The following is a 56,315-nucleotide window of genomic DNA, read 5'->3' as shown; positions in this document are numbered from 1 at the left end:
CGCCGCCGGTGTCGCTGCTCGTGGGCACGAGCAAGAACGAGGAGAACTACGGGCCCAGCCTGAAGTTCGCGCAGAAGGCCAAGGCGCCGCTGAAGATCGACAAGCTCGTGCGGGACGAAGGCGGCCACAACTTCCAGACGTGGCGCGAGGAGTACCCCGTGGTGCTCAGGTGGCTGGACAAGGAACTCAAGGAGCTGACGGCTCCCCGTGAGGGCGGCCGGTAGCGCTCACCCCTGCCACGCGGCCTCTTCGCCCCCTCCTCCCCCGAAGACACAACGCGCCAGCGTGAGGCCGGATGCGGCGCCGAAGGGCGGCCCTTCGGAGACGGACCGCGCACGGGACCGTGACACCGCCGTCATCTCCGGCGCACGGGCCGCGCACAATCGCGAGCCACGCTGGGAAACCGGAGCAAACGAGGAGTGAACGCCCATGAAGCAGGAAATCCGCCGGTGCGCGGTGACGATCCTGGTGGCCCTCGGCGCCGGCGCCCTCTCGCTGTACATCGCGGTCGCGGGCGACGGCGACGGCAGGACCGTCACCGCCGCGAGCCGCTTCGCCTCCGGGTACGTGCCGTACGCCGCGATCGTCGCCCTGGTCGCCGCCATCGCCCCGACCGCGCTCCATGCGGTCGTACGCGCGGTGACCTCCCAGCTGATCATGGTGTGGGGCTACTACACCTGGGGCCCGATGGTCACCTTCTCCTCGACCCCCACCATGGCCACGCACTACGCGGAAAAATGGACCCAGGTCGCCTTCACGGCGGTCCCGGTCGCGGCGCTGGCCGCCTACGCCGTGGGCTGGTCGGCGCGCAGCCTGCTGAAGGGCCGGTCCCGTTCGGCCACCCGCCCCGCGGGGCCCGCGGCGCGCAGGACGACATCGAGGGCCGCGTCCGGATCGGCGGCGTAGCAACTGCTGAACCAGGCCATGTTCGCCTCGACGACGGCCCACCGGGGCCCGTCGCCCCCGGCCGACATGAGACCGACGTCAACGACGACCGCGCTGGGCAGCGTGTGCCCTGCGGCGTCGGTCAGCCGGGCGGCGAAGTCGAGGATTGCGGCGCGCTGCGGGTGCTCGTCGAGCGGCACGGCGTCGAGGCGGCCGAAGACGGCGTACTGGCTGCCCGTACGCACTTCTCCGTCCAGCAGGAACAGGCGCACTTCGCAGTGCCAGGCGACGACTTCGCTGATCTGTACCGGCGTGCACGACGACAGCCCGGGCCCGGCGGGCAGACGGCTGCCGTCGCCGTAGACGGCCGCCGGAAAGCTCTTGGCGGTGGGCGGCTTCACGAAGGCGGGGACCGCGAGCGCGCGGGCTTCGGCCAGGGTGGCGGTACGGATCGCGCGGCCGGAGAACGCGCGGGGCAGCTCGGCGAGCCATTCGTCGGCCGGCTCCAGCAGACACAGCCCCAGCCGGTCGCGGACCCGCGCGGCGAAGAGCGGGCCTCCGTAGTAGTGGGTCGCCCCGGCACCCCCGCCGCAGAGGTCCGCCGGATCCGCACTCGGCGGGAGGGTCTCCACCCGCATGCCCCGTCGCCGGGCCGCGGCTGCCAGCAGTTCGGCCGTGGAGGAGTGTCGCGGCGCGAGTGCCAGCCGGGCGGCCGGGTGGGCGGTGGGCACGGGAAGGCTCCAATCTGCCCATAGTGCGGGATAGTGACCACAGCTCAGGAGCCGATCGTTCCGGTTTGGTTCCAGAGCTTCCGTGCGCCCTGCTGGGCGGCTTGTCGGTGTGCAGATAATAGGGGCCGCGTTCGGGCGGGGCGGGCCCTGTGGCCGTTGCCGCCGGAGCGCGCGGTACGTGCAAGAACACCCGGAACACCGATGGGGGCGTCAATGAACGCTGAGCTGATGGACGACGAGCTGCGGGCGGGTGCGGCGGCACCCGTCGTACGGCGGCGGTGGCAGCGGGCCCGCCGGGCGGCCGTCGTCGCGGCCCTGGCGCTGGGCGCCTCCCTGCTGGTCTCCCCGGCCTCCGCCCAGGCGACGGAGCAGGCCCGTCCGGCCGCCGCCGTCGCCACGGTGGAGCGTCAGGCCGGGACCGCTGCGGGGGCGGAGCGCACGGGCGCCGCGTCCGCGCTGCAGGCCTCGCACGGGCACGGGTCCGCCAAGAGCCACGTGACCACGGCGGCGAAGAAGCCGAAGAAGGACAAAAAGAAGAAGAAGGGCTTCTTCAAGAAGCTCGGCATCTTCATGATCATCGTGATGATCCTGGTCTTCGTCTTCGTGATCGCCATGATCATTCTGGCGATCGTCCTGATCCGCAAGGCCCTCAAGCGCCGTCGCCCCTGAGCCGAGCGACGGAAACACGCGTGCGGGGCGGCCGGGCCGCCCCGCACGCGGCCGTCAGCGGACGGTCTGGTCGCCGTCCGGCACGTCCTCGACGGTCACCAGGGCCCGGGGCTGCCCGAGACCCTGGGCCACCGCCGCGGCGATGCCGCCGGGGTCCGGCGACTGCGGGAAGGGCACGGCCTCCCCGTCCCCGTAGCTCTCGATGGCCTTGACGAAGTAGCTCGGGTCCCAGGCCCCCACCGCGCCCCTGACCTCGACCGCGCGCACCGGCCGGCTCCCGGCCTTGCGCTTCAGCTCGGACAGGATGCGGTCGGAGCGGAGTTCGCCGGGCACCTGGAAGAGGCTGGCGTGGGCGCCCACGAGGCCGCCGTCGCGCAGCCGGACGGTCACCGTCAGGCAGCTGGTCACGCTCGGGTAGAGGATCGCGCCGCCCCGGGCGGCCTCGGCGACCTGCCCCTCGGTGATCCTCACGGGGGCGGTCACGCCGCCCTCGGCCCCGGCCGCCGCCACGGCGACGGCCCGCGCCGGTGGCTGGGCCGCCTCCGCGACCGTCCCGGCCGCCGTCTGCGCGGCCACGAGGACGGCCACGGCGGCCGCCGCCCGCTTCACCCTCAGAGCGGATACCGAAGCCGGACCGGGCGCCGGAGCTTCTGTCGTCGAGACGTCTGTTATCGCATTCACACGATCATTCTGCTCGTACGCCCTCAGACCGCCGACTCCGGGCCGAAACGGCTGCGGACCGCGATCTGGACCTCGTCCTCCTCGGCCGGATCCGCGGCGAGCCGGCGCAGCTGCTCGACGACGCGGGCGTCGGCGGTCGCCGCGTGGTGCGCGGCGAGCTCCCGGGTGCTCTCCTCGCAGTCCCACAGGCACTCGACCGCGAAGCCCTTGGCGAACGACGGGTCGGTCGCGGCCAGCGCCTTCGCCGTGCGGCCGCGCAGGTGCGAGGACGACGTCTCGCGGTAGATGTGCCGCAGGACGGGCGCGGCGCAGGTGATCCCCAGCCTCCCGGCGCCCGGCACGAGGTCCCACAGGACCGGCGCGTCGGGCCCCTCGGCCCGGACGGTGCGGCGCAGGGCGCCGAGGACGAGCGCCGCGTCGTAGGGGGCGCCGCGGGAGGCGAGCATGCCGGCCGCCGCGCCGCCGAGGGCGTCGCTGCGGTGGATCCAGACGCGGGCCCGTTCCAGGGCCGCCGTGCCGCGCATCCGCTCGAAGGCGGTGACGGCGGCGTCGGCCACGAGCTCGCCGGGCTCGGCCGCGGCGGTCTCGATGAGGTCGAGCGCCTGGGGGTCGTCGTGCTCGGCGAGATAGCGGAGGGCGGTGGCGCGGGCGCCCTCGGGGCCGAAGGCGGCGGCCTCGATGATCTCCAGCCGGTCCTCCGGGCCCGCCACGGCGTTCAGACAGCGGGTCGCCGGGACGTGGCGCAGCTGGACGGGGTGCAGGCCGAGGCCTTCCTGGGCCCAGTCGAGGACCTCGCGCACGCTCCAGCCGGGCCGTGGGCCCGTGGGCCGCAGCTGGCGCTGCCAGCGGTCGAAGGAGCCCTGTTCCTGTGCGGCGCGCACCCGGTCCGCGGTCGCGGGCGACTGGGCGGCATCGGCCCACAGCCGCCAGGGGCGGGGCTCGAAGGCGTCGCGCACGGCCGCGGCGAGCGCCTTGTCGCCCTCCGGGCCGGCCGGGAAGCGGGCGAGGATGCTCTCGCCCAGGGCGAGCAGGCCCGCGTCGTCGTCGCGCAGGGCGAGCTCGTCGAGGGCCCAGGCCCAGTTGGCTCCCGAGATCGCGTACCGCCGCAGCAGCAGGAGGGCGTCCTGCCGGCCGTACGAGGCGAGGTGGCCGAGGACGGCGAGGGCGAGCCCGGTGCGCTCCTCGGCGGTGTCGAGGAGGTCCTCGGCGTCGAAGAGGTGCCGGTCGATCTCGTCGAGCCCGGCGTCGAGGTCCAGACACAGGCGCGCGTAATAGAGGGAGCGGTTCTCCACCTGCCAGTCGCGCCTGGGGTCGCTGAGGAGGCAGTGGTGGAGCGCCGCGAGCGCCTCCGCCCGCGGCGCCGCGAGGGCATGCAGGGTCCCGTCGCCGCGGCCTCGCTGAAGGAGGCCGAGCAGGGTGCCGCTGGGCGCTATGTCTGGATCGAACATGGGGTCAGCATCCGGTGCGGGGAGTCGGCTGGCAACGGGATTTCCGTCGTCCGGCATTCTTGCCGGTGTCCACCGGTGCTATGCGTGGTGAACAGGGGGAACTCGAGGTCGGTCGAGCGCCCCGCAGCCTACCTGGAGTGAGGGATTCCGCCGAGCCCTGTCCGATTTGCCCGCTCCTCGACCACTCCGCCCCCACCCGGACCGGCCGCACTTCCCGTAATTGCCCGGCTACACCCAAGGGGAAGCTTCGCCGTCACTTCGTCCTGCCGAAGGCATATGCCTTGGACACCACCGGATCGGGTGTTGCCAAAGCCCTTACAGGCCCTCGCTCGCTGTGCAACAGTCGTTACCGGCCCACCCCGCGGACCCTACGGAGCCGGCCGCACCGCGCCCCCCAATCGGAGTACGAGATGCCGTCCCCCCTCCACGCGGACTCCTCCGCAGCTCAGCCGCCCGAGCACGGCACGGTCGACGCCCTCATCTCACAGACCCGCGAGCTGCGCGGCGGGCTCGACGCCGTGCGGCGCGAGGCGGCGGGCCCGCAGGAGCCGGATGAAGCCCGGCGGCGCTGGCACCGTGCCCTGTGCGACCTGGCCGCCCACCACCTCGACGATCTCGGTGAGCACCTCGGCCGGCTGCGCGAGGGCCCGCCCGCCCCCGGCCCGGTCGACGCTCCGGGCACGGTGCGCACCACCGTGCCGGCGCCCGCGGCCCCGGCCGGCACGGCCCCGGCCCGGGCCGGCAGCGCCGAATGGAACCTCCTGACCGACGAGGCCACCTGGTCCGACGAGCTGTTCGTGCTGTTCGGCCGCAGTCCCGAGGACGGCCCGCTCACGCTGGACGAGCTGCCCTCCTGGCTGCTTGAGGAGGACCGCGGCCTGCTGACCGCGATGGTCACCGGCTGCCTGGTGGACGGCAGGCCCGTCGACGGCGAGTTCCGCATCCTGCGCGGCGACGGCTCGGTCCGCACGGTGCACATGATGGGCGAGCCCGTCCTCGGCGCCGACGGCTCCACGGCCTCCATGTGGGCCGTCTTACGGGACGTCAGCGATCTCCGCCGCAGCCGCGATGCGGTGGAGGAGACGTGCCACTCACTGCAGCGCCGGGAGTATCTCGCCCAGGCCGAGCGCCGGCTCGCGGTCGAGCTGCAGGAAGCCGTGCTGCCGCCGTGGCGCGGCTCCCTGCGATTCCCCGAGGGTGGCACCCCCCGGTCCGACGGCTCGCCCGGCGCGCTCGACCTCGCCGCTCACTACCTCCCTTCCGCCAGCAGCGCCCTCATCGGGGGCGACTGGTTCGATGCCCTGCGGCTGCCAGGGGGGCAGACCCTGCTCAGCGTCGGCGGTCTCACCGGGCACGGCGCCGCGGCCACCTCCGGCATGGCCATGCTGCTGGGCGCACTGCGCGGCATGGCCGTGACCGGCGCCGAACCCGCCCCGCTCATGGGCTGGCTCAACCACCTCCTCGACGCCTCCGCTCAGCCCGCCCTGGGCAGCGCCGTCTGCTGCCGCTACGACCCCGCGACCCGCACGCTGACCTGGTCCCAGGCCGGCCACCCCGCTCCCCTGCTCTTCCGCCGGGGGAAGGGCCGTGCGCTGCAGCCGCCCGAGGGCATGCTGCTCGGAGCCGTATCGGATGCCGCGTACGGACAGGCGGAGGAGCTCCTGGAGCCCGGTGACGTCCTTCTGCTGCACACCGACGGACTCTCGCCCCACAGCGCCGGACCCTTCACCGGGACCGTCACCGACCGCCTGCTGGACTTCGCCCCCCGGTTCGCCACGGCGAAGTGCGCACAGGAGTGCGTACGGGCCGTGCTGGAGGAGTTCGGCGGCAAGGAGCGCGAGGACGACGCCTGCCTGTTGATCGGGCGCGTCAACGGCTGAGGTCGTCGGCGTGCACCGGCGGGGAGCCGTCGGAGAGTCCGCACCCGCAGAGGGGCGTACCCGGCGGCGCCTTACACCGCCGTCCCCTTTCCGGCGCTGCCGCCCTTCTTCGGCTGTGCCTTGGGAGCCTTGGGCAGCGCCTGCTTGATCTCCTGCCGGAGATCCTCGATCCGGGCGTATCCCGCGTACTTCCCGGTCAAGCGGTACATCTCGCGGAGCCGGTCCCAGGTGCGGTGCGAGGAGGTCTCCCCGATCGACACCAGGGCCAGCCGGGCGTAGGTGTCCGCCTGCTCGGGGTCGTTGCTGATGAAGCAGGCGGAGGCCATGGAGATGTAGTCGAAGATCATCGACCGCTGGTGGCCGCTTCTGCGCAGTGCCAGCGCCTCCTTGGCGTGCTGCTGGGCGATGGCCGCGGCCCCGGGGTCGTGCTCGGCGAGCGTGCGGTACGCCAGGGCCTGCATGCCGTGCAGGTCCGCCTCGTCGAAGTGCTGCATCCAGCTCGGGGGCGGCACGTCCCGCTTGTCGGAGATGAACAGCTCCTCCGCCTCGCCGAGGGTGCGCCGCATGGCCTGGCCCCGGCCCATCGAGGCCTGTGCCCAGGCCTCGATGGTGTAGAGCATGGCGCGGGTGCGCGGCAGGGTCTCGTCGCCGGAGCCGGATTTGGCGAGCGTCATCAGATCGAGGGCGTCGTCGGGCCGGCCGAGGTGCACCATCTGACGGGCCGCGCGGGAGAGGGCCTCGCCCGCGCGGGGCCGGTCGCCCCCCTCGCGGGCCGCGTGGGCGGCGATGACGAAGTACTTCTGGGCGGTGGGTTCGAGTCCCACGTCGTGGGACATCCAGCCGGCGAGCACGGCGAGGTTCGCGGCGACACCCCAGAGCCTGCGCTGCAGGTGATCGGGGTGGTGGTAGGAGAGCATGCCCCCCACCTCGTTGAGCTGGCCGACCACTGCCTTGCGCTGCAGGCCGCCGCCGCGGGCGGCGTCCCAGGCGCGGAACACCTCGACCGAGCGCTCCAGGGCGTCGATCTCGGTGGAGCCGACCGGCGCGGCCTCGTAGCGGTCGAGCCCGGCGTTTTCGGTGTGGACGGCATTGCTGCGCAGCGGATCGTCGAAACGGGGGGAGTCGGAGGCGAGGACCGGATCGGAGTGCAGCCAGTCGTGCATGGCGCTGCTGAGTGCTGAGCCTGCGGCGAGCGCGGCGCCCGCACCCACCAAGCCGCGTCGGTTGAGCATGAGGTCCATTCCCGTGAATTCGGTGAGGACCGCGGCCGTCCGCTCGGGGGGCCAGGGGAGGCCGTCCGAGGACTGCCCCCTCCCCGCGCGCCCCCGCCGACCGAACCCGAGGTCCTCGATGGTCACGACACGGCCGAGTCGCTCGGTGAAGAGGGCTGCCAGCACCTTGGGCACGGGATCGCGCGGGGACTCCCCCATGTCGATCCAACGCCGCACCCGCGAGGTGTCGGTCGCCAGCTGCGGGTGGCCCATGACGGCCGCCTGCCGGTTCACGAGCCTCGCCAGTTCGCCCTTGGACCATCCGGCCAGGCCGAACAGATCCGCGAGGCGGGTGTTGGGTTCCCTCGTCACGTCAAGCCCCCAGGTTCTCGGCTGACTTGAAGGTAGCGGGCCGTCATGGGCCAGGCGAGTATTCGCCAGGGTTCGCCAGGGTCCGCCACATGGTGTGCCACCCGCGGGCGGGTGTGATGTAGGAACGCGCCACCCCGGTCGCCGTCGGTCAGCCATCGGTCGGCCGCCAGCAGGCCGCCGGACGGCTGTCGGTCGGCTGTCGGTCGGCCGTGAGTCGGCCTCAGTCGGCAGGGAAACCGGCCGGTACCACTGGGAACGCCCAGGAACGCCCGAAAGGCTGTCCGAAGGCGGTCCGGGCGGCCGGCCGCGGACCACGTGCATTCCCCAGGGTGCACGCCGGCCCGGAGACCGGGGTAGCGCGCAACTCGTCGGCACACGAAGGGATCCGTTCCGCTCATGTATGCAGCCTCGTCCTCCGTGTCCGCCCCGCCCCCGAAGGCAGCCCCCGCGGCGTGGGAGGGGTCGAGGTCCGGCCCCCAGGGCGCGCAGCTGCGCACGGCGATCGCCGCGGTGCACCGCATCTGCCCGGAGTTCAACGCCGTCCAGGTCCTGCGCCGCAGCGGGCGCTCGGTCCTGCTGGTCGGCTCCACAGGCCGCACCACAGCAGTGGCCAAGTGTTTACTGGACCACTCACCAGCCTGGACCGAGCGGTTCCGGCATGAAATAGCTACATACCGTGCGTTCGTCCGCCACCGTCCGCCGGTGCGGGTGCCGCGGCTCATCGCCGCGGACCCCGACAACTGCACGCTGGTGATCGAGCGCATGCCCGGGCGTCCCGCCGCCCTGCAGCGGCACCCTTCGGAGGCGCCGCCCCGTGCGGATGTGCGGGCCGCGCTCGGCGCGATCTGCCGGGTCAATCTCTGGCAGCCCCCGGCGGGCATGTTCGACATGCCGCTGGACTACGGCAAGCGCATCGCCCGCTACCACGAGCTGGGCCTGCTGACCGACCGCGACATGGGCGACCTGCAGAAGCTGCTGTACGGGCTGGCGCACGTCCAGGGCCAGTTCTGCCACGGCGACGCCCAGCTGTCGAACATCCTTCTGGCCCCCACCGGCCCCGTGCTGGTGGACTGGGACCAGGCGGGCTGGTATCTCCCGGGTTACGACCTCGCCACGCTCTGGATGGTCCTCGGCGACGCCCCGGTGGCGCGCCGTCATATCAGCCAGGTGGCACGGCAGGCCGGCACGGTGCAGCGCGACGCCTTCCTGGTGAACCTCATGCTCGTACTGACCCGTGAGCTCCGTACGTGCGAGACGGCCGTGCAGCGCGCCATGCAGGAGCCGGCCCCGGCGACGCCCGGCGCGGCGGATTCCGGTGAGGAGCAGCGGCTGCTGCTGCGCCGTCTGCACGACGACTGCGCGCTCGCCAGGCGCGCCGTCCGAGCGGCGGTCGGCACCCGCTGATCCACCGCCTCCGCCCCTCCGCGACACGCCGCGCACGCTGCGCGGCGTGTCGCCGTCTTTCCCGGAGGGAAGGTGCCGGGACGCAAGAGGCGCATCAGCAGCCGTGGGCAACATGCATCGCAGCAGCATGATTGACGGAACGTCCGCCAGAGGCTACCTCTGGTTACGTCCGGTCCCGCACGCCCGATCGCGCCCCGGACCGTCCCGCGCGTGGCACGGGCCCGCCCCGAGGAGGCTGCATTGCGAGGATCCGCTCCCCGACCGTGGACCGCCGCCCTCAGACCCCGGCGACGAAGACGGGCCGCTTTCAGCGCGGCCGGAGTCCTGGCCTCGGCCGTCCTGCTCCTGCCCCTCGCGCCCGAGGCGGCGACCGCCACGGACCGTCAGCCGCGCTCCGGCGCACTGCAGCAGGCCTTCGCCGAGGCCTCCCGTGAGTACGGGGTGCCGCAGAGCGTGCTGCTGGGGGTCTCCTATCTGCAGTCCCGCTGGGACGCCCATGGCGGTGCCCCGAGCGTCACCGGCGGCTACGGCCCCATGCACCTCACCGACGCCGCCCATGCCCTGGCGGAGGCGCCGCACCACAGTGACGGCCGCGAGGACGCCCGGGGCGACGGCGCCCGCCCGGTCCCCCGATCCGTCCGGCCGGCCGCCCTGCCGGCGGGCGAGGTCCCGGCGCGGCTGCGCACGCTGGAGCGGGCCGCGCAGGTGTCCGGCCTGTCGCGCGAGGCGCTGCGCCGGGATCCCGCGGCGAACGTCAAGGGGGGTGCCGCTTTGCTCGCGGCCGCCCAGAAGCGGCTGGGGCTGCCCCTGAGTGAGGATCCCGCCGACTGGTACGGCGCGGTGGCGGGCTATCCGGGCTCCTCGGACACGGCGTCGGCCGCCGCCTTCGCCCGTGACGTCTTCGACGTGATGCGCTCGGGCGAGCGGCGCACCACCGACGCGGGCCAGCGGGTCGCCCTGCCGCGCAGCCCGCGGCTGGCCGGGCGCACCGAGCAGGTGCGGCGGCTGGGCCTGTCGGCCGCCCCGGAGGAGGGGACCGAGTGCCCGCGGACGGTGGCCTGTGAGGCGATTCCGGCTCCGTACGAGAAGTTGCAGGGCGACAATTACGGCAATCACGATCTGGCCGACCGCCCGGTCTCGCAGAAGACCGAGTTCATCGTCATCCACGACACCGAGGGGTCCTGGGAGACGACGATCAAGCTGGTGAAGGACCCGGCCTACGTCTCGTGGAACTACACCGTGCGCTCCGCGGACGGGCACATCGCCCAGCACGTGCCCACGAAGGACGTGGCCTGGCACGCGGGCAACTGGTACGTGAACTCCAAGTCGGTCGGCATCGAGCACGAGGGCTTCCTCGCCCAGCCCGACGCCTGGTACACGGAGGAGATGTACCGCACGTCGGCCCGCCTGGTGCGGCACCTGGCGCAGCAGTTGCGGATCCCCCTGGACCGCCGGCACGTCCTCGGTCACGACAACGTGCCCGGCACGACGCCCTCGACCATCAGGGGCATGCACACCGACCCCGGTCCGTACTGGGACTGGGCACACTACTTCGATCTGATGGGCAGGCCGTTCCACCCCACGGGCGGCGCGTCCGGCGGCATGGTGACCATCCTTCCGGACTACGAGGAGCATCAGATCGCCTACACCGGCTGCACGAGCCCGGCCAAGCCCTGCGCGCCGCACGGCTCGGGCGCGGTGCGGCTGCACACGGCGCCGAGCGAGAAGGCGCCGCTGGTGAAGGACGCCGGGCTGCGCCCGGACGGGAGCGCGACCACGATCGACGTCAATGACACGGGTGCCCGTGCCTCGACGGGCCAGCAGTTCGCGGTGGCGGGGCGCAAGGGCTCCTGGACGGCGATCTGGTATCTGGGGCAGCGGGCGTGGTTCCGCAACCCGTGGTCGCAGCCGACCGCCGTCAACGCCTTCGGCCCGGTGGTCACTCCGAAGGAGGGGCTGGAGGAGATCGCGGTGTACGGGCGTGCCTATCCGGAGGCGGAGGCCTATCCCCCGGGTGTCCCGGTGCAGGCCCTGGCGCCGCTGCCGTACAAGCTGCTCGCCGGGCAGGCGTACGCGGCCGGGCCGCGGGTGCGGAGCGAGTACCTGTGGGCGAAGACCTTCGATCCCGCCGGCCACAAGGTAATCAGAGGCAAGGACGCGTACTACGAAATCCAGTTCGGGCACCGGGTGGCCTTCGTGAAGGCTTCCGATGTGACGGTGCGGCCCTCGAACGAGTAGTCCGGCGCGGGAAAGGCCGCGAGGAAGGCCGCCAGGAAGAGCGCGATCACGACCGCAGCCTCATCCGCAACGATGACGGAGCCCGGTACGGCGTCTGCCGTGCCGGGCTCCGGTACGTGTGCGTGTGCGGCGCGGGGGCTCGCGCAGGTGCGTGGCGTCAGGCCGTCTGGAACATCTCGGCGGGCAGCGGCTTGAGGAGCTGGTAGAGCTCGTCGGTGATGGGCCGGTCCCAGCTGGCGATGGTGACGAGGACGCCGTCGCTGCGGTCGAACTGGGTGCAGGAGATGCGGCCTTCGGAGCACTTGATGCGGCGGACGATCAGCAGATTGTCCTCGTGCATGACCGGGATGTCCTCGGTCTCCAGCACCTCCACCGGCTCGTCGTTGCCGAGGGCCTGGAGGAGCTGCGTGACCTCGAAGGGCACCTGGCCCTCCTCGAGCTCGCGCACCGGGGAGCCCTCGGGCATATTGCCGATGATCATCGCCGGTCCGCGCCCGCCGAAGAGGTCGTAGCGCAGGAAGACACCCTGGCAGCTGCCGTCGGGCGCGGGCAGCAGCCCGGCCCCGAGATCGCCCGGCCAGTCCCCCGGGTCCATGGCCAGGACGTCGAAGTCCGGCCCGGTGGGCGTGGCGCTGCGGCGGCGGAGGAAGGACATGCCCACATCGTACGTGCCCGGGGCCCCGGCGTGGCGCCGGGGAGAGCTTCGGCACGGCCGTCAGCCGGGGCGCCGGAGGGTGTCCAGGTGGCGGCGGATGGTCTGCCGGAGGACGTCCGGAGTGAGCGTGGCGGGCTGGAGGACGGCCTGGAAGGTGAGGCCGTCGAGCAGGGCCGCCAGGCGCAGGCTCTCCGCGCCGGTGTCCAGGTCGTCCGGCAGGGCGCCCGCCTCCCGGGCGCCGCTCAGGACGCGGGCCACGAGGGTGCGCAGCCCGTCCTGCAATGCCAGGGCGTGGGGCAGCAGTCCGGGCCGGGTGCGGGCCGCGGTGGCGAAGGCGATCCACAGGACGGCCTCCTCGTGGCGCTCCGGGTCGAGCGGGAGGAACTCGGCGAGCAGCTCTTCGGCCCCCGCGCCGCGCTCGGCTGCGGCGGAGGGATCGAGGAGCCGGTCGACGCGGGCACGGACGCGGCGTTCGATGCGGCCGGTCAGCTCCTCCATGGCGAAGATCACCAGTTCGTCGTGGTCGCCGAAGTAGTGGCGCACCGAACCGATGGCGAGGCCCGCTTCCTCGGCGACGTTGCGCAGGGAGGCGGCCTCCAGGCCGCGCCGTCCGACGACGCGCAGGACGGCTTCGGCGACGGCTCTGCGGCGCGCGCCGGGGTCGACGATCTTCGGCATGTTGGCTTTATAGCACGACCGAGCTACCATCTTTTTTGGCGCGACCGTGCCAAATAAAACAGGCTCGGAGGGAGTGGCGGGTGAACGGCTGGCTGCTGACGGCGATCGTCGCCGTGGTGGTGATCGTCGTGGTGATCAAGCGACTGAAGGGGGAACCGCTCAACGCGCGCGATCTGCTGGCACCGCCGGTCGTCCTCATCGCCGTCGGTGCCGTATCCCTGGCGAAGGCGCAGCAGGTCACGGGGGCCGACCTGGCCTGGGTGGCCGCCGGCGCCCTCCTGGGCTGCGGGCTGGGCGCCGTGCGCGGGGCCACCGTCCAGCTCTCCGAGCGGGCCGGTGCGCTCTGGCAGCGCTACACGGGCCGGACGTTCCTGGTCCTCGCCGGATCCGCGGTGATCATGGGTGGGTTCGGCCTGCTCGCCGCTCGCGCGGGCGTGCCCGAGGCCGCCCGGCCGATCCAGCTGAACATCGGCGTCAGCTTCCTCGGCGAGGCGCTGGTCATCGGCGCGCGGGGCCTGGCGAGCGGAGTGCCCTTCGCCCCCGAGCGCCCGCGCCGCTGACGCTGCCCGCTGCCCGCTGCCGCGAGCGTTCCGGAAGGCGGGCCTTCCGCTGCGGAACGCGCCCTGAAGCCCGCCCGGACGCAGCTTGTGGGGGCACTGTCCGGGCGGACCGGTACGGCCGAAGACACCGCCGCGGGCGCACGCTACCAGGCAGGGGCGAACTCTCCTTTTCCGGAAAACACCGGCCTGGAGCAAATGAGTGAATTCCCGAAACTTCCGTTATGAGCCCGAGTTACTCAGATCGCTTCCCTGTCTGTGAGAGGCAGCTAATCGATCGAAAGGCACAGACGTGCTCAAGAAGGTACTCACGACGGCCGCCGTGGCAGCCACCGCTGTCGGCACCATGGCCGGCCCGGCCATGGCGATCGGCAACGATCAGGACGTCGCCAACGGCAACGCTTCGCACACCGGTTACGGCAACACGAAGACCGGCGGCAAGGAAAGCCCGCAGATGAGTCTGATCCAGGGCACGCTCAACAAGCCGTGTCTCGGCATCGGCAAGATCGGTGTCCAGTCGCTCCTCGCGCTGATCAACATCGGCGTCCAGGACGTGCCGATCCTCACGTCCCAGCAGCAGCAGCAGTGCACCGACAACTCGACGATCAGCGACGGCGACGACCCGCTGTCGCACATCCTCGACGAGATCCCGATCATCTCGGGCAACGGCTCGGGCAACAAGGGCGGCGGCCACCCCGGCCTGCACGGCCTGCACGGCGGCCACCCCGGCTTCGGCGGCCACTGAGCCGCGCCGTCGCCGGACGGATCTCCCCCTGTCTCGGGTGCACGGGCCCCGGGGCAGGGGGATTCCCCTGTCCAGGGGGCCGCGCACACCGCAGGTCAGGGCGGTGGGCGCCGGTTCCCGGCAGGGTCGTATACGATGACGGCGTGACTATGCTCGTCAAACGCCGCCACGTGGACCTCCTCCGCGTCACGAGCATGTCCTGTCGCCGCTACGGCTGATCTTCCTTCCCGCCCAGCCCTTTCCCCGGGCCGTGGCCTGCTTTTCCTTCTTCTTTCTCCTGCCCTTCCCGGCACCGCTCCGCCCTGCCCGCGTACCCGCGGCGGTGGAGCGGCGGTCCGGCGCACCGCCGTACGGACATTCCGGGCTCTCACGCTGTGGACGACCTCATGAGCAACAACCTTCCCGTTCTCGACCTCTCCGCCGCCTCCGCCGGTCCGGAGGCCCGTGCCCGCTTCCACGAGGAGCTGCACTCGGCCGCCCGCGACGTGGGCTTCTTCCACCTCACCGGCCACGGCGTCACCGAGGCCGAGACCGCCGACCTGTGGCGCACGATGCGCGAGTTCTTCGCTCTCCCCGAGGCCGACCGCCTGTCCGTCAGCAACCTCAACTCCCCGCACTTCCGGGGCTACACCCGCATCGGCGACGAGCGGACCGGCGGCAGCCGGGACTGGCGCGACCAGCTCGACATAGGCGCTGAGCGCCAGGCGCGCGTGCCGGGCGCCGACGAGCCGGGTTACTGGTGGCTGGAGGGCCCGAACCAGTGGCCCGCGGCCCTCCCGGAGCTGCGCACGGCCGCGCTGCGCTGGATCGACCGGCTGAGCGGGGTGGCCGAGCGCCTGCTGCACGAGCTGCTGGCCGCGATCGGCGCCCCGGAGGACTTCTACGACAAGGCCTTCGCCGACCGTCCGCATCTGCACCTGAAGCTGGTCCGCTACCCCGGCAGCGCCCCGGACGGCGCCGGCCAGGGCGTGGGCGCCCACAAGGACTACGGCTTCCTGACCCTGCTGCTGCAGGACGAGGTCGGCGGCCTCCAAGTGGAGGGGCCCGACGGGTCGTTCGTCGACGTGCCGCCGGTTCCGGGCGCGTTCGTCATCAACCTCGGCGAGCTGCTGGAGGTGGCCACGAACGGCTACCTGAAGGCGACCAACCACCGCGTGGTCAGCCCGTCCGGCACCCGCGAGCGCTTCTCGGTCCCGTTCTTCTACAACCCGCGCCTGGACGCCCGCATCGAGCCCGTGCCCTTCGCGCACGCCGACCGGGCCCCGGGCGTCACCCAGGACGACCGCAACCCGCTGTTCGCGGAGTACGGCCGCAACGAGATCAAGGGCTGGCTGCGGGCCCACCCGCAGGTGGCCGCCCGCCACCACGCCGCCCTGCTGACGGAGGGCACCCCCGTGGGGTGATGGACCATCAGGTGAGGTCGAACTCGCCCTCGCGCGCGCCGAGTACGAACGCCCGCCAGTCCCCGGGGGTGAAGACCAGCGCGGGGCCGTCCGGATGGCGTCCGTTGCGCAGGGCGATGAAGCCTTCGACGAAGGCGATCTGGACATCGCCGGTCCCCTGACTGCTCGACTGCCAGGCGGCGTTGCCGAGGTCGAGCTCGGGCGCGATGTCGCCCGCCGGTCGTTCGGTCATGCTCTTCGCCACTGCTGGAGCTCCTCCCGGTCGTCGTCCCGCGCCCACCCTAGCGAGCACGGCGTGCGCCGGACAGGCCGCGCGGCGGCGAACGCTCCTCCGCGCGCTCCTTCAGGTGGTGGGCGGCCGGTCCCCCACCACCCACATGGAGAAGAACTGCGCGCCCCCTCCGTAGGCGTGGCCGAGTGCCGTGCGGGCGCCGTCGACCTGGTGCTCCCCCGCCCTCCCCCGCACCTGCAGGGCGGCCTCGGCGAAGCGGATGAGGCCGGAGGCGCCGATGGGGTTGGTGGACAGCACGCCGCCCGAGGGGTTGACGGGCAGCTCGCCGTCCAGCTCCGTGGCCCCCGAGACGGTGAGCTTCCAGCCCTCGCCCTCGGCGGCGAAGCCGAGGTTCTCCAGCCACATCGGCTCGTACCAGCTGAAGGGCACATACAGTTCGGCGGCGTCGATCTGGTGCCGCGGGTCGGTGATGCCCGCCTGCCGGTAGACCTCGGCGGCGCAGTCGCTCCCCGCGCGCGGGGAGACGAAGTCCTTGCCGGCGAAGAGCGTGGGCTCGCTGCGCATGGCGCCGCCGTGCACCCAGGCGGGCGGGTGGGGGGCGCGTGCGGCGCCCCGGCGGTCGGTGAGGACCATCGCGCAGGCGCCGTCGGAGGAGGGGCAGGTCTCGGAGTAGCGGACCGGGTCCCACAGCATCGGCGAGGACTGCACCCGCTCCAGCGTCAGGTCGTGCTCGTGCAGATGGGCCCACGGGTTCTTCAGGGCGTTGCGGCGGTCCTTGTAGGCGACGAGCGAGCCGACGCCGGCGGGGGCGCCGCTGCGGCGCATGTACGCCCGTACATGCGGGGCGAAGAACCCCCCGGCACCGGCCAGCAGGGGCTGCTGGAAGGGGACCGGGAGGGACAGGCCCCACATGGCGTTGGACTCGGACTGCTTCTCGAAGGCCACGGCGAGCACGGTCCGGTGGACGCGGGCCGCGACGAGGTCGGCGGCGACGAGGGCCGTCGAGCCGCCGACCGACCCGGCGGTGTGCACCCGCAGGACGGGCTTGCCCGCGGCGCCGAGGGCGTCGGCGAGGCAGAGCTCGGGCATCATCACGCCCTCGAAGAAGTCGGGGGCCTTGCCGAGGACGACGGCGTCGGTGTCCGCCCACGACAGTCCCGCGTCCTCCAGGGCCCGCGCGGCGGCCTCGCGGACGAGCCCGGCCAGGGAGACGTCCCGGCGGGCGGCGGCGTGCTTGGTCTGGCCGATGCCGATGACGGCCACGGGTTCCCTGTTCACGCGTTCCCCGCTCACCGGGTCTCCCCCTCCAGTACGGCGACGAGGTTGTGCTGCAGGCAGGGCCCGGACGTGGCGTGGGCGAGGGCCCTGTCCGAGGCGCCCCGGTGGATGCGGGCGGCGGCCTCGCCGAGGCGGATCAGACCGGTGGCCATGACGGGGTCGGCGGCGAGCGCGCCCCCGGAGGGGTTGACCGCGACGGTGCCGTCCAGGCGCAGCGCCCGGCGCAGGACGACCTCCTGCGAGGTGAAGGGGGCGTGGAGCTCGGCCGTGTCGACGGGGGCGCGGAAGGCCCCGGCGCGTTCGGCGGCGAGCCGGGTGGACGGGGAGTCGGTGAGGTCCCGCAGGCCCAGCGCCTGGGCCTCGATGCGGTGGTCGATGCCCCGGATCCAGGCGGGGCGGTCGCACATGCGGCGCGCGGTGTCGCCGGCGGCGAGGACGACGGCGGCCGCCCCGTCGGTGACGGCCGGGCAGTCGCCCGCGCGCAGGGGCCGTACGACGTAGCGGTCCGCGGGGGCCTCGTCGCCGCCCCGGTGGGCGAGGGCCGCCAGGGCCTCCTCGTCGGTGTGGCCGGCGTCGATGAGGGCCTGGGCCTGGAGGGCGGCCAGGGAGACGGAGTCGGGCCACAGGGGGGCCACGTAGTAGGGGTCGAGCTGGCGGGTGAGGACGTCCCGCAGGGGGCCGGCGGAGGGCTTTCCGTGGGCGTAGACGAGGGCGGTGCCGGCCCGGCCGGTGAGGATCTTCACCCAGGCTTCGTAGAGCGCCCAGGCGCCGTCCGTCTCGACGTGGGACTCGGCGACGGGCGGCCAGGCGCCGACGCCGTCGAGGGTCTGGGTGAAGGAGAAGGGGCGGCCGGCGAGGTAGTCGCTCGACCCCGAGCAGGTGAAGTCCGCCTCGCCGGGGGCGAGTCCGGCCTGCTCCAGTGCCCGGTGCAGGACGGGCAGCAGCATCTCCGTCTCGGACAGCCCTTCGGCGGGGCCCCGGTGGTCGCTGCGGGCGAAGGCGACGATCGCGACGTCGCGGGGGGCCGGGCCGCGGTCGCCGTCCGCGTGGCCGGGCTTCACAGCAGCTCCTTGTAGGTGTCGTACGCGGCGTCGGGTTCGCCGGTGGGCCGGTAGTGGTCGGGGTGGCGGCCCTCCGCGCTCCACACGGGCTCGACGCGCAGGCCCATGCGCACCTGGTCATACGGGATGCCGCCGATGCGCCCGTGCAGGGCGAGGTCGGCTCCGTCCAGGGCGATGTGGGCGTAGACGTAGGGGACCTCGATGCCGGCGCCCTTGGCCTTGATGTTGACGACGCAGAAGGTGGTGACGGTGCCGTGCGGGCCGACCTCGACCTGTTCGGTCGCGGCGACGCCGCAGGCGGGGCAGGCGCCGCGGGGCGGGACGTGGACCTTGCGGCAGGAGGGGCAGCGTTCGCCGGTGATCCTGCGCTCGGCAAGGGCCGCGAGGTGGCGGCTCTGGGCCCGGCCGGGCGTGTAGGTGTAGTCGAGACGGGCGGGGGTGACGATGCCCGTGACGGGGTCGGCGAAGACGCCGTCGTGCGGTGCGGCCGCCCGGGGGCCGGCCGCGGCGTCGTCCGCGTGCGGGTCGCAGGGCTCGAAGCAGCCGATGTCGGTGATGGCGCCGGTGCGCTCCGGGGCCCAGCGGATGCGCACGCGCATGCCGGTCCGTACGGCGTGGGGCCCGGGGGCGTCGAGGACGTGCAGGAGGGCGGTGTCGGCGCCGTCGAGGCGGACCAGGACCCAGGCGAAGGGGGTGCGCAGGGGCTGGTTCGGCCGGGGGGCGGGGTTCCACGCCCAGGTGGTGACGGTGCCGGTGGGGGCGACTTCGGCCAGGTCGCGGAGTTCTTCGGCGGTGACGGGGTCGTACTCGACGGGTGGGACGAGGACGCGCCCGTCGTGGGTGCGCACGCCGAGGACCGTGCGCTCGCGCAGGCCGGTGAGGAAGGCGCTCTGCACCGGGCCGAGGGAGCGGGTGAAGGGGAAGGAGACGGTCAGGGGTGCGGTGAGGATCTCCGGCACGGGGGTGCTCCCTTCAGGCGCGCCGGTAGACGGCGGGGCGCTTCTCGGCGAAGGCCCGGGTGCCCTCCTTCGCGTCGGCGCTGGCGAGGACGGGCCGGCCGCGTTCGAGTTCGAGGGCGAGGGCGTCGGCCTCGCCGAGGCCGGCGGCGTCGTGGACGCAGGCCTTGACGGCCTCGACGGCCAGCGGGCCGTTGGCGTTGATCAGCCCGGCCGTCTCCAGCGCCCGCTCCAGGGCGGTGCCGTCGGGGACGACGTGGCCGATGAGGCCGATGCGCGCGGCTTCGGCTGCGCTGTAGGGGCGGCCGGTGAGCAGCATCTCCAGGGCGTGGGTGCGCGGGATCTGGCGCGGGAGGCGGACGGTGGAGCCGCCTACGGGGAAGAGGCCGCGACGCACCTCGAAGAGGCCGAAGACGGCGCTCTCCCCGGCGATGCGGATGTCGGTGCCCTGGAGGATTTCGGTGCCGCCCGCGACGCAGGGTCCCTCGACGGCGGCGATGACCGGTTTGCGCGGCCGGTAGTGGCGGAGCATGGCCTTCCAGTGCAGGTCGGGGTCGGCCTTGAAGCGGGCGCGGTACGGGCCGTCCGCCGGGCCGGGCCGCCCGTGCAGGGCCTTGAGGTCCATGCCGGAGCAGAAGGCCCCGCCCGCGCCGGTGAGGACGACGGAGCGCACGGCGTCGTCCCGGTCGGCCTCCAGCCAGCCGTCGTGGAGCCCGGCCAGCATCGGCAGCGACAGGGCGTTCTTCGCTTCCGGCCGGTTGAGGGTGAGCACCAGCGTGGCGCCGATGCGTTCGACCGTGAGGTGTGCGGTCCCGCTCATGGGTGGCCCTCCCGTCCCGACGACCAGAACAGGGTGCAGGAGGCGTGCCGGGGGTACAAGGGTTTTCTGACTTCCCGTCAGATTTCTTGGGCGGCGTCCCTTCCTCCTTGCCCCGGTCGGCGCTCTAATGGGCCGCGCCCGCCGTTCCCCCGGGCAGGTCGCCCGCCCCTGAACACATCGCCTGCCCTTCGCCCGGACAGGAGGAGACGTGGAGTACAACCTCGCCGATCTCTTCGAGTCGGTCGTGGACGCGGTGCCCGGCCGGGAGGCCCTGGTCCACACGGACCTTCCCGGGAGCGGAGCCGGGCGGCGGCTGACGTACGCGCAGCTCGACGCGGCGGCCAACCGCCTGGCGCACCATCTGCGCGACAGCGGGATCCGCGCCGGGGACCACGTCGGGCTGCACCTGTACAACGGCGTCGAGTACCTGCAGGCGTTCTGGGCCTGCGTGAAGGTCCGGGCGGTGCCGGTCAACGTCAACTACCGCTACGTCGAGGACGAGCTGGCCTACCTCTACCGCGACGCCGACCTCGTGGCGCTGGTCTTCGACGCCGCCTTTACCAGCCGGGTGGCCGCGGCACTGCCCCGTACGGAGCTGCTGCGCCACCTCGTGCGGGTCGGCGCGCCCCCTCCGGACGCTCCCGAACCGGCCCTCGCCCCCGTGCCGTTCACGGAGGCGGAGGCGTCGGGATCACCCCTGCGCGGCTTCGGTCCGCGCTCGGGGGACGACCAGGTCATCATCTACACCGGCGGCACGACGGGCCTGCCCAAGGGCGTGATGTGGCGGCAGGAGGACCTGTTCTTCTCCGGACTGGGCGGCGGGGCGCCCACGGGCGAGCCGGTGGGGCACCCCCGGGAGCTGGCCGCGCGCGTCGCGGAAGGGGGCGAGGGCCTGGTCTTCTTCCCCACCGCGCCGCTGATGCACGGCACGTCCACGCTGACCGCGCTCATCGCCTTCGACTACGGCCAGAAGGTCGTGCTGCACCGGAAGTTCGCCCCCGAGGAGGTCCTGCGCACCGTGGAGCAGGAGAAGGTCACCTGCATCTCGCTGGTGGGCGACGCGATGCTGCGCCCGCTGGTGGACGCGCTGGCCGGGCCGATGCGGGGCGCCGACTGCTCGTCGCTGTTCAGCGTCAGCAGCTCGGGCGCGGTGCTTTCGGACACCGTGCGGGAGCAGTTCACGGCTCTGCTGCCGCACGTGACGCTGCTGAACAACTTCGGCTCCTCGGAGTCGGGCTTCAACGGAACGGCGACGGACGGCGCGGCCGCGAGCGGCACGACGGCGGCGGACGGGGCGAGGGCGGACGGCGGGCTCCGGCTTCGCGTCAACGACAGCACGGCCGTGGTCGACCCGGTCACGCACGAACCCGTCGCCCCCGGCGGGGAAGGCCGCGTTGCCCGGCGCGGCCACGTACCGCTCGGCTACTACAACGACCCCGCGCGGACCGCGGAGACGTTCTTCCGGGCGGACGGCGAACGGTGGGTCCTGCTCGGCGACATGGCGCGGGCCGGCGCGGACGGCGAGATCACCCTCCTGGGGCGGGGCTCGCAGTGCATCAACACCGGGGGCGAGAAGGTGTACCCGGAGGAGGTCGAACAGGCGCTCAAGGCCCATCCGGACGTGTACGACGTGCTGGTCGCAGGCGTTCCGGACGAACGGTGGGGCCAGCGCGTGGCCGCCGTCGTCCAGCCGCGCCAGGGGGCGGAGCCGCTCACGCTGGACGGGCTGCAGGCGCACTGCCGAGCGCGGCTGGCGGGGTACAAGGTGCCGCGCAGCGTGGTCTTCACGGAGCGGATCCGCAGGTCACCGAGCGGGAAGGCGGACTACCGGTGGGCGCGGGCGGTGGCGGAGGCGGGTGCCTGAGCGCCTCGCACCGCCCGTTTGTCCACAGGGCCGGGCACACCTCTTGACGCCCCGCGCCGCCTCTGGATACTTAAGCCCATGCAGCGACCGAACGATCGGTTGGTTCTCCGGGACGCGGCCGAGCGGATGACGCGCGACGAGCTGACGGCCCTGCAGCTGGAGCGGCTGCGGGCCACCTTGCGCCACGCCTACGAGCACGTGCCCTTCTACCGGCGTTCCTTCGACGCCGCCGGCATACGGCCCGAGGACTGCCGCACCCTCGCCGACCTCGCCCGCCTCCCGTTCACCACCAAGGCCGATCTCCGGGAGCACTACCCCTTCGGCATGTTCGCCGTGCCCGACTCCCGCATCCGGCGCCTGCACGCCTCCAGCGGCACCACCGGCACGCCCACCGTCGTCGGCTACACCGACCGGGACCTGGACACGTGGGCCGAAGTCGTCGCCCGCTCCCTCCGCGCGGCCGGCGCCCGCCCCGGCGACAGGGTCCACGTGGCCTACGGCTACGGACTCTTCACCGGCGGCCTCGGTGCGCACTACGGCGCCGAGCGGCTCGGCTGCACGGTGATCCCCGCCTCCGGCGGCATGACCGCCCGCCAGGTCCGGCTCATCCAGGACCTGCGGCCGCGGATCATCATGGTGACGCCCACCTACATGCTCACCCTGCTCGACGCATTCGAGCGCCAGGGCGTCGACCCGCGCAGCACGTCCCTGACCACCGGCGTCTTCGGCGCCGAGCCGTGGACCGAGGAGATGCGCCGGGAGATCGAAGAGCGCTTCGCCATCGACGCCGTCGACATATACGGCCTCTCGGAGATCATCGGCCCCGGTGTCGCCCAGGAGTGCGCCGAGACCAAGGACGGGCTGCACATCTGGGAGGACCACTTCTACCCCGAGGTGGTCGACCCGGTCACGGGCGAGGTGCTGCCGGAGGGCAGCCACGGCGAGCTGGTCCTCACCTCGCTCACCAAGGAGGCCATGCCCGTCGTCCGCTACCGGACCCGTGACCTCACCCGGCTCCTGCCCGGCACCGCCCGCCCCGCCTTCCGCCGGATGGAGCGGATCGCCGGGCGCAGCGACGACATGATCATCCTGCGGGGGGTCAACCTCTTCCCCGCGCAGATCGAGGAGATCGTGCTGCGCACGCCGGGCCTCGCCCCGCACTTCCAGCTCCGCCTCACCCGCGAGGGCCGCATGGACCACCTCACCGTGCGGGCCGAGGCCCGCCCGGAGGCGACGCCGCAGCAGCGTGCGGACGCCTCCGGCGAGGTGGCGCGGCAGGTCAAGGACGGCATCGGCGTCACGGTGGGCGTCGAGGTGGTCGACGGCGGGACGCTGGAGAGGTCGGTGGGCAAGCTGAAGAGGATCGTCGACGAGCGGAGGAAGGAGTGAGGTGCCGCCGGTCAGCCGGACGGCGAGGCACCGAACCGCTCGCGCAGCTCGCGCTTGAGCACCTTGCCGGAGGCGTTGCGCGGCAGCTCGTCCACGAACAGCACGCGCTTGGGTGTCTTGAAGGAAGCCAGCCGCTCCCGGGCGTACGCCGTCAGCTGCTCCTCGGTGACGGCGCCGCGCGCCACGACCACCGCGGTGACCGCCTCGATCCAGCGGGCGTCCGGAAGCCCGATGACGGCTGCCTCGGCGACCGCCGGATGGCCGTAGAGCACGTCCTCGACCTGACGGGAGGCGACCAGCACGCCACCGGAGTTGATGACGTCCTTCAGCCGGTCCACCACCGTGAAGTAGCCCTCGGCGTCCCGGACGGCCATGTCGCCGGAGCGGAACCAGCCGCCCCGGAAGGCCGCCTCGGTCTCCCCGGGCTTGCCCCAGTAGCCCTCGCACAGCTGCGGGGAGCGGTAGACGACCTCGCCGGGCGTGCCGTCGGGCACCTCGTCGCCCTTCTCGTCCACGACGCGCGCCTCGACGAACAGCACCGGCCGGCCGCACGAGTCCATCCGCCCCTCGTGCTCCCCGGGCCGCAGCACGGTGGCCAGCGGCCCGATCTCGCTCTGCCCGAAGCAGTTGTAGAAGGCGAGGCGGGGCAGCCGCGCGCGCAGGCGCTCCAGGACCGGCACGGGCATGACGGACGCGCCGTAGTAGGCCTTGCGCAGCGCCGACAGGTCCCGGGAGGCGAAGCCGGGGTGGCCGGCCAGCGCGATCCACACCGTCGGCGGGGCGAAGAAGCTGCCGGCCCGCCCGGCCTCCACCAGTTCGAGGACGCGGTCCGGGTCCGGCGCCTCGATGAGCGTGTTCTCCGCGCCCACCGCCAGGGAGGGCAGCAGGAACACGTGCATCTGCGCCGAGTGGTAGAGCGGCAGGGCGTGCAGCGGCCGGTCCGACTCCCCGAGGTCCAGGGCGGTGATCGCGCTCATGTAGGCGTGCACGAGCGCGCCGTGGGTCATCATCGCGCCCTTGGGCTGCGCGGTGGTGCCGGAGGTGTAGAGCAGCTGGACGAGATCGCGCTGGTCCGGACCGCCGGCGAAGGGCACCTCGGCGCCCTCGCGCCGCCGGTAGTGCTCGGACCGCTCCAGCAGGGAGCCGGTGGCGTCGCGCAGCGGCAGGGTGCGGGCGGAGCCGGGCAGCCGGTGGGCCAGGTCCGGGTCGGTGAGCACCAGCGCGCTGCCCGACTGCTCCAGGATGTAGTCCAGTTCGCCGCCGGTGAGCTGGTGGTTGACGGGCACGTGCACCAGGCCGGCGCGGGCGCAGGCCAGGAAGCCGATCAGATAGGCGTCGGAGTTGTGGCCGTAGGCGGCGACGCGGTCACCGTCGCGCAGCCCGCGCTCGCGCAGGGCCACGGCCGCCCCCGTCACGGCCTCGTCCAGCTCGCGGTACGTCCAGGTGCGCTCCCCGAAGCGCAGCGCCGTCCGCCCCGGCACGCGCCGGGCCGTGCGCCGCAGGATGCCGTCCACCGTGCTGTCGCGGGCTGCCGTCATGCCCGGATCCTGGGTCCGGCCCGCCCCGGGGTCAAGAGGGCGTGGCGGCGGGCGGGCACCGGCGGGAGAGCGCGCACGGGCGACGGCGGGGGACGCGGGCCGCGGACCGGCGACCGTGGTCAACTCCCCGGCCCCCTCGGGCGTCCTACCTGCCGCAGGCGACCTCACGTCCCTCCGTACCCATGGGAGTCACGTTGTCCTTACGCCCTCGTATGAGAGCCCTGACCGGCCTCGGCCTGGCGGTGCTGACCTGCGCCGCCGCGCTGCCGGGCGAGGCCGCGGCCGCCACCGCGCCCGCCGACGGCCGGCACGCCTCGGGCGGCGGCCTGTCCGCCGTCATCCGCTACACCGAATACGGCGTTCCGCACATCGTCGCGAAGGACTACGCGAACCTCGGCTTCGGCACGGGCTGGGCCCAGGCCGCGGACCAGGTGTGCGTCCTCGCCGACGGGTTCGTCACCCTGCGCGGCGAGCGCTCGGTCCGCTTCGGGCCCGGCGCCAAGCCCGACGGCTCGCTGTCGTCCGCCGGCACCAACCTCTCCAGCGACCTGTTCTTCCGCGGGATGAACGACGCGAAGACCGTCGACAAGATCCTCGAATCGCCCGCCCCGGCCGGACCCACCCGGCAGGCCAAGGAGCTGATGCGCGGCTGGGCCGCGGGCTACAACGCCTGGCTGGCGCAGAACCGCATCACCGACCCGGCCTGCCGCGGCGCCGCCTGGGTCACCCCGGTGACCGCCCTGGACGTCGCCCGGCGCGGCTACGCCATCACCGTCCTCGGCGGCCGGGGCATGGCCGCCGACGGCATCGCGGGCGCGGCGCAGCCGGGGACGGCGCAGCCGGGGGCAGCGCCCCGTGCGGCCAAGGCTCCGGCGGACCCCGCCGAAGCGGCCCGCAAGGTCTTCGGCGAACAGCGCCGCAACGCCGGCATGGGGTCCAACGCGGTCGCCTTCGCGGGCTCCGCCACCGCGAACGGGCGCGGCCTGCTGCTCGGCAACCCCCACTACCCCTGGCAGGGCAGCCGCCGCTTCTGGCAGTCGCAGCAGACCATCCCCGGGGAGCTGAACGTCTCCGGCGGCTCGCTGCTCGGCATGCCGATCGTGGAGATCGGCTTCAACGAGCGGATCGCCTGGAGCCACACGGTCGCCACCGGCGTGCCGACCAGCCTGTACGAGCTGAAGACCGTGCCCGGCGACGCCCACGCCTACCTCGTGGACGGCAAGCCCGAGCGGATGACCGAGCGCACCGTCACCGTGCCCGTCCGGGGCGAGGACGGCCGCACCTCGAAGGTGACCCGCAGCCAGTGGTGGACGCGCTACGGTCCGGTGGTCACTTCGCTCGACGATCTGTCCCTGCCCTGGGCCGACGGCAAGGCCTACGCCCTGACCGACCCCAACGCCGAGAGCCTGCGCTTCACCGACGCCTCGCTCGCCCTGGCCAAGTCCCGCAGCGTGCGCGGCGTCCAGGAGGCCCTGGGCCGCACCCAGGGCCTGCCGTGGGTGAACACGATCGCCGCGGACTCCGGCGGCCACAGCCTCTACACCCAGGCGCAGGTCCTGCCGCGGGTCACCGACGAGCTCGCCGGGCGCTGCTCCACGGACCTCGGCCGGCAGACGTTCCCGGCCGCGGGCCTGGCCGTCCTGGACGGCTCCCGCGGCGCCTGCGCGCTGGGGCGCGACGCCGACGCCGTCCAGCCGGGCATCTTCGGCCCCTCCGCGATGCCGGCGCTGGTCGACGCCCCGTACGCCGAGAACTCCAACGACAGCCCCTGGCTGGCCAACGCCGAGCGTCCGGTCACCGGTTACCCGAGGATCTTCGGTGACACCGGTACCCCGCGGTCCCTGCGCACGCGCGGCGCGATCGAGGACGTGTCCGCCATGGCGAAGCGCGGCAAGCTGACCGTGGCGGACCTGGAGCGGCAGCAGTTCGCAAACCGTGCTCCCGCGGGCGACCTGACCGCGGCCGACGCGGCGAAGGCGTGCGCGGCCCTGCCGGACGGGAAGGCGACGGGCAGTGACGGCAAGGCCGTCGACGTCTCCGCGGCCTGCGGGGTCCTGGCCCGCTGGGACCGGACGGTCCGTACGGACAGCAAGGGCGCGGTCCTCTTCGACCGCTTCTGGCGCAGGCTCGTCCGCTCCGGCCCGCAGGCCGGGCTGTGGCGCGTGCCCTTCTCCCCCGCCGCCCCGGTGACCACGCCGAACACGCTGAACACGGCGTCGCCCTCGGTCGGCCGGGCCCTCGCCGACACCGTCGCCGAGCTGCGCGCGGCGGGCATCGCCCTGGACGCACCCCTGGGCGAGCACCAGTTCGTCGAGCGCAACGGCAAGCGCATCCCCATAGCGGGCGGCGCCGACGCGCTGGGCATCTGGAACATGATCGAGTCCGCGCCGTGGGACTCCGCCCGCGGGGGCTACTCCGAGGTGCGGCACGGCTCCAGCTACATCCAGGCGGTCGGGTTCGACGGCGGATCCTGCCCGGCGGCCCGCACCCTCCTGACGTACGGGCAGTCCTCCGACCCCACCTCGCCGCACCACGCGGACCAGACCCGGCTGTTCTCGGCCGGCCGCATGGTCCGGGCCCGCTTCTGCGAGAAGGACATCCTCTCCTCGCCGCAGCTGCGGGTGGTGCGCGTGGGCGAACGCTGACGGGCCGCCCCTGCGAGCCGGGGCCGGGCGCCGCTCACACCGGGCGGCCCCGGCCCTTCCAGTAGGACTCCCGCAGGCGGCGTTTGTAGAGCTTGCCGTTGGGGTCCCGGGGCATGGCCTCGGTGAACTCGACGGCCCGCGGCCGCTTGTAGCCGGCCAGCGCCCCGGCGCAGTGCGCGAGGATGTCGGCGGCCAGCGGGGCGCCCGGTGCGTGCCCTTCGGCCGGCTCGACGACCGCGCGCACCTCCTCGCCCCAGTCGTCGTGCGGCACGCCGAAGACGGCGGCGTCGGCGACGGCCGGGTGCGCGAGCAGCACGGACTCGACCTCCGCGGGGTAGATGTTGACGCCCCCGGAGATGATCAGGTCGATCTTGCGGTCGCGCAGGAAGAGGTAGCCGTCCTCGTCGAGGCAGCCGAGGTCGCCGACGGTGAAGAAGTCGCCGATGCGGCTGTCACGGGTCTTGCCGGCGTCCTTGTGGTACGTGAAGCCGCCCGTGGTCATCTTCATGTAGACGGTGCCGAGGCGGCCGGCCGGGAGGCGGTTGCCGTCGTCGTCGAAGACGGCGAGCTCGCTGATGGGCCACGCCTTGCCGACCGTGCCGGGCTTCTTCAGCCAGTCCTCGGCGGTGGCGAAGGCGCCGCCGCCCTCGCTGGCCGCGTAGTACTCCTCGATGCAGCCGCCCCACCAGTCGATCATCGCCCGCTTGACGTGCTCGGGGCAGGGCGCGGCGCCGTGCACGGCGTGGCGCATGGACGAGACGTCGTAGCGCGCCCGGACGTGCTCGGGGAGGGCGAGCAGCCGCTGGAACTGGGTGGGGACCATGTGCGTGTGGGTGCACCGGTGCGTCTCGATCAGGCGCAGCATCTCCTCGGGCGTCCACTTGTCCATCACCACCAGCCGGTGGCCGATGTGCAGGGACGCGGCCGCGAACTGCAGGACGGCCGTGTGGTAGAGCGGCGAGCACACCAGGTGGGTGTTGCCGTCGAACGGCCGGATGCCGAAGATGCCCAGGAACCCGCCCAGGTGGGCCTCCTCGGGCGGCTTGCCGGTCAGCGGGCGGCGGATGCCGCGCGGCCGCCCGGTCGTGCCGGAGGTGTAGTTCATGACCCAGCCGAGGGTGCGGTCGGCGGGCGGGGTGTCCGGGCGGTCGTCGAGGAGCGCGGCGTACGGGCGGAAGCCGGTGACGTCCCCGACGGCGTAGCGCCGCGCCGCGGGCAGGCCCGCCTCGTCGGCGGCCGCCGTGGCCGTGGCGGCGAACCGTTCGTGGGCGATGAGGACCTTGGCCTCGCTGTCGGCGACGATCCAGGCGATCTCCGGCCCGACGAGGTGGTGGTTGACGGGCACCAGGTACAGGCCCGCCTGGGTCGCGGCGAGGTGGGCGGTCAGGAGTTCGGCGCCGTTGGGCAGGACGACGGCGAAGGCGTCGCCGGTACGGAGCCCCGCGGCGCGCAGCCCGCGCACGAGGCGGTTGGCGGCACCGTGCAGGCGCCCGGCGGTCCACGTACCGCCGGCCGGGTCGACCAGGACGACGCGATCGGGCTCGGCGGCAGCCTGTGCCCAGAACCCGTTGGGCGGTTGGGGTGGCATGGGGCCTCCTTCGGAGGGGAGCCGGCGGCGAGGGTGGGCCGCCGGGAGCGGTCACGCCGGCGCGGGACCGGCCCCGGCCGGGGCGCCGCGGTGACCGGGACCGCTGCCCGGCTCGGCCGGGACCGGCCCGGCCGCGATGCGGTCCAGCCGCGCCACGGCCCGTTCGAAGCCCTTCGTCAGCTCGTCGAAGACGGCCCGGACGCTGCGGCGGGTGTTCATGCTGCCGACGATCTGGCCGACCGGTGTGCCGAGCAGCGGTGCGGCCTCGTACTTCTGGATGCGGGTCAGGGCCTCGGCGACGAGGAGGCCCTGCAGCGGCATGGGGAGCGGGCCGGGGCCGGAGGGGTCGTCCCAGGCCTCGGTCCAGGCCGTGCGGAGCTGGCGGGCGGGCTTTCCGGAGAGGGCGCGGGAGCGCACGGTGTCGCCGGAGCCCGCGGCGAGGAGCTTGGCGGTCAGGGCCGGGGAACCCAGGTCGGCCTCCTCGGTGGTGAGCCACAGGGAGCCGATCCACACGCCCTGCGCGCCGAGGGCGAGCCCGGCGGCGACCTGTTCCCCGGAGCCGATGCCTCCGGCGGCCAGGACGGGCAGCGGGCCGACGGCGCGGACGATCTCGGGGGTGAGGACCATGGTGGCGATCTCGCCGGTGTGGCCGCCGGCCTCGTAGCCCTGGGCGACGACGACGTCGATGCCGGCGTCGGCGTGCCGCGTGGCGTGCCGGGCGCTGCCGGCGAGCGCCGCGACGAGGGTGCCGTGGGCGTGGGCGCGCCGCACGACGTCGGCGGGCGGCGGTCCGAGGGCGTTGGCGAGCAGGGCGAGCGGGTGGTCGAAGGCGGCGTCGAGCTGGGCGCGGGCGACGTCCTCCAGCCAGCCGGTGATGCGCCAGCCCCGCCGGTCCCCGGCGGCGAGTCCGGGGACGCCGTGCCGGGCGAGGAGCTCCTCGACGAAGTGGCGGTGGCCGTCGGGGATCATCGCCTCGACGTCGGCTTCGGTGACGCCCTCGGCCCGTCCGGCGGGCATGACGACGTCGAGCCCGTAGGGTCTGCCGCCGGTGTGTGCGTCCATCCAGTCGAGGTCCCGGGAGAGCGCTGCGGGGTCGGTGTAGCGGACGGCGCCGAGGACGCCGAGCCCTCCGGCCCGGGAGATGGCCGCGGCGACCGCGGGGAAGGGCGTGAACCCGAAGACGGCGTGCTCGATGCCCAGCCGCCGGCTCAGCTCGGTCTGCATGGGCGGCAGGATGCCGCAGGAGGCCGGGCGAGGGAAGAGCTTTTCTGACGCAGCGTCAGGCGACGGCGCTAGCGGTGCAACGGCCGGCCCCGCGTCTGCCCCACCCGCCGGACCGCCGCGACCTGGCGGTAGAGCTCCACCGCCTCGGTGGAGCGGCCGAGCTGTTCGAGGCAGTGGGCCTCGTCGTTGCGGCTGGTGAGGGCGTCCGGGTGGTCGGCCCCCAGCACCCGCTGCCGGGCCTGCGCCACCTCGCGGTAGACGGCGAGGGCCTCGGTCCAGCGGCCCAGCCACCCCAGCCCGACGGCGATCTCGCGCCGGCTCACCAGCGTCTCGGGGTGGTCCGCCCCCAGCACGCGCTCGCGGACCGCGCCGACGTCGCGGGCCTCGGCCAGGGCCTCCTCCCAGCGGCCGAGGCGGCCGAGGTTGACGCCGAGGCAGTGCCGGGCGCGCAGGGTGTCGGGGTCCTCGGGCCCCTGGGACCGGCTGCGTTCGCCCACCAGCTCGCGGAACAGCCGGAGGGCCTCCGCGCTGCGCTGCAGGCGGCCGAGGCAGATGCCGGTCTCGTAGCGCGCGGCGAGCGTGTCGGGGTGGCCGGGCCCGAGCACCCGCTGCCGGGCGACGGCCACCTCGCGGTAGGTCTGCAGCGCATCGGTCCAGCGGCCCAGCTGGCCCAGGGCGTAGCCGACCTCGTAGCGGCTGACGAGCGTGTCCGGGTGGGCGGGACCCAGGACCCGCGAGCGGGTGACCGCGACCTCGCACGCCATGCGGTAGGACTCCTCCAGGCGGCCGAGGCGGCCCAGGTTGAAGGCCAGGTTGTGGCGGCAGCGCAGGGTGTCGGGGTGGTCGGGGCCCACGGTCCGCTCGCGCGCGGCGAGCACGGCGGCGTACACGTCGTGGGCCTCGAAGTGCCGGCCCAGCTGCCCGAGGACGTACGCCGTCTCCTGGCGGGCGGCGAGCGTCGCGGGGTGGTCGGCGCCCAGGACGCGCTCGCGCCCGGACGCGGCGCGGGCGTACTCGCGCAGCGCCTCGGCGGGGCGCCCCTGCATGCTCAGGGCGAAGGCGGCCTCGTAGCGGCTGGTGAGCGTGTCGGGGTGGTCAGGGCCGTGGACGCGCTCGCGCTCGGCGGCGACGGCGGCATGGGCGCGGCCGGCCTCCTCCCAGCGGCCCAGCCGGCCCAGGCGCAGGCCCTCCTGATGGCGGGCCACGAGCGCGGCGACGGCCTCCGGCGCGGGCGGGGCGGGCTGCTCCGGGACGGCCGGCAGGCCACCGGCGGGCAGGCCGCCGGCGGGCACGGCGGACGCGGCCCCCGTGCGCCGGGCGGTCCCCGGACGCCCCGTCAGCCCCGCGCGCCCCACCGGCTCCGCGGCCCCCGGCGCGCCCGCCGTCCAGGCGCCCGTGAGCGCCGCCGCCGGGTCCGGGGGCGGCGCCGTCCGCGGGCCGGGGCCGGTGGCCTTGGAGCCCGTGGTCATGTTTCTGGCCCAGCCGGGCAGCCGCGGCTCGGGCAGCCGCACGGACGAGCGCAGCGGGCGCGGCCGGCTCCCGGACGGCGTCCGGTGCGCGGTCGCCAGGCGCGAGAGCCGGCCGGGCGGCTCCAGCACGAGCAGGCGGCCGTGGAGGTCGGCGGCGTCGGGAGGGCGGTCGTCGGGGTCCTTGGCGAGCAGGTCGAGGACGATCCGCTCGAAGGGCTCCGGCAGGTCGGGGCGGCGGGTGCGCGGTGGGGCCGGCGGGGTGTCCCGGTGGCCGACGAGGACGGCCCAGGCGTCGTCCATGTCGAACGGCGGGGCGCCGGTGGCGATCTCGTACAGCACGCACCCCAGGGAGTAGAGGTCGCTGCGGTGGTCGACCGGGCCGCCGCCGATCTGCTCGGGCGACATGTAGTGGGGCGTGCCCATCGCGATGCCCGTGCCGGTGAGCCGGGAGGAGAAGGAGGACGAGTAGGAGAGCGAATCGCCCAGCCGGGCGATGCCGAAGTCGCAGATCTTCACCGTGCCGTCGGCCAGCCGCATGATGTTGGCCGGTTTGAGGTCCCGGTGCACGACGCCCTGGCGGTGGGTGTAGGCCAGGGAGGCGGCGACCTGCTCCGCGATCTCCAGGATGTCGGGCAGGGCGAGCGGCAGGCCGCCGGTGTCCAGCAGGAGCTCGCTGAGGTTGCGGCCGTCGAGGAGCTCCATGACCAGGTACAGCACGCCCTCGGACTCGCCGAAGTCGTGGATGACGGTGATGCCGCGGTGCTGCAGGGCGGCGGCGACGCGCGCCTCGCGGCGGAAGCGCTCGCGCAGCACCCGCAGGTACGACGGCTCGTGCCGCGGCCCCATGGGTTTGAGGCACTTCACGGCGACCTGCCGGCCGAGCGACTCGTCCAGCGCCCGCCACACCTCGCCCATTCCGCCCCGCCCGATGCGCTCGAGCAGGCGGTACCGCCCTTGGATCAGCCTGGTTTCCGCCATCCCGCGCCGCCGCCCCCGTCGATGCCCCGCGCTTCCCCCGGCCCGTCCAGTATGGCGGCCCGTCTGTGCAGGTTGTAGGAGGAGGGACGGCTACCGGGACCGAGTCCGGCGGCCGTGCGGAGGATGTGCGGGGGAGGCAGCTGCCGGCGGACGCCCGCGGGGACGGTGCGCAGGGCGCCGCCCGCGGCGCGCAGGCGGCGGGCGACGACGTGCGGGGACGGGGCCTGCCGCCCGTACGGCTCGTGGGCGGAGGACGGCGGCGCGGCGCAGGCGAGGGAGGCCACCCGTCTCCGGAGCAGCTCGCGCGCCGGAATCACCGGAAGGGGGACGGGCGGGCGCCGCGGGAAGGCGTCGGCCCCGCGGGCCTGCGGGGCGAGGGCGGGCTCGGGCCGCACCTTCTCGCAGCGGGCGGCCGTCCGCCCGGGCGTGCCGGGCACGTCGGCGGGGTCGGCGTGCGGCATGGGGCACCTCCTGTCGTCGTCAGGTCAGCGGCGCACGCGCGGCATCCCCAGACCGATCCAGGAGATGATCTCCCGCTGGATCTCGTTGTTGCCGCCGCCGAAGGTGAAGACGACGGCGGCGCGGTAGCCGCGTTCGAGCTCGCCGTGGAGGGCGGCGCCAGCGGAGCCCTCCTTCAGGGGGCCCGCCGCGGCGAGGACCTCCATGAGCCAGGCGTACGCGTCGCGGCGGGTCTCGGAGCCGTAGACCTTGACGGCGGAGGCGTCCTGCGGGGTGAGCGCCGAGCGCTGCAGGGCGTCGACCATCTGCCAGTTGAGCAGCTTCATCGCCTCCAGGCGCAGGTGGGTGCGGGCGAGGCGGGCGCGGACCCAGCCGAGGTCGATGACGCGGCGGCCGTCGGTGAGCTTCGTGGCGGCGGCCCAGCGTCGTACGTCGCGCAGGGCTCGTACGGCCGTGGTGCCGTGGGCGGCGAGGGTGACGCGCTCGTGGTTGAGCTGAGTGGTGATCAGGCGCCAGCCCCGGTTCTCCTCGCCGACGCGGTTGCGGACGGGGACGCGGACGTTCTCGTAGTAGCCGGCGGTGGTGCTGTGGGAGGCGAGGGTGTTGATGGTGGTGCAGGAGTAGCCGGGGGCGCCGGCCGGTACGAGGAGGAGGGTGATGCCCTTGTGCGGCGGTGTGCCGTCGGTGACGGGGGTGGTGCGGACGGCCAGCCAGATCCAGTCGGCGGTGTCGCCGTTGGTGGTCCAGATCTTCTGGCCGTTGACGACGTAGGAGTCGCCGTCGCGTACGGCCCGCGTCGTGAGGGAGGCGAGGTCGGTGCCGGCGCCGGGCTCGCTGTAGCCGATGGCGAAGTCGAGCTCGCCGGAGAGGATGCGGGGCAGGAAGTAGGCCTTCTGCTCGTCCGTGCCGAACTGCATGAGGGTGGGGCCGACGGTGTTGAGCGCCATCAGGGGCAGCGGCACGCCCGCCTGGGCGGCCTCGTCGAAGAAGATGAACTGCTCCATCGGCGTCCGGCCGCTGCCCCCGTACTCCACGGGCCAGCCCACCCCGAGGCGGCCGTCCGCGCCCAGGCGGCGGATCGTGGCGCGGTAGAAGCGCTTCTGCTCGGCCGGGTCGTCGTGGCGGGCGTGGGCGCGGTCGGTGACCAGCCCGGCGAAGTAGTCCCGCAGCTCGGCGCGGAAGCGCCGCTGTTCCGGGGTGTATTCGAGGTCCACGGGCCCTCCAGGGTGCTCGCCGTATGCCGCGCCGACGGCGCACACCGTAGAACCTGTTCCAGGAATTCGGAAGGCGGAGGAAAAAGACGGGACCCCGCGGGGCGTGAGCCCTGCGAGGTCCCTGCCGGGTGCGGCGGCCGCCGCGGCCGTCAGCGGCCGGCGTGCCGGCGGTGGCGTCCCCCGGCGGGCGCGCCGCCCCCGCCGCGGCGCCGGCTGTGCGGCACGGGGCCGGTGTGACCGTGGTGGCCGCCGTGCCGCTCCGCGGCCTCCAGCTCGGCGAGCTCCTGGTCCAGGCCGAAGCGCTCCAGCAGCGGGACGCGGTAGAGCCGCGGCAGCAGCCAGGCGTGCCAGACGCCGGTGATGAAGACGATCGCGGAGGAGGCGATCAGGACCGAGCCGAAGGTGTCGGTCGGGTAGTGGGCGCCGACGTACCAGCGGGAGAAGGCGACGAGCAGGACGGCGAAGGAGCCGGCGACGAGCACGGTCCGGCGGTGGCGGGAGTCCCGCAGGAGGAAGTAGGCGGCGATGACCACGGAGACGGTGAAGGCGGTGTGGCCGCTGGGGAAGCTGTTGGAGCCGATCTCGGGGTCCAGCATGAACTCCCGCGGCGGCCGGGGCCGGGCGACGATGGCCTTCGCGATCTGGGTGCTGTTCCAGCCGACCGCGACGACGAGGAAGGTGGAGACCGCCGTCACCGGCCGGCGCCGCACGAACAGCAGCCAGCCGCTCCAGACCGCGAGGATCAGGACGCCTGCGACGGGGGACGCGAGGGCGCTGACCCCCTCCATGACCACGTTCAGCCACCCGGTGCGGAAGGTGGTCTGGACCGTGCGGTCCAGCTTCAGGTCGTGCGGCTGGATGAGATCGGTGTGCACGGCTACCAGGCCCAGCGCGATCGCGACGGCGAACAGCAGGACCGAGTTGCGCAACCAGTGGCGCACGTACGGCATGGGTGGGGCGTCCTTTGTATCGGTAGGGCGGTACCGGCACGGCAGTACACGCGAAGGTGACGAATGCCTGCCGCAGGGGTGACAACGGCACGGCTGTACGGCAAAGCTACACGCGCCGCACGCGCACCCTTCGGGGACGCCCGCCCCGGACGGCGCCCACGGGCCGCGCGCCCCGGGCCGCCCACCACCGGCGGCGCACCCTGCGTGAGGGAGTTATATCCGACGGTGACCCGCGGGCCGGGCGGGGAGGCGGGGGTACGGGCCGCGATTCAGCCGATCGTGGACGGAGCCACCGGACCGGAGCGGCCGCGAGGGAGAGCACGGGACGGCAGCCCTTGACGCCGGGCACCGCCGAACGGTTCCCGGACGAGGGAATGTGTGCCCTGCCTCACGTCGCGGGCACCGTGTTCCGCTGGCCGGATCGCGCTCCCCGCCCACAAGGCCCTTCAACCCCACGCGACTTGACGGTGTCCTGTCGGGTGTCAGCACACACGCCGGACCAGAGGGGCCGCTTGCCATGAACGTACGCACCCGCACCGTCCACAGAGCCCTGGCGGGGGCACTGACCGCCGCCGCGATGACCGCGGCGGCCCTCACCGCCCCCGCCGCGGCCGCCGGTCGCGAGGCGGCCGCCGGAGGCCACGACCGGCACTCCGCCACCCGAAGCGCCATGGAGGCCCAGGTGGCGGCCGGCATACCCGGCGTCCTGGGGCAGGCCCGCGACGAGCACGGCACCTGGCGGGGCTCCGCCGGCACCGGCGACCGCACCACCCACCGGCCCCGCCTCGCCCAGGACCGGTTCCGCATCGCCAGCGTCAGCAAGGTCTTCACCTCCGTCGTCCTGCTCCAGCTGGAGGCGGAGGGCCGGATCAGCCTGGACGACACCGTCGAGCACCGGCTGCCGGGCGTCGTCCGGGGCAACGGGCACGACGGAGGGAAGATCACCGTCCGGCAGCTGCTCAACCACACCAGCGGGATCTACAACTACACCGAGGACCCGGGCTTCCAGAAGCTGCTCGGCCCCGGCTTCCTCGAGCACCGCTTCGACGACCACACGCCGGAAGAACTGGTGAGGACCGCCACGGCGCACGCACCGTACTTCCGGCCGGGTGCGGGCTGGCACTACTCCAACACCAACTACGTCCTCGCCGGCATGATCGTCGAGAAGGTGACGGGGCACTCGTACGCCACCGAGATCAAGCGGCGCATCATCCGGCCCCTCGGGCTCACCGCCACCACCCTCCCGGGTACGGCGCCCGAGCTGCCGAACCCGCACGGCCGGGCCTACAGCACACTCCTGGCCGAGCCGGCGCCGAACCCGAAGATCTACGACGTCACCGAACTCAACCCGTCGTGGGGCGGGGCCGCCGGCGAGATCATCTCCACCGCCGGGGACCTCAACCGCTTCTACGGCGCCCTCGTCGGCGGGAAGCTCCTGCCGAAGGCGCAGCAGCAGGCGCTGCTCACCGGGGTGCCCGTCGACGACACCATGCCCGGCGTGCGCTACGGCCTCGGCGTCTACACGGCCCCGCTGTCGTGCGGCGTGACCGTCTGGATGCACACCGGCGGCATCCACGGCTCGTCCACGATCGCGAGTTCCACGACCGACGGCCGGCACACCGCCGCGTTCAACTTCAACGGCGACTGGACGGGCGACCTCGGCGCACTGATCGAGGCCGAGTACTGCGGCAAGGCGCCTGCGGGCCAGTCCGCCCTCGTCAAGCCGCAGAAGACGACGACGCTGGCGACCCTGCGCTGACGCGCACGCGCCGCGCACCCGCACCCGCACCCCGTACGTACGTGCACGCACCGCGGCCCGCGGCTGGTGACAGCCGCGGGCCGCAGGTGCGCACGGGAGCGCAGAGGGCGGCTCAGCCCTGGCAGATCCCGCGGGCGTAGTCGTACGTCGCCGTGGCCTGCGAGTACTTCCACTGGGGGGCCAGCAGCTTCGCGTCGAGCTGCTGGGCGGCCTCCGGGCTCTCGACCACGTACCCGAAGTCCTGCAGCCAGGAGGGGTAGAGGTTCTTCGAACCGATGTAGAAGGCCGAGCCGTCCACGGAGACCAGCTTGTGGTGCTGCGCGTACGGCTTGCCGTCGGCCCACTTGGCGCTGTCCGAGCTGCGGGCCGTGGCCAGCTGCAGGTTGCCGCACATGGCCGTCTTCGCGCCCTGCGGGCCGCCGGTGAGCAGCGCGAGACGGTTGCGCAGGACGTCGCTGATCTCGTTCAGCGACTTGATCTGCGAGTAGCCGCCGCTGCCGACCGCGCCGCGGTTGGCGGGGTCGCTGACCACGATGCGGACCTTCACGCCGGCGGCCAGCTTCGCCGCGAGCGCGTCGTAGAGCCGGACGTCGTAGCGCGGGAGCGGCGGGCAGGTGGCGTTGAGGTCCTGCTGGGAGATCTCCACGTGGCTGCGCGCACTGGCGACGAGGGCGCGCAGGGCGCTCTCCTCGGGGTTGGCCGTGTCGTAGTCGCGGTCGGCGTTGGTGTTGTCGTGCAGCCCCACGACGCACTTGGTGTCGGGCGCCGTCGGCAGGTCCGGGCGGAACGACGAGGAGGGGTCGGAGTCCTGGATGCCGACGCCGAGACCGCCGACGGCGATGACGGGGACGTTCCCGGTGGCCGGGGCGGCGGTGGGGTTCGCGTCCTTCTCCATCGCCGGCATGCAGCCGGCGCCTTCGGAGGCGGCGAACCAGACGTTCGCGATGTTGCTCTTGTTTTGGCAGGTCCAGGTCCACAGCTGGTCCAGGTACCGGCCGGCCGACCCGGCCGCGGGGCCGGTCAGGGCGAGGTCGACGTCGGACACCGGGTGGGTGGTGTCGAGGTAGTCGCCCTTCCAGCTGTTGATGCCGCCGGTGATCGCCGACTGCCCGTCCACGACCAGCAGCTTGGAGTGGTTCCAGGAGAAGGCGGTCTTCGAGGTCGTCATCGACGCGACGTTCAGGGTGACGCTGTCGGCGGCCTTGCCCAGCTTGTCGCGCAGCTCGTCGCGGTACTTCGTGGGCAGCACGTTCATGTGGTAGACGGGCGCGGCTCCGACGAGCACGCGGACCTTGAGCTTGCTGCCGTTCTCGGCCGACTTCTTCAGGCCCGCAACGATCGCGTCCTGGAACGCCCCGTCGGGGAAGGGTGCCAGGGTGGATATGTCGACGGTGCGCGTGGCCCGGGAGATGTTCTCGGTCATCTTCGCGAGCAGCCGCTTCGTGCCCGGGCGCTCGGCGCAGGTGGCGTCGCCCCAGCAGCCGGGGGTCTGCAGGAGCCAGTCGGAGGGGTCACCGGAGGAGGCGTCCAGCGCGTTGCCGGCGGTGCGCTCCCACACGCGCCCTTCGAGGCCCGGCGAGACCTGGCGGAGGGTCTGCTCGACGGCGTCGAGGTGCGGGGTGGCCGAGGAGTCGGCGAACGCCGGGGCCGCGGGGAGCGCGGCGAGGGCGAGGGCGGAGACCGCTGCGGAGACGGCGGGACGGGTTAAACGGCGGAGCCGGTGGCGGGCCAATGTGCTTCCTTGTTCTGGGGTGCGGAGGTGACCGGGAACGCGCCGGGCGGCGTGCACGCGCACGGCGATCCGCAGCGCCGGATGCCGGCACTGCGGATGATCACCGGGGTGAAGCTACCAGTTGCCCGGAACGCACCGTTCAGGAGCCGCAGCTGCTGCCACCGCCGCAGCTGGAACTCGAACCGGAGGAGCAGCTGGAGCTGGAACAACTCGAATGACCGGAGTGACCCGAGTGGCTGGAACAGCTCGACGTGCTGGAGCAGCCGTAGCCGGAGGAGGACGAACAGGAGGAGGCCGAAGAGGAGGCCGCGTAGGAGGACTTCGACGCCTTCGAGGACTTCGAGGACTTCCGGGAGGGCGTCTTCGCCAAGGAGTGCCCGCTGCTCACGCCGGCGTTCGACGAGGCCGCCTTCCTCAGCTGGACCAGGAACGGCAGGTCCGGCTCGGGCGCGCCGGCACCGTGCACGGCGACGACACCGGCGACGCCCTCCGGGTGGGCGCCGGACGCCCGGACGCTCCAGGGGCCCTTCGTGCGGATCCGGTCGGTGAAGGCCTTGCCCCGCGGGGTGGGCTGCACCTTGGGCCCGGTCGGCCGGCACCGGACGCGCAGGACGATGCCGCCGGCGAGGAGGGCGAGGACGGCCAGCGCCGGCACACCGGCCGCCGGCATGACGATCAGGGCCACGACGCCGACGCCGGTGAGGACGAGGCCGCCCACCTGTACGTCGGCGGCCCGCTGCCAGTCCTGCTTCACCTGGGGCGACACCAGCATCCCGCGCCGGACCAGGGCGCCTTCGAGGGCGTCGACGGCCGCGTCGAACTGCAGCGACGTGCGGACCCTGCGCAGGGAGATGCTCCAGTCGGCACTGCAGCGGCCCAGCAGGGCGCGCTCCACGGCGTTGTGCGCGGCGGCCCGCTCCACCGTGAGCCTGCCGCTGTCGCTCACGGATATCCGCCCGTCGTCGCACATGCCGGCGATGACGGTGTCCACCGCCCGGCCGCGGCCGCCGAGCAGGAACGCGACCTCCAGCAGCTCCGGTTCGCCCTGTGCGGGCGGGGGGTCGGCGAGGGCGCGGCGGCGGGCGACGACCAGCCGGGCCGAGGGGGCGACGAGGGCAAGGAGGGTCACCAGAGCGGCGACGACGATGCCGGCGTTCATAGGGCGGTTGCCTTTCGGATCACGCGCGAGCGCAGGGTGTGCCAGGCCGACGCCAGGCGGGCCGGGAGCGGGGCGGGGCCGCCGGCCGGAGCGCGGCGGGCGGCCGTCCACGCCGCGAGGCGCTCCCGCCGCCCGGGGTCGGTGAGTGTTCCTTCGGTCTTCAGGAGCGACTCGGCGAAGTCGAGCGCGTCCTGGCGGTAGCCGCCGCTCATCGGACGGCCGCGGGCATGGGCGAGGAACAGCCGCCGGAAGTCCGCCCCGAGGATGCCGGGCAGCTCCGGGGCGACCTTCGCCACGACGTCGGCGCGCTTGCCGAGCAGCGCCTGCTGCTGCGCCCGCAGCCTCCCGGGGTCGAAGCCGTGCGGCGGGGGTGCGTCCGCGACGAGCGCGGAGAGCAGGGCGTGCTGGGCGTGCGCGAGGCGCCGACGGGCGGCGTCGGGGCCGGCGCCCGGGCCGGCCTCCGACGCTGCGGGACGCTCGGTCTCGGACACTGTGGGGCACTCTCTCTCAGACACCGTGGGCCACCGTCTGCCGTCGGCCCCGGGGGGCCCGGGGGTCCCGCCCGGCAGGGCGCCGCGCCCCGGCCACCGTCGCTCTGATCGCGTTCAGTTCCCCCGCGAGCTCTTCGGGCGCGGGGAAGGCGTCGTCGCGCTCCAGGAGGACGCCCGGGGGCGTGACGCGGGCGCACAGCTCGGCGAGGACGTCGAGGACGGGGCCGGTCACCGGGTGGGCGTGGCTGTCGTGCCACAGTCCGCCCTGCTCGACCCCTCCGGCGACATGCACGTAGGCGATCGCTTCGAGCGGCAGTTCGTCCAGGGCGGCCGCCGGGTCGTGGCCCAGGTTGACGTGGTTCGTGTGGAGGTTGGCGACGTCGATCAGGAGCCGTACGCCCGTCCTGGCGACGAGCTCGGCGAGGAACTGGCCCTCGGTCAGCTCCTCGCCGGGCCAGGCCAGGAGGGCGGCGATGTTCTCCAGCGCGAGCGGGACGGGCAGCATGTCCTGCGCGATGCGGACGTTCTCGCAGAGGACGTCCAGGGCGTCGCGGGTGCGGGGCACCGGCAGCAGGTGACCGGCCTCGATCCGCGGGGAGCCGGTCAGCGGGCCGCCCGACCGGACGAAGGCGATGTGCTCGGAGACGAGCGGCGAGCCGAGGGCTTCGGCACGCTCGGCCAGCGCCGCGAGCCGGGCGAGATCCGGCCGGTCGGCACCGCCGAGACCGAGGGAGACCCCGTGGGGTATCACCGTCGTGCCGCGCTCGCGCAGCTCCCGGAGCGGGCCGGGGAGGTGGCCCGGGCAGATGTTCTCCGCGACGACCTCCACCCAGTCGGCGCGGACCGGGCCCGCGCCCACGGCGTCGGCGATCTCCGGGCGCCAGCCGATCCCCGCCCCCAGTGTTTTGAGCGCACTCGGCTCACTCATGGCCCCGCCCCCCGTCTTTCCCGTGCTCCCCCGTAGGCGCCGAACGCCTGTACCAGCGGGCTTTCCCCGCAGCACACCGTACGAATCCTGCGGGAGGGAAACAGCATCAGCACAGGTCAGGTGCAGAGCACACCCTGGGCGGGCGCTCGCGCATGCGTGCTCGTCGCCGCACGTACATCTCTCGTATGACCCGTGCCGTCTGCACCGGACCTCAGATGTACGCGATGCCGCCTCCAGGTCGGATTACTCCCGGTGGTCCGAGGCCATAGCTTCTTGATCATTGGTGGGGCGCACCCCGCCCTCCCTGAGCGATCCCGAAGTGAGGCTGACCATGTACGGCAAGGCATTCGCCCCCGAGTACCGGGGCTCCCTGGAAGACCTCTCTGTGAACGCCTCGCTCGAGGACGTGCTGGCCAAGGCGGAGGAGCAGCGGCAACGGGCCCAACGGGACGGCTCGCCGGTCGACGTGGCGCACGCCGAGCTGGCCGTCGCGGAGGCGAGCCGGCGGCTCGGCCGGGTGGAGGACGCCGAACGCGCGTGGAAGGCCAGCTACCGGGCCGCGCGGCAGGCGGCGGACCTGGGGGCGATGGCCTGGGCCGTGTGGAGCGGTGGCACGCTCGCCCGGCAGCGCGGAGCCCTGGCCCTGGCCCGGCGGTGGCTCGCCATCGCCGCCGAACTCGCCGAGCGGGGCGACGACATCGTGGCCCGCGGCTACTCGCTGGCGGGCCTCGCCGAGACCGGCCGCATCCAGGGCGACTACCAGGCGGTCGGCGAACTGCACGAGAAGCTCCTGGCGGAGGCGCGGCGCCGGGGCGAGGCCCGGCACACCGTGTGGGCACTGGAGGGCATCGCGCAGATGCACCGCAACTCGGGCTCGTACGACACCGCGCTGGCCATGTTCGAGGAGGCGGCGGAGATATCGGACCGGGCCGACGACGCCCGGGGCCACGCGTGGGCGCTGCGCGGGATCGCCGACGTGCTGTCCCTGCGGGGAGAGACCGAGCGGGCGCTCGGGCTCCTCTCGGAGGCCGAGGGGACGTGCCGGCGGATGAAGCTCGTCAGCGCCCTCGCCTACAACCACAAGATGCGCGGCAACGTCCTGTTCCGGGCGGGTCGTTACGCGGAGGCCGAGGAGTGCTACCGGGGGGCGCTGGAGGAGTTCCGGGAGATGGCGGAGCCGCGGGGCGCCGCCCTGGCCCGGCTGGGTCTGGTCAAGAGCCGGGCCCGGCTGGGGCACGACCGCGCCGGGACCGCCGCCGAGCTGGACGACCTGCACCGTACGCTCGGCCGGATCGGCCTGCTCCACGCGCGGCGGATGGTCGAGGCGGCGCGCGCCGAGCTGGGGATCCCGGCGGAGCCGGCGGCGGCCCCGGCGGCCCGCCCGGCCGCCTGACAGCCCGCCCGTCCCCCGGCAGCCCACGACAGGAGAGAGAAAGACCATGCCCACGCAGGCCGGCCCAGTGCCCCCGCAGACAGCACTCCGGACATCCGCTCCCCAGACGCTCGCCCGCGCACGGGCGCTGGCCGAGCCCGCGCTCAGAGCCGCCGTGGCGACGCTGCACCCGCTGCCGGCCCGCATGGCGGCCTTCTCCTTCGGCTGGTGCGAGGCCGACGGCACCCCGAGCCCCTCTCCCGGCGGCAAGGGCGTCCGCCAGGCGTTCGCCGTGCTCGGCGCGGAGGCGGTGGGCGCTGCTGCCGGGACCGCGGTGCAGGCGGCGGTGGCCGTGGAGCTGGTGCACACGTTCTCGCTGGTGCACGACGACATCATGGACGGCGACGAGCGGCGGCGGCACCGGGACGCGGCGTGGAAGGCGTTCGGCACGGGACCGGCCGTCCTGATGGGCGACGCCCTGTTCGCGCTCGCCGTGCGGACGGTGGCGGAGGCCGGAGGCGAGCACACGGGCCGGGCGGTGGCGCACCTGGCCGACTGCCTGGGCGAGCTGGTGCGCGGGCAGGCCGACGACCTGCTGTTCGAGAGCCGCCCGTGGACGGGGCGGGAGGCGGTCGGCATACCGGAGTACGAGGCGATGGCGGCCCGCAAGACCGGTGCCCTGCTGGGCTGCGCGCTGTCCCTGGGGCCGGTGCTGGCGGGTGCCCCGCCCCTGCAGACGGGTGCCCTCGCCGAAGCCGGGCGGCGGCTCGGCACGGCCTTCCAGATCGTGGACGACCTGCTGGGCATCTGGGGCGACCCGCGGACGACGGGCAAGCCGGTGCACGGTGACCTCCTGCGGCGCAAGAAGACCCTGCCGGTGCTGGCGGCCCTCGCCCTGGACGACGGGCCGAGCGCCCGCGAGCTGGTCCGGTTGCTGGGCCCCGGCACGCCTCCGGGCGCCGCGGACGCGCACCGCGCGGCCGGTCTGATCGAGGCGGCCGGCGGCCGGGAGTTCGCCCTGGAGGAGGCCCACCGCCATGCGGCGGCCGCGCACGGCTGTCTGCGGGGCGCGGGCCTCGCGGAGGGCGCGGCCGGTGAGCTGCTCGCGCTCTCCGCGCATCTGCTGGAGCGGCAGCTGTGACCCGTACCGCCGCAACGACCGTCGGATCAGGCGTGCCGCGGCGGGCTACTTGGCTGCCGCCGCCGGCAGCGGCGCGCCCTCGCAGGTGACGTCCCGGGCGGGCAGTGCTCCGGAGAGGAGGTAGGTGTTCACGATGCCGTCGATGCAGGCGCTGTCGCCCGGGTAGACGCCGTGGTCGCCGCCGGTGGCCGTGACCAGGCGTGAGCCGCGCAGGGCCCGGTGGGCACGCTGCGCGCCTTCGTAGTACGTGGCCGGGTCGTGCAGGGAGTTGAGCATCAGGACGGGCGGCAGGCCCTTGCCGGTGACCTTGACCTGCGACACCTGCGGTGTGGGCCATGCCGCGCAGGCGGCGCTGAACGCGAGCTCCCGGGCGCCGGCCAGGGGGTACTTGGCGGTGTCTTCTGCGCTGCGCCGCACCCAGTATCCGGTGTCGCGGGTCCAGGGCGTGTCGGCGCAGGTCACCGAGAGGAACTCGGAGAAGAAGTTGGTGCCGAGGTAGGACCCGAAGAGGGTGTCGACCAGCTGCCGCTCGTCGGGGGCCGCCGCGTCCCAGTGCTCCAGCGCGGCGAGCGACTTCGCCAGGGCGGGGAAGCCCTGGCGGGCGTCGTAGATCGCCTGGATGGTGCCGCTGTCGAAGCGGTTGGGGTCGAGGGTCTTCCCCTTGCCCTCGCCCAGGCTGAGCGGGCGGTCGTGCAGGGCGCTGCGGCGCCGCTCCCACGTGGCCTTCGCCTCGGCCGCGGTGCGGCCGTAGTGGTAGATGGCGTCGTTCTTCGCGAGCCAGGGCAGGAAGTCCTGCTCGAAGCGGCGCTGGAAGCTCTTCGGCTGCCCCTTCTCGAACTCCTCCCAGGTGCCGCCGAAGGCTGTGTTGCTGTCGAGGACGGCGCGTTCGACGCGCTGCGGGAAGAGCGTGGCGTAGTACGCGCCGACCATGGTCGCGTAGGAGGCTCCGTAGTACGCGATCTTCCGCTCGCCGAGCAGGGCGCGGAAGAGGTCCATGTCGCGGGCGGTCTGCTCGGTGGTGATGTACGGCAGGAGATCGCCGTGCTTCTCGCGGCAGGCGTCCGCGAGCTTGCGGGAGTTGTCCAGGACGCGCTGTACGGCGCCGGGCGAGCGGTCGCGGAAGTCGCCCGCGAAGAAGGCGTCGAGCTCGTCCTGGGTCTGGCACTGCAGCGGCGTGCTGTTGCCGACGCCGCGCTGGTCGAAGCTGACGATGTCGTAGGCGGCGGCTGTGGAGGGCGCGCTCTTCGCGAGCCCCGCCGGCCGCTTCAGGCCCGAGCCGCCCGGCCCGCCGGCGGCCATCATCAGCACTCCGCGCCGCTGCGCGGAATCGCTCGCCCGCACGCGGGACACCGCGATCGTGAGGTCCTTGCCGGTGCCGGGGTGGTGCCAGTCGCGCGGCACGGTCATCTCCGCGCACTCCAGGCCCGTTTGCCCGGGGCAGGGCTTCCAGTCCAGCTTCTGGGACGCGTACTGCTCCGGCACGGGCACGGTGGCGGTGGGGGCGCCTGTGGCGGTGGCGGCTGCCGTGCGGGGCTGTGCGTCGGCCGTCCCCGCCGGGAGCACCGTGGCGGCGATCACTGCGGCGACGGCAGCCGACACGGCGGGGGCGGCGAATACGGCCCGCCGCGATTTCCTGGACTCGGACATCGAACCTCCTGGTGCGTGGTGACGGTTCGATGTTCCCGGGCGGGACGGCCTGATTCGATCCCTCTGGCATCCGTCCCGGGGGTGGTACTGGTGCCACCCCCAGGGGGAAGCGACGGTCAGGGCTTCTTCATGAAGGCGACTTCGGGATAGGCCGGGGACGGCCGGTCGAAGAGCGGGCTCGGGGTGCCGCGCAGGTGCCGGTCGACGAACGCGCTCACGTACGCACGGGTCAGCGCGGTCGAGCGGGTGCCGTGCAGGGTGCCGTAGGCGCCTGCCACCTGGTCCGGCGGGAGCTGGTCGCGCAGACCGAAGCGGTCGGCGATCCAAGGGGCGTCCGTGAACGTCAGGTGACCGCCTTCGGGCACGTCGAGCCAGCGCTTCCAGCCGGTCAGCCGCTGCCAGCTCTTGTCCCAGTTCTCCATGTGCCCGGCCCTCTGTGCGCCCAGGAGCAGCACGGGCTTGTTCGGTCCGCCGGCGGGCAGGCTGCCGGGGAAGTCGCCGTCGAGGTTGACGGCGGCGTCCACGCGCTTGTCGACGCGCAGGGTCTCCACCGCACTCGCGCCTCCGATGGAGTGGCCGACCACGGCGATCCGGTCGCGGTCGACGGCGAGCGGGCTGCCGGGGGCGGTCAGTCGGCCGAGGACGAAGGAGAAGTCCTTCGCCCGGTTGCGTACGACGGCGGCCATGTCCGGCTTCTCGCAGGTCTCGCAGGTCTCGATGCGCCCGCCGGGGAACTCGACGGGGGCCTCGTAGGTGTGGTCGACCGCCGCTACCGCGTAGCCGCGCGACGCGAGGTCCTCGCCGAGCCCGGTGAGCGTCAGCCGGCTCATGCCGAAGCCGGGTGAGAGGACGACCAGCGGCCGGGGGGCGCGGGCCGGCGCGGCGTTCAGGGTGGAGTTGGTGCGGATGCCGGCGAGGTCCTCCTTCCCGATGACCAGCTTGGACAGCTCCTTCGACACGAAGGGGGTGTTCCGGTCGCCCTGGTGCCGCGCCGGGTACCAGAGCGTGACCATGAGCTGCCGCTTGCCCGCTGCGGGCTTCCAGGGGTCGGGGCGCGAGGCGTCGGTGAGGTGCAGGGTCTTCGTCCCGACCGGCTGCTTGCCCGTGGGAGCCGGGACCCGGACCGGGGTGCCGGACGCCGACGGCTCGGAGGCCGGCGCCGCCGCCGCGGCTGCGGCCTGGGGAACGGCGAGGGCCGTGAGGAGCGCGGCGGCCACGAAGGACCGCCGCGTTGTCTTCCGCGATTTCCACAACATGATCATCACGTTATGCGGCCGTGACCATGTCTGCCATCAGCCTCAGGTCGGAGATGATCAACTTCGCACGGCGGCCTCCGCGGCTTCCTCCGCGGCGTCTGCCGCTTCTGCCGTGTCTGCGGCTTCTGCCGTGTCTGCGGCTTCTGCGGCTTATGCGGCGCCCTTCGGTGCTTCGTGGAGGGCGGCGGCACCGGCGCCGCGCCGGCGGTCCATCTCGCGCCACTCCGGGCGCAGTCCGGCCAGGTTGGTGGTGAGGAAGTACGCCACCCCGCCCGCCAGGAGGACGGGCACGAGGCCGGCGGTGGTGACGGCGATTCCGGCGAGCAGACCGCCGAGCGGGATGCCCGCCCAGGCCAGGGAGTCGCCGATCGCCCGCACCCGGCCCAGGAGGGCGCGCGGCACCCGCTCGAAGGACACGGCGCCGAGGATGGGGTTGAGGAAGCCGCCGCCGAAGCCGCCGACCGCGAACACCACGAGCACCACCCACAACGGCGCTCCGCAGGCGAGCACCACGAACTTCGGCGCCCCCGCGAGCAGGAAGCCGGCGAAGAACACCGGGCGGCGGCGCAGCCGGTGGGCGAGCGCGGCGGCCACGAGGCTGCCGCACACGGCCGTGACACCCGCCGCGCTGCTGATGAGGCCGATGGCCGCGGGGCCGCCTCCGGAGCTCTCGGCCCACACCGGGACGAGGACGGCCATGAAGCCCGCCTCGAGGAGGTTGGTGATGCCGACCATGATGATGATCGTGAGCAGCAGGGGCTCGCCGCGCAGGAAGGCGAAGCCTTCGCCGAAACGGCGCCAGTAGCCTGCCGGTTCGCGTGGGCCGCCGGCGTCCGCCGGCGCGCCGCCCGGCGGGACGGGCAGGCCCATGCCGCGCGGGAGCGCGAGGGCGATCACGAGCGAACCCAGGGCGAAGGAGGCGGCGTTGACCGCCAGGCCCGCCATCGGGCCGAGCAGCGCCACCAGCGCGCCGCCGGCCGCCGGGCCGATGGTGGAGGCGAGGCGCTCGGTGACGCCGGAGAGGCCGGTCGCCCGCTCCAGGGGGACGCGGCTGCGCTCCGCGGCCTCCGGCACCATGATCTCCTTGGCCAGGTCGCCGGGCCCGCGCACGGCACCGATCACCGCGACGAGGCCGAGCAGCAGCCAGAACGGCAGCAGGTCCAGGGCGTGGAGCAGGGGGACCAGCGCGGCAGCGGCGGCGCTGAGGGCGTCGGTCGTCCAGGAGACGACGCGCGGCCCGACGCGGTCCACCACGGGGCCGGTGAACATCTTGACCAGGACGTACGGCGTCATCTCGCAGAAGGCGACGAGCCCGGTCTGCGTGGCGCTGCCGGTGGTGACGAGCACGAACCACGGCAGGGCGACCGCCGAGACGCGCGTACCCGTCAGGGAGACGGCCGTCGCCGTGAGGATCCCGGCGAGCGGGCGGAGGCTGCGACGCGCGGGAGGGGTGCCGTCGGAAGGCCCGCCGGGGAAAGGCCCCTCGACGGGAGGCTTGTCGGCGGGAGGCCCGTCGGCGGGAGAGGCCTCCGGGCGGGAGGACGGCAGGTCGCCGGATATCCGGCCGGGCTGCGGTGCGGGCGCGGTCATGCTCCCCCCTGCCCGTCCGCGCCGTCCGCTGCGCCGTCTCCCGCAGGTCCTTCCCCACGTGCTTCCGCAGCTCCCCCGACCGCGGCCGGGTCGGGCAGGACGTGCAAGGTGACCGAGACGCACTGGCTTCCGGCGGGCGCGTCCGCGCCGGGCGCGAACCGGCGATAGCGCTCGATGACCGACCGGAGCTCGCCGGACAGCTCCTCGGCCTCCTCCGGAGTGAGCTGCAGGTTCCAGTCGCTCATGTTGAACGCGTCCCGCCAGGGCTTCGGCAGGTCCGGGTACGCGGCGACGGCCAGCTGGGTGCGCAGGGTGTGGGCGGCCACGATGCCCTGGACGTAGCCGAGCATGGCCTCGGGCTCCTGCTCGGCGAGCGCGTCGTCATCGATCACGGTGGCCTCGTGGACGGCGCGCCACCAGCGCTCGCGGGCGTTGCCCAGCGAGGCGTCCTCCGCGACGAAGCCCGCGGCGGCGAGCTGCCTCAGGTGGTAACTGGTCGCCCCGGAGGCCAGGCCGAGGCGCTCGGCGAGCCGGGTGGCCGTCGAAGGTCCGTACATCCGCAGGAGCCCCACGAGTTGCACGCGTACGGGGTGGGCCAGGGCGCGCAGGCCCTTGGCGTCGAGCACGACATCGGTCATTCCCTCACCCTAGACTGCCAAGGTTTCTTTGCAAAGAAACCTTGGCAGTCCGTCTGCGGCGGCGGGGACCGGGCTCAGAGCGAACGCCCGGCGCCGCCGTCGATGCGGATGGACTCGCCGTTGATATACGCGGCGGCGTCCGAGACGAGAAACGCCGCCAGCTTGCCGACCTCCGCGACGGTGGCGTAGCGGCCGGCGGGGATGCGCGCGAGGAATTCGGGCTGCTCGGGCCAGCTGTCGACGTAGCCCGGCATGACGCTGTTCATCCTGATGCCCTTGGCCGCGTACTGGTCGGCGTACAGCTTGGTGAAGCTCGTGAGCGCGGCCCGCAGAGCGGAGTTGACGGGGATCATGCCGAGCGGCTCGAAGGCCGTGTACGAGGAGAGGTTGACGAAGGCGCCGCCACCGACCCGCTCCATGTGCGGGGTGACCAGGCGCGCCATGCGCACGACGCTGAGCAGCAACATGTCGAGCCCGTCGTGCCACTCCTCGTCGGTGACCTCCAGCAGCGCGCCGTTGCGGGCGTGGCCGGCTCCGTTGACGACGGCGTCGATGCGGCCATGGCGCTCCAGGGCGTGGTCGACGAGGCGGGCCAGGTCACCGGGGTCCGTGAGCGAGCCGGTCACCGCGCTGCCGCCCAGCTCATGAGCCAGCTCGTGGACGGAGTCGTCGATGTCGAGGAGGACGAGGCGGTGGCCCGCGGCGGCGAGCTCGGAAGCCATGCCACGACCGATGCCGGAGGCGGCGGCGGTGACGATCACAACGCGGTCGGGCGTGGGAGTGGGGGCGGGCACGGGAGCGGGGGGCATGGCGGGCGCCTTCCGGACACTTGCATACGACGGTACGAATAGAACCGTACAGTCAAACTCTCTCCGTACGAAATCCGTCGTACGATCGTCCTCATGGCCACCTACCACCCCGACCGCGATCAGCTGCTCGTCGAGGACGTCCTGAGCGCCCTGGGAAATCCGGTGCGGCTAGGGATCGTGCGCGAGCTCGACGCCTCGCCCGGTGAACGCACCTGCGGCAGCCTCCCGCTGGAGATCACCAAGGCCACGGCCACGCACCACTGGCGGGTGCTGCGCGAGTCCGGGATCACGCGCGAGCACAAGGCGGGCCGCTCGAAGGCCGTCTCGCTGCGCCGCGAGGACCTCGACGCGCGCTTCCCCGGACTGCTCGACGCCGTGCTGCGCGCCACTCCCCCGGCGCGAAAGCCGTAGACCGGCGCCCGGATCCGTCAGCGGACCGAGGCGTACGCGCCGAGGGCGATGGCCGCGAAGTTGCGCAGGGAGTCCGTGCCGGGGGCGAAGTAGCCGGTGTGGCCGTGGGCTCCGCGCGTGGGGACGATGCGGGCGCCGAACTCCGGCGAGGTGGGGTCCGTGCCGTGGCCGAGGCCGAAGAGGTCGACGTTGGGGACGTTGCCTATCCAGTCCGAGGAGTTGCGCGCGGCGGCCCAGACGCGGGCGCCCGTGTGCAGTGCGGCCGCCGAACCCGCCCGCATGCCGGGGCTGCCGAGCGCCACCAGGTCCGCGGCCTCGGTGCGGTCGACGGACGGGGCGGCCAGGCCGCAGACCACCGAGCCGTAGCTGTGGCAGAAGACGGAGGGCGGCGGCGCGGCGGGAGAGGCGGCGGCCGCCGCCAGCCCGGCGAGCAGGCGCTCCAGGCGCACGGCCCCGGCCTGCGCGAGCCGGCCGGTGGCGGCGTCCACGCCGAGGCCGACCGGCGTGGTGTAGCCGGCCCAGGCGATGACCGCGGTGGGGGTGCCGGGCGCCCTGCGCTCCATCTCGGCCCGCAGCGAGGCGGCCATCCCGGCGGGGGTGCCGTAGCGGTCCTTCGTCCGGTCGAACGTGCGCAGGTCGATGTCCGAGCCCGGCACGATGACGGCCGTGTGCCGGGCCGCCGCCAGATCGCCGTACACCTCGGCGACCTGGCCGCGGCCGCGCGGGTCGAAGGCCAGGATCCGGCGGCCCGGCGCGAGCAGCCGCTCGCAGCGATCGGCCCGCGCCCGGGCCTCTTCCCGCGCGGCGCGGGGCAGGCTCGCGTCCGCGGCCCGGGCCCGCGCCTCATCCCGCTCGGCGGCTATCGCCCGGGCGTTGGCCTCGTACCGCAGGGGCACGGGCGCACCGTCGAGATTGCCGACGACCAGCGCGTGACGGGCCGCCAGGTCCTTGCGCCGGGCCTCGGTGAGTCCGGCGAAGAACGCGGCGACCGTACGCGGTGCCGCCGTCGCCGGGTCCGGCAGCTCGCGGTGGAGGGAGTGGTCCGCTCGCCACGCCGCGGCGCCGGCGGGCGGGCCGGTGACCACGGCCTGCTCGTTCCCGACGGCCCAGCCCGCTGTGCCCGCCACCACCGTGGTGGCCAGAGCTGCGGCGACCAGCGTGCGCTTGAAGCGGCCCATGACTGTCTCTCCCTCGTCCCTCGGCGTGACAGAGGGAAAGTTAGGGAGAGGGTGTGCGAGCCTGCGTCACTCCACGGAGCCAACCGTGGAGTGATACCTCAGTAGGGGGTCGGCGAGGGGGCCGTCACCCTCGCGCCGAGCCCGTGAAGTCCTCGGAGTTCCCTGAGTCCTCAAAGTCCTCGGAGTCCTCGTAGTCCGCGTAGTCGAAGCCCGGGGCGACCACGCACGTCACCAGGACCGGCTCGTCCCCTGCGGGCCGGGCCGACTGCCACACGCCGCCCGGCACCAGGAACTGCGGTTGCTCGCCCCGCTCGACCCCGGGCCCGAGGACCACCTCCCCTGCCCCCTTCCCGTCGGGCGCGTCCCCGGAGCCGCCGAGCCCCATCCGCAGCGGGCCGCCGCGGTGCCACAGCCACAGCTCGTCGGAGCGCACGCGGTGCCAGCGGGAGACCTCACCGGGGTGGAGGAGGTAGTAGATGCCGGTGGCGAACGCCCGCGGCCCGCCGTAGCCGTCGGGAACCGCTTCGCGCGAGGTCTTCCACGTCTCGCGGAACCACCCTCCCTCGACGTGCGGTTGGAGGCCGAGGAGCTCGACCAGTCCCGAGATGCCGGAAGTCCTGTCAGCCATGGGGGCATTCTCGCGCGGCTCCCGGCCGGCCGCTCCCCGAACGCACTCCTCAGCCCCCGGGCCGGTCGGCGGCCTCCGGCTCGACCGCGTCCGAGGCTATGAGCAGGGCCGTGCCGATGACCGCGAGGATGATGCTCGCGTATATCTCGTAGCCGTCGAGGAAACCCAGGTAGCGCACGACCACCCAGTAGTGGAACCAGCCGGTGAGTCCGTGGACGACGCCTCCCAGACCCTGCAGGAGGAGGATGACGCCGACGCCTTCGAGCAGCTTCTTCATACCCGCCATGCTCCTGCCGCCGCCCGGCCCCCGTCGTCGCCCGGAAGGCTGCGCGGCACCGACCGAAGTAGTCGCCCGCGAGCCCTCGGATCACCCAAGGTCCCGCCCCGTGCAACTTTGGTATCGACCTCCGTCCGGCCCCTCCGGTCCGCTCGCCGCGCCGGTAAATTGGCTGCTCATGGACGCGAAGACCGAGGAGACGGCGGAGGCGGCGGAGGCGGAGGTGCGGTCCCGCCGGGCGCGCAGTGTGCGCGACTGGGCGGTCGACATCCTGTGCATCGCCCTCGCGGCCGTCATCGGGATCATGGCCGCCGAGGCCCTGCGCAAGGATCCTGACGCCTCGCAGACGCTCCTCTTCTTCGACCAGATCGTGGGCGCCCTGGCCTGTGTCGCGCTGTGGATGCGCCGCCGATGGCCGGTGCCGCTCGCCGTGGTGCTGGTGGTGGTGAGCACCCCCGTGCCGCCCGCCGCAGGGGCCATGCTCGTCGCGGTGTTCACGGTGGCCGTGCACCGGCCGTTCCGGACCGTGGCCGTGGTGGGAGGGCTCGCCCTGATCAGCGAGCCGCTGCAGGCGGCGATCCGCCCCGACCCGGACCTGCCGTTCCTCACTGCGACGGCCACGGGCGTGCTGCTGGTCCTCACCGTCATCGGCTGGGGCATGTTCGTCCGGTCCCGGCGGCAGCTGGTCCTGTCGCTGCGCGAGCGGGCCCGGCGGGCCGAGGCGGAGGCGGAGCTGCGGGCGGAGCGGGCCCAGCGCCTGGCCCGGGAGCGCATCGCCCGGGAGATGCACGACGTCCTGGCGCACCGGCTGTCGCTGCTGTGCGTGCACGCGGGGGCGCTGGAGTTCCGCCCCGACGCACCGCCGGCGGAGGTGGCCCGGGCCGCCGGGGTGATCCGTGACAGCGCACATCAGGCCCTGGAGGATCTGCGCGAGGTGATCGGGGTGCTGCGCGCCCCGGGCACGGAGAGCGGCGGGGATCGCCCGCAGCCCACCCTGGCAGCGTTGGAGGAGTTGGTGGAGGAGTCCCGGCTGGCGGGCACGGAGGTGGTCCTCGACCAGCGAGTGGCCGACGCCCCGTCGGTTCCCGAGGCCACGGGCCGCACGGTCTACCGGATCGTGCAGGAGGCGCTGACCAACGCCCGCAAGCACGCGGGAGGGGCGGCCGTGCGGGTCACGGTCGAGGGCTCCGCGGAGGCGGGCCTGTCGGTGGCGATCACCAATCCGCGGGGGGACGGGAGCGGTGCGTCCGTGCCCGGGTCGGGGCAGGGCCTCATCGGCCTGGCCGAGCGCGCCGCCCTCGCGGGCGGCCGCCTCTCGCACGGTCCCGCACCCGACGGCGGCTTCCGCGTCGACGGCTGGCTACCGTGGCGGCCATGAACGTCCCGCAGCCACCGCACGGCCCCGAGCCCTCGCAGTCCCCGCCGGCCCAGCAGCCCCCGTCCGCTCGGCAGGCTTCGCCGGCCGAGGAGTCCACGCGGCCCGAGCAGCCCCCGCAGGCCCGGCCGATCCGGGTGCTGCTCGTCGACGACGACCCCCTGGTGCGGGCCGGGCTGTCGTTCATGCTGGGCGGCCTGCCCGACATCCGCATCGTCGGAGAGGCCTCCGACGGCTCGGAGGTGACCGCCCTCGTCGACCGCCACACTCCGGACGTGGTGCTGATGGACATTCGCATGCCGTCGGTCGACGGCCTGGCCGCGACGGAGGAGCTGCGCCGCCGCGAAGGCGCCCCGGAGGTCGTCGTCCTGACGACCTTCCACGCCGACGAGCAGGTGCTGCGGGCCCTGCGCGCCGGAGCGGCGGGCTTCGTCCTCAAGGACACTCCGCCCGCGGAGATCGTCGCGGCCGTGCGCAGGGTCGCCGCCGGCGAGCCGGTCCTCTCCCCCGCCGTCACGCAGCAGCTGATCACCCGGGTCACCGAGCGGGAGCGGGACACCCGCGGCGAGCGGGCCCGGTCGCTGCTGGCCTCGCTCAACGACCGGGAGCGGGAGGTCGCGGCCTGCGTCGGGCGCGGCCAGTCGAACGCGGAGATCGCCGCCGCGCTCTATATGAGCGTGGCGACGGTCAAGACGCACGTCTCGCGCGTCCTCACCAAGCTCGGCCTCAACAACCGGGTGCAGATCGCCCTGCTCGTCCATGACGCGAGCGGGCCCGGCACGGAAGCCTGAGGCCCCTCGGAGCCGGCCGCGGACGAGTGCTCCCGCGGCCCTCTCCGGAAGAGCGCGGAGCGGACCGGCGCCTTCCGTAAGCCGCTCCGCTACCGGCAGGCAACCGTCGGTCACCCTGGCGCGCCCACGGGGCGGTGTTGCGGAACCGCCTACGAAACTACATGCGGCCGACGTACGGCTGTTACAAAACAGCGGGGAAACAGCAGGTTGCCGGTCATAGGATCGAACTCATGATCCATGGGCGATTAGTTCTAATCGCCCCTTTGCTTTTCTATCCGCGCATCACGCGCAGGAGAGTGGGGGAATACCTGTGCCTGGGCACATACCGCGCCGACGCGTACTCCAGGTCGCGGGCGGCGGCGTCGTCGTCGGAGCCGGTGCGGTCGGTGCCTGGCAGTGGCTCTCCCCGGAGGCGAAGAAGAAGGCCACGCACGAGGGCACCCCGGTGCGGCCCGCGAAGGCCACGACGTCCGAGTCGTTCGTCCACGTCATCGCCCACCCCGACGACTCCCTCTACTTCATGAACCCCGAGCTGGAGCAGTCGATCCTCGGCGGCGGCCCCTCCGTGACGGTCTGCCTCACCGGCGGCGAGTCCGACGGCCGCAACGAGCTGTCGAACGCCCGCGGCTACAAGCGGCTGCCCGAGAAGCGGGGCGAGTTCGTCCGTGCCCGCCTCAACGGCTTCCGCGAGGCGACGGCCCAGATGGCCACCGGCGACTGGCTCAGCCCGTGGAACGTGGAGGCCCTGTCCCTCCTGCCGGGCATCCAGGTCGAGCTGCACACCCTGCGCGCGGCCCCCCAGGTCCAGCTGATCTTCCTGGAGCTGGTCGAGGCCCGCACCCTGCGCAACCCGCGCAAGGAGAGCCTGCGCGGCCTGTGGCTCGGGGCGACCCCGCAGCTGACGACGCTCCTGCCGGCCGGCAGCCCGGTCCGGAGCACCTTCCAGTACGGCCGCAAGCAGCTCATCGACACCCTCGTCGCGATCTTCGAGCGCTACCAGCCGACCGTCGTCCGCACCCTGGACCCGAACCCCACGCACCTGCCGAAGCCGCCGGAGTTCCCGAACACCCCGCCCGTCCTGCGCGGCATAGCCAAGTACGACCACCAGGACCACACGACGTCCGCGTTCTTCGCCCAGGCCGCGCTCGCCGAGTACTGGGGCCGCAAGCACGCCCGCCCCACGGCCGTGGACAGCTACGTCGGCTACGAGGTCTCCCACCTCCCCAGCAACCTCGACAAGGCCACCACCGACCACAAGCTCAAGTTCCTCGATACCTACGGCTGGGCCGACGGCAAGGACTGCGGCGACGCCGCGGGCTGCGGCGACCGCAAGGTGGGCCGCACCTCCGGGACCAAGTACCACGGCTGGTCGAGCAACTGCCGCCACCGCGCGCCCGGCACGATGCGCTGGGTGCAGCCGCTGCCCGACGGCCGCCTCGCGGCGTTCGCGATCCTCGACGGCGCGGCGCAGTGCTGGACCGAGGCCAGGGCCGGCAGCGGCATCTGGTCCACGCCCACCTCCCTCGGCGGCTCCATGCTGGAGGGCCAGGTGCAGGCGCTGCGCCACGCCGACGGCAACCTGCAGCTGTTCTCCATACGCACGGTGCTGCCCGCGAAGGACCAGCCGCACCGGCGCGAGGTCGTCACCGCGCTGCAGAGCGGCAACGGCTCGGGCGGCACCCCGTCGTTCGGTCCCTGGCAGTCGCTGGGCTCGCCCGAGGAGGACCCCGCCCGCTCGATGGAGATGGGCTACCCGGTCGCCGTCGCCGACAAGGACGGCACGGTCCACGTCTTCGTCCGCACCTTCGAGGGCGAGGTGAGCCGGCGCAGCGGCTCCGGCGGCAAGGACTTCTCCGAGTGGGAGACGCTCCCCCACCCCGCCCTCGAAGGTGCGGACGAAGACGTGGACCG

47 protein-coding genes and 1 pseudogene (1 of these 48 running past the window's edge) are annotated in these 56,315 nt (G+C 73.8%); 19 read left to right on the top strand and 29 right to left on the bottom strand.

Going from position 1 to position 56,315, the window contains the following annotated elements; genetic code table 11:
- Positions 1–224, top strand: the end of a protein-coding gene (locus ACSNOG_RS05805; protein WP_436751437.1) for an alpha/beta hydrolase. 913 nt of this gene lie to the left of the window's left edge; the window shows 224 of its 1,137 coding nt (coding positions 914–1,137); its start codon lies beyond the left edge, outside the window; the stop codon is at positions 222–224.
- A gap of 561 nt (positions 225–785) precedes the next feature.
- On the opposite strand, the gene ACSNOG_RS05800 is transcribed toward ACSNOG_RS05805, so the two are convergent.
- The gene (locus ACSNOG_RS05800) at positions 786–1,523 is read right to left on the bottom strand and encodes an ATP-grasp domain-containing protein (RefSeq protein ID WP_436751443.1); all 738 of its coding nucleotides are present in this window, start codon (positions 1,521–1,523) and stop codon (positions 786–788) included.
- A gap of 306 nt (positions 1,524–1,829) precedes the next feature.
- On the opposite strand from ACSNOG_RS05800, the gene ACSNOG_RS05795 reads away from it, so the two are divergent.
- Complete coding sequence (locus ACSNOG_RS05795; protein ID WP_436751436.1) at positions 1,830–2,285, top strand: hypothetical protein; 456 nt, start codon at positions 1,830–1,832, stop codon at positions 2,283–2,285.
- A gap of 54 nt (positions 2,286–2,339) precedes the next feature.
- Here the strand turns inward: ACSNOG_RS05795 and ACSNOG_RS05790 are convergent, their stop codons facing one another.
- Together ACSNOG_RS05790 and ACSNOG_RS05785 are read right to left on the bottom strand one after the other, a co-directional pair.
- Complete coding sequence (locus tag ACSNOG_RS05790; RefSeq protein ID WP_436751435.1) at positions 2,340–2,894, bottom strand: hypothetical protein; 555 nt, start codon at positions 2,892–2,894, stop codon at positions 2,340–2,342.
- A 95-nt stretch (positions 2,895–2,989) separates the two neighbouring features.
- Positions 2,990–4,414: a HEAT repeat domain-containing protein gene (locus ACSNOG_RS05785; protein WP_436751434.1), complete on the bottom strand. Its 1,425-nt coding sequence runs from the start codon at positions 4,412–4,414 to the stop codon at positions 2,990–2,992.
- 410 nt (positions 4,415–4,824) lie between these two features.
- On the opposite strand from ACSNOG_RS05785, the gene ACSNOG_RS05780 reads away from it, so the two are divergent.
- Entirely contained in the window at positions 4,825–6,294 is a 1,470-nt protein-coding gene (locus ACSNOG_RS05780; RefSeq protein WP_436751433.1) for a PP2C family protein-serine/threonine phosphatase, read from the top strand.
- A 71-nt stretch (positions 6,295–6,365) separates the two neighbouring features.
- Here ACSNOG_RS05780 and ACSNOG_RS05775 read toward each other — a convergent pair whose 3' ends face one another.
- Complete coding sequence (locus tag ACSNOG_RS05775) at positions 6,366–7,877, bottom strand: DNA-binding protein NsdB (protein ID WP_436751432.1); 1,512 nt, start codon at positions 7,875–7,877, stop codon at positions 6,366–6,368.
- A gap of 396 nt (positions 7,878–8,273) precedes the next feature.
- Here ACSNOG_RS05775 and ACSNOG_RS05770 point away from each other — a divergent pair, with 396 nt between their 5' ends.
- Positions 8,274–9,281, top strand: coding sequence for an aminoglycoside phosphotransferase family protein (locus ACSNOG_RS05770; protein WP_436751431.1), 1,008 nt, complete (start codon positions 8,274–8,276; stop codon positions 9,279–9,281).
- A 240-nt stretch (positions 9,282–9,521) separates the two neighbouring features.
- Entirely contained in the window at positions 9,522–11,519 is a 1,998-nt protein-coding gene (locus ACSNOG_RS05765) for an N-acetylmuramoyl-L-alanine amidase (RefSeq protein ID WP_436751430.1), read from the top strand.
- Between the two features lie 157 nt (positions 11,520–11,676).
- On the opposite strand, the gene ACSNOG_RS05760 is transcribed toward ACSNOG_RS05765, so the two are convergent.
- Both ACSNOG_RS05760 and ACSNOG_RS05755 read right to left on the bottom strand, forming a co-directional pair.
- Complete coding sequence (locus tag ACSNOG_RS05760) at positions 11,677–12,174, bottom strand: hypothetical protein (RefSeq protein WP_058041529.1); 498 nt, start codon at positions 12,172–12,174, stop codon at positions 11,677–11,679.
- Positions 12,175–12,234: 60 nt separating this feature from the next.
- A complete protein-coding gene (locus ACSNOG_RS05755; protein ID WP_436751429.1) occupies positions 12,235–12,852 on the bottom strand; it encodes a TetR/AcrR family transcriptional regulator in 618 nt (205 codons plus the stop codon).
- Positions 12,853–12,932: 80 nt separating this feature from the next.
- On the opposite strand from ACSNOG_RS05755, the gene ACSNOG_RS05750 reads away from it, so the two are divergent.
- From ACSNOG_RS05750 to ACSNOG_RS05735, 4 genes are all read left to right on the top strand, one after another.
- Positions 12,933–13,412: a DUF1453 domain-containing protein gene (locus ACSNOG_RS05750; protein WP_436751428.1), complete on the top strand. Its 480-nt coding sequence runs from the start codon at positions 12,933–12,935 to the stop codon at positions 13,410–13,412.
- Between the two features lie 289 nt (positions 13,413–13,701).
- A complete protein-coding gene (locus ACSNOG_RS05745) occupies positions 13,702–14,154 on the top strand; it encodes a rodlin (RefSeq protein ID WP_436751427.1) in 453 nt (150 codons plus the stop codon).
- A gap of 143 nt (positions 14,155–14,297) precedes the next feature.
- Entirely contained in the window at positions 14,298–14,372 is a 75-nt protein-coding gene (locus ACSNOG_RS05740) for a putative leader peptide (RefSeq protein WP_353620260.1), read from the top strand.
- Positions 14,373–14,540: 168 nt separating this feature from the next.
- Positions 14,541–15,557 carry an isopenicillin N synthase family dioxygenase gene (locus ACSNOG_RS05735; RefSeq protein ID WP_436751426.1) on the top strand — a complete coding sequence of 339 codons (1,017 nt, stop codon included), beginning with the start codon at positions 14,541–14,543 and terminating at the stop codon, positions 15,555–15,557.
- 7 nt (positions 15,558–15,564) lie between these two features.
- Here the strand turns inward: ACSNOG_RS05735 and ACSNOG_RS05730 are convergent, their stop codons facing one another.
- From ACSNOG_RS05730 to ACSNOG_RS05710, 5 genes are all read right to left on the bottom strand, one after another.
- The gene (locus tag ACSNOG_RS05730; RefSeq protein WP_436751442.1) at positions 15,565–15,789 is read right to left on the bottom strand and encodes a DUF397 domain-containing protein; all 225 of its coding nucleotides are present in this window, start codon (positions 15,787–15,789) and stop codon (positions 15,565–15,567) included.
- A 111-nt stretch (positions 15,790–15,900) separates the two neighbouring features.
- Positions 15,901–17,067 (bottom strand): thiolase domain-containing protein, encoded by a 1,167-nt coding sequence (locus tag ACSNOG_RS05725; protein WP_436751425.1) that lies wholly within the window; start codon positions 17,065–17,067, stop codon positions 15,901–15,903.
- Positions 17,068–17,078: 11 nt separating this feature from the next.
- Positions 17,079–18,128: a lipid-transfer protein gene (locus ACSNOG_RS05720; protein WP_436751424.1), complete on the bottom strand. Its 1,050-nt coding sequence runs from the start codon at positions 18,126–18,128 to the stop codon at positions 17,079–17,081.
- Positions 18,125–19,087, bottom strand: a complete 963-nt coding sequence (locus ACSNOG_RS05715; protein ID WP_436751423.1) for a Zn-ribbon domain-containing OB-fold protein — start codon at positions 19,085–19,087, stop codon at positions 18,125–18,127. Before ACSNOG_RS05715 ends, ACSNOG_RS05720 begins: the two co-directional genes overlap by 4 nt.
- A gap of 13 nt (positions 19,088–19,100) precedes the next feature.
- On the bottom strand, positions 19,101–19,904 hold the full coding sequence (locus ACSNOG_RS05710) for a crotonase/enoyl-CoA hydratase family protein (protein WP_436751422.1): 804 nt from the start codon (positions 19,902–19,904) through the stop codon (positions 19,101–19,103).
- A 208-nt stretch (positions 19,905–20,112) separates the two neighbouring features.
- Between ACSNOG_RS05710 and ACSNOG_RS05705 the strand changes: the two genes are divergently transcribed.
- Together ACSNOG_RS05705 and paaK are read left to right on the top strand one after the other, a co-directional pair.
- A complete protein-coding gene (locus ACSNOG_RS05705; RefSeq protein ID WP_436751421.1) occupies positions 20,113–21,768 on the top strand; it encodes an acyl-CoA synthetase in 1,656 nt (551 codons plus the stop codon).
- Positions 21,769–21,846: 78 nt separating this feature from the next.
- Positions 21,847–23,157, top strand: coding sequence for a phenylacetate--CoA ligase PaaK (gene paaK / locus ACSNOG_RS05700; RefSeq protein WP_436751420.1), 1,311 nt, complete (start codon positions 21,847–21,849; stop codon positions 23,155–23,157).
- Positions 23,158–23,168: 11 nt separating this feature from the next.
- Here the strand turns inward: paaK and ACSNOG_RS05695 are convergent, their stop codons facing one another.
- Positions 23,169–24,695, bottom strand: a complete 1,527-nt coding sequence (locus ACSNOG_RS05695; protein WP_436751419.1) for a fatty acyl-CoA synthetase — start codon at positions 24,693–24,695, stop codon at positions 23,169–23,171.
- A 212-nt stretch (positions 24,696–24,907) separates the two neighbouring features.
- Here ACSNOG_RS05695 and ACSNOG_RS05690 point away from each other — a divergent pair, with 212 nt between their 5' ends.
- Entirely contained in the window at positions 24,908–27,340 is a 2,433-nt protein-coding gene (locus ACSNOG_RS05690) for a penicillin acylase family protein (protein ID WP_436751418.1), read from the top strand.
- Between the two features lie 34 nt (positions 27,341–27,374).
- Here the strand turns inward: ACSNOG_RS05690 and ACSNOG_RS05685 are convergent, their stop codons facing one another.
- From ACSNOG_RS05685 to ACSNOG_RS05660, 6 genes are all read right to left on the bottom strand, one after another.
- Positions 27,375–28,928 carry an acyl-CoA synthetase gene (locus tag ACSNOG_RS05685; RefSeq protein ID WP_436751417.1) on the bottom strand — a complete coding sequence of 518 codons (1,554 nt, stop codon included), beginning with the start codon at positions 28,926–28,928 and terminating at the stop codon, positions 27,375–27,377.
- 51 nt (positions 28,929–28,979) lie between these two features.
- Positions 28,980–30,152 (bottom strand): NAD(P)H-dependent flavin oxidoreductase, encoded by a 1,173-nt coding sequence (locus tag ACSNOG_RS05680; protein WP_436751416.1) that lies wholly within the window; start codon positions 30,150–30,152, stop codon positions 28,980–28,982.
- A gap of 68 nt (positions 30,153–30,220) precedes the next feature.
- On the bottom strand, positions 30,221–32,599 hold the full coding sequence (locus tag ACSNOG_RS05675) for a tetratricopeptide repeat protein (RefSeq protein WP_436751415.1): 2,379 nt from the start codon (positions 32,597–32,599) through the stop codon (positions 30,221–30,223).
- Positions 32,581–33,060, bottom strand: a complete 480-nt coding sequence (locus tag ACSNOG_RS05670; RefSeq protein ID WP_436751414.1) for a hypothetical protein — start codon at positions 33,058–33,060, stop codon at positions 32,581–32,583. The genes ACSNOG_RS05675 and ACSNOG_RS05670 overlap by 19 nt, the downstream gene beginning before the upstream one ends.
- A gap of 24 nt (positions 33,061–33,084) precedes the next feature.
- Positions 33,085–34,272 (bottom strand): acyl-CoA dehydrogenase family protein, encoded by a 1,188-nt coding sequence (locus ACSNOG_RS05665; RefSeq protein WP_436751413.1) that lies wholly within the window; start codon positions 34,270–34,272, stop codon positions 33,085–33,087.
- 149 nt (positions 34,273–34,421) lie between these two features.
- Positions 34,422–35,222: a phosphatase PAP2 family protein gene (locus ACSNOG_RS05660; protein WP_436751412.1), complete on the bottom strand. Its 801-nt coding sequence runs from the start codon at positions 35,220–35,222 to the stop codon at positions 34,422–34,424.
- 517 nt (positions 35,223–35,739) lie between these two features.
- On the opposite strand from ACSNOG_RS05660, the gene ACSNOG_RS05655 reads away from it, so the two are divergent.
- Positions 35,740–36,981: a serine hydrolase domain-containing protein gene (locus tag ACSNOG_RS05655; protein WP_436751411.1), complete on the top strand. Its 1,242-nt coding sequence runs from the start codon at positions 35,740–35,742 to the stop codon at positions 36,979–36,981.
- A gap of 112 nt (positions 36,982–37,093) precedes the next feature.
- Here ACSNOG_RS05655 and ACSNOG_RS05650 read toward each other — a convergent pair whose 3' ends face one another.
- The 3 genes and pseudogenes from ACSNOG_RS05650 to ACSNOG_RS05640 all read right to left on the bottom strand — a co-directional run bounded on the left by ACSNOG_RS05650 (position 37,094) and on the right by ACSNOG_RS05640 (position 41,291).
- Positions 37,094–38,713, bottom strand: a complete 1,620-nt coding sequence (locus ACSNOG_RS05650; RefSeq protein ID WP_436751410.1) for a phospholipase D-like domain-containing protein — start codon at positions 38,711–38,713, stop codon at positions 37,094–37,096.
- Between the two features lie 139 nt (positions 38,714–38,852).
- Complete coding sequence (locus ACSNOG_RS05645; protein WP_436751409.1) at positions 38,853–39,872, bottom strand: TIGR04222 domain-containing membrane protein; 1,020 nt, start codon at positions 39,870–39,872, stop codon at positions 38,853–38,855.
- A pseudogene (locus tag ACSNOG_RS05640) lies at positions 39,869–41,291 on the bottom strand (DUF692 domain-containing protein). Before ACSNOG_RS05640 ends, ACSNOG_RS05645 begins: the two are co-directional and overlap by 4 nt.
- 331 nt (positions 41,292–41,622) lie before the next feature.
- On the opposite strand from ACSNOG_RS05640, the gene ACSNOG_RS05635 reads away from it, so the two are divergent.
- Both ACSNOG_RS05635 and ACSNOG_RS05630 read left to right on the top strand, forming a co-directional pair.
- Positions 41,623–42,684: a tetratricopeptide repeat protein gene (locus tag ACSNOG_RS05635; protein ID WP_436751408.1), complete on the top strand. Its 1,062-nt coding sequence runs from the start codon at positions 41,623–41,625 to the stop codon at positions 42,682–42,684.
- A gap of 67 nt (positions 42,685–42,751) precedes the next feature.
- Complete coding sequence (locus ACSNOG_RS05630; RefSeq protein WP_436751441.1) at positions 42,752–43,804, top strand: polyprenyl synthetase family protein; 1,053 nt, start codon at positions 42,752–42,754, stop codon at positions 43,802–43,804.
- Positions 43,805–43,849: 45 nt separating this feature from the next.
- Here ACSNOG_RS05630 and ACSNOG_RS05625 read toward each other — a convergent pair whose 3' ends face one another.
- The 5 genes from ACSNOG_RS05625 to ACSNOG_RS05605 form a co-directional block, all read right to left on the bottom strand.
- Complete coding sequence (locus ACSNOG_RS05625; RefSeq protein WP_436751407.1) at positions 43,850–45,451, bottom strand: alpha/beta hydrolase; 1,602 nt, start codon at positions 45,449–45,451, stop codon at positions 43,850–43,852.
- A 116-nt stretch (positions 45,452–45,567) separates the two neighbouring features.
- On the bottom strand, positions 45,568–46,707 hold the full coding sequence (locus tag ACSNOG_RS05620; RefSeq protein ID WP_436751406.1) for an alpha/beta hydrolase family protein: 1,140 nt from the start codon (positions 46,705–46,707) through the stop codon (positions 45,568–45,570).
- 150 nt (positions 46,708–46,857) lie between these two features.
- Positions 46,858–48,297, bottom strand: coding sequence for an MFS transporter (locus ACSNOG_RS05615; RefSeq protein ID WP_436751405.1), 1,440 nt, complete (start codon positions 48,295–48,297; stop codon positions 46,858–46,860).
- A complete protein-coding gene (locus ACSNOG_RS05610; RefSeq protein WP_436751404.1) occupies positions 48,294–48,935 on the bottom strand; it encodes an ArsR/SmtB family transcription factor in 642 nt (213 codons plus the stop codon). The genes ACSNOG_RS05615 and ACSNOG_RS05610 overlap by 4 nt, the downstream gene beginning before the upstream one ends.
- A 74-nt stretch (positions 48,936–49,009) precedes the next feature.
- A complete protein-coding gene (locus tag ACSNOG_RS05605; protein WP_436751403.1) occupies positions 49,010–49,744 on the bottom strand; it encodes an SDR family oxidoreductase in 735 nt (244 codons plus the stop codon).
- A 93-nt stretch (positions 49,745–49,837) separates the two neighbouring features.
- On the opposite strand from ACSNOG_RS05605, the gene ACSNOG_RS05600 reads away from it, so the two are divergent.
- Positions 49,838–50,155 carry an ArsR/SmtB family transcription factor gene (locus ACSNOG_RS05600; protein WP_436751402.1) on the top strand — a complete coding sequence of 106 codons (318 nt, stop codon included), beginning with the start codon at positions 49,838–49,840 and terminating at the stop codon, positions 50,153–50,155.
- Between the two features lie 17 nt (positions 50,156–50,172).
- On the opposite strand, the gene ACSNOG_RS05595 is transcribed toward ACSNOG_RS05600, so the two are convergent.
- The 3 genes from ACSNOG_RS05595 to ACSNOG_RS05585 all read right to left on the bottom strand — a co-directional run bounded on the left by ACSNOG_RS05595 (position 50,173) and on the right by ACSNOG_RS05585 (position 52,238).
- Positions 50,173–51,333, bottom strand: a complete 1,161-nt coding sequence (locus tag ACSNOG_RS05595) for an alpha/beta hydrolase (RefSeq protein ID WP_436751401.1) — start codon at positions 51,331–51,333, stop codon at positions 50,173–50,175.
- Positions 51,334–51,457: 124 nt separating this feature from the next.
- Positions 51,458–51,961 (bottom strand): cupin domain-containing protein, encoded by a 504-nt coding sequence (locus ACSNOG_RS05590; RefSeq protein WP_436751400.1) that lies wholly within the window; start codon positions 51,959–51,961, stop codon positions 51,458–51,460.
- 49 nt (positions 51,962–52,010) lie between these two features.
- The gene (locus ACSNOG_RS05585; RefSeq protein WP_436751399.1) at positions 52,011–52,238 is read right to left on the bottom strand and encodes a hypothetical protein; all 228 of its coding nucleotides are present in this window, start codon (positions 52,236–52,238) and stop codon (positions 52,011–52,013) included.
- A gap of 178 nt (positions 52,239–52,416) precedes the next feature.
- Here ACSNOG_RS05585 and ACSNOG_RS05580 point away from each other — a divergent pair, with 178 nt between their 5' ends.
- The 3 genes from ACSNOG_RS05580 to ACSNOG_RS05570 form a co-directional block, all read left to right on the top strand.
- A complete protein-coding gene (locus tag ACSNOG_RS05580; RefSeq protein ID WP_436751398.1) occupies positions 52,417–53,616 on the top strand; it encodes a sensor histidine kinase in 1,200 nt (399 codons plus the stop codon).
- Positions 53,613–54,404 (top strand): response regulator, encoded by a 792-nt coding sequence (locus ACSNOG_RS05575; RefSeq protein WP_436751397.1) that lies wholly within the window; start codon positions 53,613–53,615, stop codon positions 54,402–54,404. The genes ACSNOG_RS05580 and ACSNOG_RS05575 overlap by 4 nt, the downstream gene beginning before the upstream one ends.
- Positions 54,405–54,714: 310 nt before the next feature.
- Positions 54,715–56,315, top strand: a 1,601-nt coding sequence (locus ACSNOG_RS05570; protein WP_436751396.1) for a PIG-L family deacetylase, incomplete at its 3' end; no start/stop codon positions are given.

Origin of the sequence: Streptomyces sp. URMC 124, assembly GCF_051386455.1 — a bacterium.
GTDB lineage: Bacteria > Actinomycetota > Actinomycetes > Streptomycetales > Streptomycetaceae > Streptomyces.
The sequence above is the reverse complement of the archived record's forward strand: the minus strand, read 5'-3'. Positions and strand labels throughout refer to the sequence as shown.

Excerpts from the sequence above, each read along its gene's own strand:
- ACSNOG_RS05800 (WP_436751443.1), bottom strand. The coding sequence starts at position 1,523 with ATGCGGGTGGAGACCCTCCCGCCGAGTGCGGATCCGGCGGACCTCTGC.
- ACSNOG_RS05795 (WP_436751436.1), top strand. The coding sequence starts at position 1,830 with ATGAACGCTGAGCTGATGGACGACGAGCTGCGGGCGGGTGCGGCGGCA.
- ACSNOG_RS05785 (WP_436751434.1), bottom strand. The coding sequence starts at position 4,414 with ATGTTCGATCCAGACATAGCGCCCAGCGGCACCCTGCTCGGCCTCCTT.
- ACSNOG_RS05780 (WP_436751433.1), top strand. The coding sequence starts at position 4,825 with ATGCCGTCCCCCCTCCACGCGGACTCCTCCGCAGCTCAGCCGCCCGAG.
- ACSNOG_RS05770 (WP_436751431.1), top strand. The coding sequence starts at position 8,274 with ATGTATGCAGCCTCGTCCTCCGTGTCCGCCCCGCCCCCGAAGGCAGCC.
- ACSNOG_RS05760 (WP_058041529.1), bottom strand. The coding sequence starts at position 12,174 with ATGTCCTTCCTCCGCCGCCGCAGCGCCACGCCCACCGGGCCGGACTTC.
- ACSNOG_RS05755 (WP_436751429.1), bottom strand. The coding sequence starts at position 12,852 with ATGCCGAAGATCGTCGACCCCGGCGCGCGCCGCAGAGCCGTCGCCGAA.
- ACSNOG_RS05735 (WP_436751426.1), top strand. The coding sequence starts at position 14,541 with ATGAGCAACAACCTTCCCGTTCTCGACCTCTCCGCCGCCTCCGCCGGT.
- ACSNOG_RS05730 (WP_436751442.1), bottom strand. The coding sequence starts at position 15,789 with ATGACCGAACGACCGGCGGGCGACATCGCGCCCGAGCTCGACCTCGGC.
- ACSNOG_RS05710 (WP_436751422.1), bottom strand. The coding sequence starts at position 19,904 with ATGAGCGGGACCGCACACCTCACGGTCGAACGCATCGGCGCCACGCTG.
- paaK (WP_436751420.1), top strand. The coding sequence starts at position 21,847 with ATGCAGCGACCGAACGATCGGTTGGTTCTCCGGGACGCGGCCGAGCGG.
- ACSNOG_RS05695 (WP_436751419.1), bottom strand. The coding sequence starts at position 24,695 with ATGACGGCAGCCCGCGACAGCACGGTGGACGGCATCCTGCGGCGCACG.
- ACSNOG_RS05690 (WP_436751418.1), top strand. The coding sequence starts at position 24,908 with ATGAGAGCCCTGACCGGCCTCGGCCTGGCGGTGCTGACCTGCGCCGCC.
- ACSNOG_RS05685 (WP_436751417.1), bottom strand. The coding sequence starts at position 28,928 with ATGCCACCCCAACCGCCCAACGGGTTCTGGGCACAGGCTGCCGCCGAG.
- ACSNOG_RS05680 (WP_436751416.1), bottom strand. The coding sequence starts at position 30,152 with ATGCAGACCGAGCTGAGCCGGCGGCTGGGCATCGAGCACGCCGTCTTC.
- ACSNOG_RS05675 (WP_436751415.1), bottom strand. The coding sequence starts at position 32,599 with ATGGCGGAAACCAGGCTGATCCAAGGGCGGTACCGCCTGCTCGAGCGC.
- ACSNOG_RS05670 (WP_436751414.1), bottom strand. The coding sequence starts at position 33,060 with ATGCCGCACGCCGACCCCGCCGACGTGCCCGGCACGCCCGGGCGGACG.
- ACSNOG_RS05660 (WP_436751412.1), bottom strand. The coding sequence starts at position 35,222 with ATGCCGTACGTGCGCCACTGGTTGCGCAACTCGGTCCTGCTGTTCGCC.
- ACSNOG_RS05655 (WP_436751411.1), top strand. The coding sequence starts at position 35,740 with ATGAACGTACGCACCCGCACCGTCCACAGAGCCCTGGCGGGGGCACTG.
- ACSNOG_RS05645 (WP_436751409.1), bottom strand. The coding sequence starts at position 39,872 with ATGAACGCCGGCATCGTCGTCGCCGCTCTGGTGACCCTCCTTGCCCTC.
- ACSNOG_RS05635 (WP_436751408.1), top strand. The coding sequence starts at position 41,623 with ATGTACGGCAAGGCATTCGCCCCCGAGTACCGGGGCTCCCTGGAAGAC.
- ACSNOG_RS05625 (WP_436751407.1), bottom strand. The coding sequence starts at position 45,451 with ATGTCCGAGTCCAGGAAATCGCGGCGGGCCGTATTCGCCGCCCCCGCC.
- ACSNOG_RS05620 (WP_436751406.1), bottom strand. The coding sequence starts at position 46,707 with ATGTTGTGGAAATCGCGGAAGACAACGCGGCGGTCCTTCGTGGCCGCC.
- ACSNOG_RS05615 (WP_436751405.1), bottom strand. The coding sequence starts at position 48,297 with ATGACCGCGCCCGCACCGCAGCCCGGCCGGATATCCGGCGACCTGCCG.
- ACSNOG_RS05610 (WP_436751404.1), bottom strand. The coding sequence starts at position 48,935 with ATGACCGATGTCGTGCTCGACGCCAAGGGCCTGCGCGCCCTGGCCCAC.
- ACSNOG_RS05605 (WP_436751403.1), bottom strand. The coding sequence starts at position 49,744 with ATGCCCCCCGCTCCCGTGCCCGCCCCCACTCCCACGCCCGACCGCGTT.
- ACSNOG_RS05600 (WP_436751402.1), top strand. The coding sequence starts at position 49,838 with ATGGCCACCTACCACCCCGACCGCGATCAGCTGCTCGTCGAGGACGTC.
- ACSNOG_RS05595 (WP_436751401.1), bottom strand. The coding sequence starts at position 51,333 with ATGGGCCGCTTCAAGCGCACGCTGGTCGCCGCAGCTCTGGCCACCACG.
- ACSNOG_RS05590 (WP_436751400.1), bottom strand. The coding sequence starts at position 51,961 with ATGGCTGACAGGACTTCCGGCATCTCGGGACTGGTCGAGCTCCTCGGC.
- ACSNOG_RS05585 (WP_436751399.1), bottom strand. The coding sequence starts at position 52,238 with ATGAAGAAGCTGCTCGAAGGCGTCGGCGTCATCCTCCTCCTGCAGGGT.
- ACSNOG_RS05580 (WP_436751398.1), top strand. The coding sequence starts at position 52,417 with ATGGACGCGAAGACCGAGGAGACGGCGGAGGCGGCGGAGGCGGAGGTG.
- ACSNOG_RS05575 (WP_436751397.1), top strand. The coding sequence starts at position 53,613 with ATGAACGTCCCGCAGCCACCGCACGGCCCCGAGCCCTCGCAGTCCCCG.